This window comes from Streptomyces sp. NPDC058195, assembly GCF_042883525.1.
Lineage (GTDB): Bacteria > Actinomycetota > Actinomycetes > Streptomycetales > Streptomycetaceae > Streptomyces.
Genome location: NZ_JBHVVM010000009.1, coordinates 1 through 55,847, shown reverse-complemented (window position 1 = coordinate 55,847; position 55,847 = coordinate 1). Strand labels below are relative to the sequence as shown.

At 70.5% G+C, this 55,847-nt stretch carries 51 protein-coding genes, 4 tRNA genes and 1 pseudogene (1 of these 56 running past the window's edge); 39 read left to right on the top strand and 17 right to left on the bottom strand.

The features are described 5' to 3' along the window. On the bottom strand, positions 1 to 1,012 hold the 5' portion of the coding sequence (locus ACFVWY_RS13855) for a sensor histidine kinase (protein WP_389871050.1). It extends 197 nt beyond the left edge of the window; the window shows 1,012 of its 1,209 coding nt (coding positions 1-1,012); its start codon is at positions 1,010 to 1,012; its stop codon lies off the left edge, out of view. A gap of 210 nt (positions 1,013 to 1,222) precedes the next feature. Between ACFVWY_RS13855 and ACFVWY_RS13850 the strand changes: the two genes are divergently transcribed. From ACFVWY_RS13850 to htpX, 12 genes are all read left to right on the top strand, one after another. Beyond that, entirely contained in the window at positions 1,223 to 1,630 is a 408-nt protein-coding gene (locus ACFVWY_RS13850; RefSeq protein WP_389871414.1) for an NADH-quinone oxidoreductase subunit A, read from the top strand. After that, complete coding sequence (locus ACFVWY_RS13845) at positions 1,621 to 2,322, top strand: NADH-quinone oxidoreductase subunit B (protein WP_389871049.1); 702 nt, start codon at positions 1,621 to 1,623, stop codon at positions 2,320 to 2,322. The genes ACFVWY_RS13850 and ACFVWY_RS13845 overlap by 10 nt, the downstream gene beginning before the upstream one ends. Beyond that, a complete protein-coding gene (locus ACFVWY_RS13840) occupies positions 2,319 to 3,530 on the top strand; it encodes an NADH-quinone oxidoreductase subunit C (protein ID WP_389871046.1) in 1,212 nt (403 codons plus the stop codon). The genes ACFVWY_RS13845 and ACFVWY_RS13840 overlap by 4 nt, the downstream gene beginning before the upstream one ends. Further along, positions 3,527 to 4,495, top strand: a complete 969-nt coding sequence (locus ACFVWY_RS13835; protein WP_389871044.1) for an NADH-quinone oxidoreductase subunit H — start codon at positions 3,527 to 3,529, stop codon at positions 4,493 to 4,495. Before ACFVWY_RS13840 ends, ACFVWY_RS13835 begins: the two co-directional genes overlap by 4 nt. After that, positions 4,495 to 5,121, top strand: coding sequence for a NuoI/complex I 23 kDa subunit family protein (locus tag ACFVWY_RS13830; RefSeq protein ID WP_389871041.1), 627 nt, complete (start codon positions 4,495 to 4,497; stop codon positions 5,119 to 5,121). Before ACFVWY_RS13835 ends, ACFVWY_RS13830 begins: the two co-directional genes overlap by 1 nt. Further along, positions 5,118 to 5,675, top strand: a complete 558-nt coding sequence (locus ACFVWY_RS13825) for an NADH-quinone oxidoreductase subunit J (protein WP_389871038.1) — start codon at positions 5,118 to 5,120, stop codon at positions 5,673 to 5,675. The genes ACFVWY_RS13830 and ACFVWY_RS13825 overlap by 4 nt, the downstream gene beginning before the upstream one ends. After that, the gene (gene nuoK / locus ACFVWY_RS13820) at positions 5,675 to 6,097 is read left to right on the top strand and encodes an NADH-quinone oxidoreductase subunit NuoK (RefSeq protein ID WP_389871035.1); all 423 of its coding nucleotides are present in this window, start codon (positions 5,675 to 5,677) and stop codon (positions 6,095 to 6,097) included. Before ACFVWY_RS13825 ends, nuoK begins: the two co-directional genes overlap by 1 nt. After that, positions 6,094 to 8,094, top strand: coding sequence for an NADH-quinone oxidoreductase subunit L (locus ACFVWY_RS13815; protein WP_389871033.1), 2,001 nt, complete (start codon positions 6,094 to 6,096; stop codon positions 8,092 to 8,094). The genes nuoK and ACFVWY_RS13815 overlap by 4 nt, the downstream gene beginning before the upstream one ends. A 27-nt stretch (positions 8,095 to 8,121) precedes the next feature. After that, the gene (locus ACFVWY_RS13810) at positions 8,122 to 9,669 is read left to right on the top strand and encodes a NuoM family protein (protein ID WP_389871412.1); all 1,548 of its coding nucleotides are present in this window, start codon (positions 8,122 to 8,124) and stop codon (positions 9,667 to 9,669) included. Continuing rightward, a complete protein-coding gene (locus ACFVWY_RS13805; protein ID WP_389871030.1) occupies positions 9,666 to 11,291 on the top strand; it encodes an NADH-quinone oxidoreductase subunit N in 1,626 nt (541 codons plus the stop codon). The genes ACFVWY_RS13810 and ACFVWY_RS13805 overlap by 4 nt, the downstream gene beginning before the upstream one ends. Before the next feature lie 96 nt (positions 11,292 to 11,387). After that, positions 11,388 to 11,849, top strand: a complete 462-nt coding sequence (mscL, locus tag ACFVWY_RS13800) for a large conductance mechanosensitive channel protein MscL (protein ID WP_389871027.1) — start codon at positions 11,388 to 11,390, stop codon at positions 11,847 to 11,849. 177 nt (positions 11,850 to 12,026) lie between these two features. Continuing rightward, a complete protein-coding gene (gene htpX / locus ACFVWY_RS13795) occupies positions 12,027 to 12,890 on the top strand; it encodes a zinc metalloprotease HtpX (protein WP_389871025.1) in 864 nt (287 codons plus the stop codon). 18 nt (positions 12,891 to 12,908) lie between these two features. Here the strand turns inward: htpX and ACFVWY_RS13790 are convergent, their stop codons facing one another. Next, complete coding sequence (locus ACFVWY_RS13790; protein ID WP_389871022.1) at positions 12,909 to 13,310, bottom strand: YccF domain-containing protein; 402 nt, start codon at positions 13,308 to 13,310, stop codon at positions 12,909 to 12,911. A 247-nt stretch (positions 13,311 to 13,557) separates the two neighbouring features. Here ACFVWY_RS13790 and ACFVWY_RS13785 point away from each other — a divergent pair, with 247 nt between their 5' ends. After that, complete coding sequence (locus ACFVWY_RS13785) at positions 13,558 to 13,830, top strand: GlsB/YeaQ/YmgE family stress response membrane protein (protein WP_389871019.1); 273 nt, start codon at positions 13,558 to 13,560, stop codon at positions 13,828 to 13,830. Here ACFVWY_RS13785 and ACFVWY_RS13780 read toward each other — a convergent pair. From ACFVWY_RS13780 to ACFVWY_RS13770, 3 genes are all read right to left on the bottom strand, one after another. Beyond that, positions 13,791 to 14,492: an alpha-ketoglutarate-dependent dioxygenase AlkB family protein gene (locus tag ACFVWY_RS13780; protein WP_389871018.1), complete on the bottom strand. Its 702-nt coding sequence runs from the start codon at positions 14,490 to 14,492 to the stop codon at positions 13,791 to 13,793. The two genes, ACFVWY_RS13785 and ACFVWY_RS13780, sit on opposite strands and share 40 nt — an antisense overlap. A gap of 1 nt (position 14,493) precedes the next feature. Continuing rightward, positions 14,494 to 14,994 (bottom strand): methylated-DNA--[protein]-cysteine S-methyltransferase, encoded by a 501-nt coding sequence (locus ACFVWY_RS13775; RefSeq protein WP_389871015.1) that lies wholly within the window; start codon positions 14,992 to 14,994, stop codon positions 14,494 to 14,496. A 450-nt stretch (positions 14,995 to 15,444) separates the two neighbouring features. After that, positions 15,445 to 15,933: a YajQ family cyclic di-GMP-binding protein gene (locus tag ACFVWY_RS13770; protein WP_389871013.1), complete on the bottom strand. Its 489-nt coding sequence runs from the start codon at positions 15,931 to 15,933 to the stop codon at positions 15,445 to 15,447. Between the two features lie 265 nt (positions 15,934 to 16,198). On the opposite strand from ACFVWY_RS13770, the gene ACFVWY_RS13765 reads away from it, so the two are divergent. Both ACFVWY_RS13765 and ACFVWY_RS13760 read left to right on the top strand, forming a co-directional pair. Beyond that, positions 16,199 to 16,280: transfer RNA gene (locus tag ACFVWY_RS13765), tRNA-Tyr, on the top strand. Between the two features lie 87 nt (positions 16,281 to 16,367). After that, complete coding sequence (locus ACFVWY_RS13760) at positions 16,368 to 16,817, top strand: DUF523 domain-containing protein (protein ID WP_389871011.1); 450 nt, start codon at positions 16,368 to 16,370, stop codon at positions 16,815 to 16,817. Between the two features lie 4 nt (positions 16,818 to 16,821). On the opposite strand, the gene ACFVWY_RS13755 is transcribed toward ACFVWY_RS13760, so the two are convergent. Both ACFVWY_RS13755 and ACFVWY_RS13750 read right to left on the bottom strand, forming a co-directional pair. Further along, positions 16,822 to 17,478 carry an SDR family oxidoreductase gene (locus tag ACFVWY_RS13755; protein WP_389871009.1) on the bottom strand — a complete coding sequence of 219 codons (657 nt, stop codon included), beginning with the start codon at positions 17,476 to 17,478 and terminating at the stop codon, positions 16,822 to 16,824. 34 nt (positions 17,479 to 17,512) lie between these two features. Continuing rightward, the gene (locus ACFVWY_RS13750) at positions 17,513 to 18,805 is read right to left on the bottom strand and encodes an amidohydrolase family protein (RefSeq protein ID WP_389871006.1); all 1,293 of its coding nucleotides are present in this window, start codon (positions 18,803 to 18,805) and stop codon (positions 17,513 to 17,515) included. A 417-nt stretch (positions 18,806 to 19,222) separates the two neighbouring features. Here ACFVWY_RS13750 and ACFVWY_RS13745 point away from each other — a divergent pair. The 7 genes and pseudogenes from ACFVWY_RS13745 to ACFVWY_RS13715 all read left to right on the top strand — a co-directional run bounded on the left by ACFVWY_RS13745 (position 19,223) and on the right by ACFVWY_RS13715 (position 22,192). Then, positions 19,223 to 19,295, top strand: a tRNA-Thr gene (locus ACFVWY_RS13745). Positions 19,296 to 19,340: 45 nt separating this feature from the next. Further along, positions 19,341 to 19,413, top strand: a tRNA-Met gene (locus ACFVWY_RS13740). Between the two features lie 88 nt (positions 19,414 to 19,501). Beyond that, positions 19,502 to 19,666, top strand: coding sequence for a 50S ribosomal protein L33 (rpmG, locus tag ACFVWY_RS13735; RefSeq protein ID WP_003956487.1), 165 nt, complete (start codon positions 19,502 to 19,504; stop codon positions 19,664 to 19,666). A 108-nt stretch (positions 19,667 to 19,774) separates the two neighbouring features. After that, positions 19,775 to 20,227, top strand: a complete 453-nt coding sequence (locus tag ACFVWY_RS13730) for a MaoC family dehydratase N-terminal domain-containing protein (protein ID WP_389871004.1) — start codon at positions 19,775 to 19,777, stop codon at positions 20,225 to 20,227. After that, positions 20,227 to 20,655 (top strand): MaoC family dehydratase, encoded by a 429-nt coding sequence (locus ACFVWY_RS13725; protein WP_389871003.1) that lies wholly within the window; start codon positions 20,227 to 20,229, stop codon positions 20,653 to 20,655. The genes ACFVWY_RS13730 and ACFVWY_RS13725 overlap by 1 nt, the downstream gene beginning before the upstream one ends. Positions 20,656 to 20,800: 145 nt before the next feature. Then, positions 20,801 to 21,067, top strand: a pseudogene (locus ACFVWY_RS13720) (MFS transporter); the annotation flags it as partial. Between the two features lie 69 nt (positions 21,068 to 21,136). Further along, positions 21,137 to 22,192 carry a UDP-N-acetylmuramate dehydrogenase gene (locus ACFVWY_RS13715; protein WP_389871001.1) on the top strand — a complete coding sequence of 352 codons (1,056 nt, stop codon included), beginning with the start codon at positions 21,137 to 21,139 and terminating at the stop codon, positions 22,190 to 22,192. An 8-nt stretch (positions 22,193 to 22,200) separates the two neighbouring features. On the opposite strand, the gene ACFVWY_RS13710 is transcribed toward ACFVWY_RS13715, so the two are convergent. Continuing rightward, a complete protein-coding gene (locus ACFVWY_RS13710; RefSeq protein WP_389870999.1) occupies positions 22,201 to 22,836 on the bottom strand; it encodes an NAD(P)-dependent oxidoreductase in 636 nt (211 codons plus the stop codon). 86 nt (positions 22,837 to 22,922) lie between these two features. Between ACFVWY_RS13710 and ACFVWY_RS13705 the strand changes: the two genes are divergently transcribed. Beyond that, positions 22,923 to 23,528 (top strand): TetR/AcrR family transcriptional regulator, encoded by a 606-nt coding sequence (locus ACFVWY_RS13705; protein WP_389870998.1) that lies wholly within the window; start codon positions 22,923 to 22,925, stop codon positions 23,526 to 23,528. 20 nt (positions 23,529 to 23,548) lie between these two features. On the opposite strand, the gene ACFVWY_RS13700 is transcribed toward ACFVWY_RS13705, so the two are convergent. Both ACFVWY_RS13700 and ACFVWY_RS13695 read right to left on the bottom strand, forming a co-directional pair. After that, entirely contained in the window at positions 23,549 to 24,571 is a 1,023-nt protein-coding gene (locus ACFVWY_RS13700; protein ID WP_389870996.1) for an adenosine deaminase, read from the bottom strand. A gap of 122 nt (positions 24,572 to 24,693) precedes the next feature. Further along, positions 24,694 to 25,920: a pyridoxal phosphate-dependent aminotransferase gene (locus ACFVWY_RS13695; RefSeq protein WP_389870993.1), complete on the bottom strand. Its 1,227-nt coding sequence runs from the start codon at positions 25,918 to 25,920 to the stop codon at positions 24,694 to 24,696. A 225-nt stretch (positions 25,921 to 26,145) separates the two neighbouring features. Between ACFVWY_RS13695 and ACFVWY_RS13690 the strand changes: the two genes are divergently transcribed. The 10 genes from ACFVWY_RS13690 (at position 26,146) to ACFVWY_RS13645 (ending at position 39,456) form a co-directional block, all read left to right on the top strand. Then, positions 26,146 to 26,218, top strand: a tRNA-Trp gene (locus ACFVWY_RS13690). A gap of 106 nt (positions 26,219 to 26,324) precedes the next feature. Continuing rightward, positions 26,325 to 26,612 (top strand): preprotein translocase subunit SecE, encoded by a 288-nt coding sequence (gene secE, locus ACFVWY_RS13685; protein WP_366294730.1) that lies wholly within the window; start codon positions 26,325 to 26,327, stop codon positions 26,610 to 26,612. 73 nt (positions 26,613 to 26,685) lie between these two features. Next, positions 26,686 to 27,531 (top strand): transcription termination/antitermination protein NusG, encoded by an 846-nt coding sequence (gene nusG / locus ACFVWY_RS13680; protein WP_389870990.1) that lies wholly within the window; start codon positions 26,686 to 26,688, stop codon positions 27,529 to 27,531. 176 nt (positions 27,532 to 27,707) lie between these two features. Continuing rightward, positions 27,708 to 28,142 carry a 50S ribosomal protein L11 gene (rplK, locus tag ACFVWY_RS13675; protein ID WP_006126872.1) on the top strand — a complete coding sequence of 145 codons (435 nt, stop codon included), beginning with the start codon at positions 27,708 to 27,710 and terminating at the stop codon, positions 28,140 to 28,142. An 81-nt stretch (positions 28,143 to 28,223) separates the two neighbouring features. Then, entirely contained in the window at positions 28,224 to 28,946 is a 723-nt protein-coding gene (rplA, locus tag ACFVWY_RS13670) for a 50S ribosomal protein L1 (RefSeq protein WP_389870988.1), read from the top strand. A gap of 162 nt (positions 28,947 to 29,108) precedes the next feature. Next, positions 29,109 to 30,023: a hypothetical protein gene (locus tag ACFVWY_RS13665; RefSeq protein WP_389870986.1), complete on the top strand. Its 915-nt coding sequence runs from the start codon at positions 29,109 to 29,111 to the stop codon at positions 30,021 to 30,023. Between the two features lie 274 nt (positions 30,024 to 30,297). Next, on the top strand, positions 30,298 to 30,828 hold the full coding sequence (gene rplJ, locus ACFVWY_RS13660) for a 50S ribosomal protein L10 (RefSeq protein ID WP_389870984.1): 531 nt from the start codon (positions 30,298 to 30,300) through the stop codon (positions 30,826 to 30,828). A 111-nt stretch (positions 30,829 to 30,939) separates the two neighbouring features. After that, positions 30,940 to 31,323: a 50S ribosomal protein L7/L12 gene (gene rplL, locus ACFVWY_RS13655; protein WP_389870981.1), complete on the top strand. Its 384-nt coding sequence runs from the start codon at positions 30,940 to 30,942 to the stop codon at positions 31,321 to 31,323. A gap of 618 nt (positions 31,324 to 31,941) precedes the next feature. Further along, complete coding sequence (rpoB, locus tag ACFVWY_RS13650) at positions 31,942 to 35,427, top strand: DNA-directed RNA polymerase subunit beta (protein ID WP_389870977.1); 3,486 nt, start codon at positions 31,942 to 31,944, stop codon at positions 35,425 to 35,427. A 129-nt stretch (positions 35,428 to 35,556) separates the two neighbouring features. Beyond that, complete coding sequence (locus tag ACFVWY_RS13645; RefSeq protein WP_389870975.1) at positions 35,557 to 39,456, top strand: DNA-directed RNA polymerase subunit beta'; 3,900 nt, start codon at positions 35,557 to 35,559, stop codon at positions 39,454 to 39,456. Between the two features lie 88 nt (positions 39,457 to 39,544). On the opposite strand, the gene ACFVWY_RS13640 is transcribed toward ACFVWY_RS13645, so the two are convergent. The 6 genes from ACFVWY_RS13640 to ACFVWY_RS13615 form a co-directional block, all read right to left on the bottom strand. Next, a complete protein-coding gene (locus ACFVWY_RS13640) occupies positions 39,545 to 40,558 on the bottom strand; it encodes a M48 family metalloprotease (protein ID WP_389870974.1) in 1,014 nt (337 codons plus the stop codon). Positions 40,559 to 40,585: 27 nt separating this feature from the next. After that, positions 40,586 to 41,095, bottom strand: coding sequence for a Pycsar system effector family protein (locus tag ACFVWY_RS13635; protein ID WP_389870972.1), 510 nt, complete (start codon positions 41,093 to 41,095; stop codon positions 40,586 to 40,588). Continuing rightward, positions 41,092 to 42,501 carry a hypothetical protein gene (locus tag ACFVWY_RS13630; protein WP_389870971.1) on the bottom strand — a complete coding sequence of 470 codons (1,410 nt, stop codon included), beginning with the start codon at positions 42,499 to 42,501 and terminating at the stop codon, positions 41,092 to 41,094. Before ACFVWY_RS13630 ends, ACFVWY_RS13635 begins: the two co-directional genes overlap by 4 nt. Before the next feature lie 46 nt (positions 42,502 to 42,547). After that, a complete protein-coding gene (locus tag ACFVWY_RS13625) occupies positions 42,548 to 44,716 on the bottom strand; it encodes a hypothetical protein (RefSeq protein ID WP_389870968.1) in 2,169 nt (722 codons plus the stop codon). Further along, positions 44,713 to 45,492 carry a hypothetical protein gene (locus ACFVWY_RS13620; RefSeq protein ID WP_389870965.1) on the bottom strand — a complete coding sequence of 260 codons (780 nt, stop codon included), beginning with the start codon at positions 45,490 to 45,492 and terminating at the stop codon, positions 44,713 to 44,715. The genes ACFVWY_RS13625 and ACFVWY_RS13620 overlap by 4 nt, the downstream gene beginning before the upstream one ends. 131 nt (positions 45,493 to 45,623) lie before the next feature. After that, complete coding sequence (locus ACFVWY_RS13615) at positions 45,624 to 46,394, bottom strand: Crp/Fnr family transcriptional regulator (protein WP_389870963.1); 771 nt, start codon at positions 46,392 to 46,394, stop codon at positions 45,624 to 45,626. A 359-nt stretch (positions 46,395 to 46,753) separates the two neighbouring features. Between ACFVWY_RS13615 and rpsL the strand changes: the two genes are divergently transcribed. The 4 genes from rpsL to tuf all read left to right on the top strand — a co-directional run bounded on the left by rpsL (position 46,754) and on the right by tuf (position 51,118). Next, positions 46,754 to 47,125 carry a 30S ribosomal protein S12 gene (rpsL, locus tag ACFVWY_RS13610; RefSeq protein ID WP_003948652.1) on the top strand — a complete coding sequence of 124 codons (372 nt, stop codon included), beginning with the start codon at positions 46,754 to 46,756 and terminating at the stop codon, positions 47,123 to 47,125. A 2-nt stretch (positions 47,126 to 47,127) separates the two neighbouring features. After that, the gene (gene rpsG / locus ACFVWY_RS13605; protein ID WP_072485550.1) at positions 47,128 to 47,598 is read left to right on the top strand and encodes a 30S ribosomal protein S7; all 471 of its coding nucleotides are present in this window, start codon (positions 47,128 to 47,130) and stop codon (positions 47,596 to 47,598) included. 38 nt (positions 47,599 to 47,636) lie between these two features. Then, complete coding sequence (fusA, locus tag ACFVWY_RS13600) at positions 47,637 to 49,763, top strand: elongation factor G (RefSeq protein ID WP_389870961.1); 2,127 nt, start codon at positions 47,637 to 47,639, stop codon at positions 49,761 to 49,763. Positions 49,764 to 49,924: 161 nt separating this feature from the next. After that, complete coding sequence (gene tuf, locus ACFVWY_RS13595; RefSeq protein WP_389870959.1) at positions 49,925 to 51,118, top strand: elongation factor Tu; 1,194 nt, start codon at positions 49,925 to 49,927, stop codon at positions 51,116 to 51,118. Positions 51,119 to 51,274: 156 nt separating this feature from the next. On the opposite strand, the gene ACFVWY_RS13590 is transcribed toward tuf, so the two are convergent. Then, the gene (locus tag ACFVWY_RS13590) at positions 51,275 to 53,380 is read right to left on the bottom strand and encodes a PIG-L family deacetylase (RefSeq protein ID WP_389870956.1); all 2,106 of its coding nucleotides are present in this window, start codon (positions 53,378 to 53,380) and stop codon (positions 51,275 to 51,277) included. 227 nt (positions 53,381 to 53,607) lie between these two features. Here ACFVWY_RS13590 and ACFVWY_RS13585 point away from each other — a divergent pair, with 227 nt between their 5' ends. Beyond that, entirely contained in the window at positions 53,608 to 54,282 is a 675-nt protein-coding gene (locus ACFVWY_RS13585) for an ArsR/SmtB family transcription factor (protein ID WP_389870954.1), read from the top strand. Continuing rightward, complete coding sequence (locus ACFVWY_RS13580) at positions 54,282 to 55,637, top strand: MFS transporter (RefSeq protein ID WP_389870951.1); 1,356 nt, start codon at positions 54,282 to 54,284, stop codon at positions 55,635 to 55,637. The genes ACFVWY_RS13585 and ACFVWY_RS13580 overlap by 1 nt, the downstream gene beginning before the upstream one ends. Positions 55,638 to 55,847: the final 210 nt, after the last annotated feature.

The following is a 55,847-nucleotide window of genomic DNA, read 5'->3' as shown; positions in this document are numbered from 1 at the left end:
TGACCTGGAGCATCAGCCGGTTGCCGGTGCGCCAGACCTCGACGGCCGCTGAGCGGGCCGCGCTGTGTTTGCTCACGTTCTGGAGGAGTTCGGAGACGGTGAAGTACGCGATGCCTTCGATGGCCTGGGCCGGGCGTTCGGTCAGGTCCACCTGGACGGTGACGGGGACGGTGCAGCGGGAGGCGATGGCGGAGAGGGCGGCGTCGAGTCCGCGGTCGGTGAGGACGGCGGGGTGGATGCCGCGGGCCAGGTCTCGGAGTTCCTGGAGGGCGATCTTGACCTCGCCGTGGGCTTCGTCCACCATCCGTGCCGCCGCGTCGGGGTCGGCGGTCAGTTTCTCCTTCGCCAGCCCCAGGCCCATGGCGAGGGCGACGAGGCGGGCCTGGGCGCCGTCGTGGAGGTCGCGTTCGATGCGGCGCAGGTCGGCGGCGGCGGTGTCCACCACCACCCCCCGGTCCGCCTCCAGCTCCGCGATCCGGCGCTCCAGCTCGTCGGAGGGCGAGAGCAGCCCGCGCACCATCACCTGATCCGCGTTGCCGAGGAACCGGGTGATGAACGGAAGCACAGGCCACAGCGCGATCATGCTCACCAGCGTCACCCCGAAGGTGACCACACCCCAGGGCAGCCGGACGAAGGAGTAGAGCACCGCCCGCCAGCCCACCGGGTCCTTGACGCTCGACCACAGCCAGGGGAAGAAGCCCGTCTCCCGCCGCGCCAGGACCATCGGGCTCGGCTCGTCGATCCGTACGCCCAGCATCGACCGCGCCCGGCTCCGCTCGAACCGGCCGATCAGCCGCGCCCCGTGCAGCGCGACGGCGAGCAGGGGCAGACCGATCACCGTGACCGAGAGCGCCACGCCGACGCCGATCATGACCACCGCGTACACACACTCGACGATGGTCAGCGGCAGATTGGCCAGAAGATGGCCGATCTCCTTCCACGTCCACCGGTCGGGGATGAGTCGGGCGGGCGGCGGCCGGTCGCTGTCCGGCACCTGGGGGCTCATGGTCATGCCTCCAGCCTGCCGGTACGGGTCGTCGCACGCCATGGGGCTCGTAGGTGGGGTGAGGTGGGGATAACCCCACCTCAGGACATTCCCGGAGGGGTCTTTCGCCCGACTCGGCTGCTTACCCTCCCTTTAACAGGGCCTAGACTCCCGTGCGTACAGACCACCGGACGGATTCCAGGGGAGCGAGGGGCGGACGTGGCGGACCTGCCGGAACTGCCGGACCTGCCGGAACCGACATCGGCCGTTCTCGCGTCGGACTACTTCCACGGATATTCCGTGGTCGGACTGCTCGCCGTGATCGGGGTGCTGTTCGTCGCCGTCGCCTTCGGGGCCGGACGGCTGCTGCGCCCCGTGGTGCCGACGCCGGAGAAGCTCCTCACGTACGAATGCGGCGTGGACCCCGTGGGCGAGGGCTGGGCACACACCCAGGTCCGTTACTACGTCTACGCCTTCCTGTACGTGATCTTCGCCGTCGACTCGATCTTCCTGTTCCCGTGGGCGACGGTGTTCGCCGCACCGGGATACGGGGCGACGACGCTGATCGAAATGTTCGTCTTCCTCGGTTTCCTGGCCGTAGGACTGCTCTACGCATGGAAGAAGGGCGTCCTCGAATGGACGTGACCAGCACGCGGACCGACGGGGGAGCCGAGCAGCAGCCCGTGCCGACCTTCCTGCCGGAGCCCAGGCGACTCGGCGTCCTGTCACGCCTGGCACCCGAACCGATGAAGGTGGTCCTGAACTGGGGCCGCCGCTACAGCCTGTGGGTCTTCAACTTCGGCCTCGCCTGCTGCGCCATCGAGTTCATCGCCGCCTCCATGGCCCGGCACGACTTCATCCGGCTCGGTGTGATCCCGTTCGCGCCGGGCCCGCGCCAGGCCGACCTCATGATCGTCTCCGGCACGGTGACCGACAAGATGGCCCCGGCGGTGAAGCGGCTCTACGAGCAGATGCCCGAGCCGAAGTACGTCATCTCCTTCGGCGCCTGCTCCAACTGCGGCGGTCCCTACTGGGACTCGTACGCGGTGACCAAGGGCGTCGACCAGATCATCCCCGTCGACGTCTACGTACCCGGCTGCCCGCCCCGGCCGGAGGCGCTGCTCCAGGGCATTCTCAAGCTCCAGGAGAAGATCGCCCGGGAGTCGCTGGGGGAGCGGTACGCGACGGGCGGGGCCCGCCCCTCCACCGCCGCGCTGCGCAGCGGGCTCGTCACCGCCCCGCCGAAGCCGGGTGCTCAGGGTTCCGACGCGGCATCAGGACCGGATTCGGATCTGGGTTCGGGTCCGGACTCGGGTTCGGGGGAGGAGCGCGCGTGACGACCACCCCGCCCGGCCCTTCGGGCAACGACGCGCACGACGCGCACGACGCGTACGACCGGCTGCCGGACGCCGCCGCCGAGCTGTTCGGCGCAGACGCGACGGCGGAGTACGCGTACGAGCTGCTGACCGTCGACGTACCGGCCGCCGCCTGGATCACCGCCCTCGAAACCGCCCGCGACCGGCTGGGCTGCACGTATTTCGACTGGCTGAGCGCCGTCGACGAACCGGAGACCGGCTTTCGGGTCTGTGCCCACGTCGTCGCCCTGGGCGGCGGCCGGGTCCGCCGCCTCATGATCCGTACGACCGTGCCGCACGCGACGCCGGTCCTGCCCACCGCCGTCGGCGTCTACGCGGGAGCCGCCTGGCACGAGCGCGAGACGCACGAGATGTTCGGCATCGGCTTCGACGGCCACCCGCACCTGGTGCCGCTGCTGCTGCCCGAGGGCTTCGAGGGCCATCCGCTGCGCAAGGACTTCGTGCTGGCGGCGCGGGTCGCGAAGGCGTGGCCGGGCGCGAAGGAGCCGGGGGAGTCGGAGCACGGCGGGCCGAAGCGGCGCACGATGCTGCCGCCCGGGGTGCCCGACCCGAACGAATGGGGGCCCCTGAAGGGGCAGCTCCCGCCCGCCCCGGCCCGCCCGGCCCGCACCGCGCGTGCGGCGGGCGACCGGCCGGTACGCCGGGCCCGCACCGCGAGCGAGGGCTCGGCCGCCCAGCGCACCGCGCCGACCACCCCGGAAGCGGCGACTTCGGCGGGGGACGCCCCCGGAGCGGCTACGGAGACCACGCCGGCCGGGCCCGAGCCCGCACGCGCCGTGAGGCCGCGCCGCAACCGGAGCGCCTCACAGGGCTCGGCGAGCCAGCAGACCGAACCATCCCCCGCCCCGGCGGAACCGAGCCCGGCCACGCGCACAGGTACGGGCGCTGGTACGGACGCCGATGCGGGTACGGGCGCCGGTACGGGCACGGACACAGGCTCGGGCTCGGGCACGAGCGACGCCCCCTGGCACCACGCCCGCCCGGCCTTCGACCCGGACACGCGTGCCAAGGCTCCGGAACCCCCCGAGGCCCCGGAAACCCCCAAGGCTCCCGAGCCCGCCAAGGCCCCGGAAACCCCCGAGGCTCCGAAGCCTCCCAAGGCTCCGGAATCTCCCGAGGCCCCGAAGACCCCCGAACCCCCCGAGTCCGCCGGAGGCGATACCGCGTGAACGACGTACTGGACGTCGCCCTGCGCCTCGTCGCTGTCTTCGTCGCCTTCCTGGTCCTCCCGCTCGTCGTCGGGCAGACCGAGCACAAGGTGATGGCCCACATGCAGGGCCGCCTCGGCCCCATGTACGCGGGCGGCTTCCACGGCTGGGCCCAGCTCGTCGCGGACGGCGTGAAGTTCGCGCAGAAGGAGGACGTGGTCCCGGCCGAGGCCGACCGCCGGATCTTCCAGCTCGCCCCTGCCGTCGCGCTGCTCCCGTACCTGCTGGTGCTCGTCGTCATCCCGATCGGCCCCGGAGAGGGGGCAGCCGGACAGTCCCTCGACGCGGGCATCTTCTACGTACTCGCCGTCATGGGCGTCGGCGTGCTCGGCTCGCTGATGGCCGGCTGGGCCTCGGCGAACAAGTTCTCCCTTCTCGGCGGCCTGCGCACCGCCGCCCAGCTGCTCGCGTACGAACTGCCGATGCTGCTCGCCGCCGCCTCCGTCGCGATGGCGGCCGGAACCGTCTCCCTCACCGGCATCCTCGACGCCTTCGAGTGGTGGTGGCTGCCCTGGCAGATCGTCGGTGCGCTGGTCTTCTTCGTGGCCGGGCTCGCCGAACTCCAGCGTCCGCCCTTCGACATGCCGATCGCCGACTCGGAGATCATCTTCGGTGCCTACACCGAGTACACCGGTCTGCGCTTCGCGCTGTTCCTGCTCGCCGAGTACGCGGGCATCGTCATCCTGTGCGGTCTGACCACCGTGCTCTTTCTCGGCGGCTGGCACGGACCGCTCGGCGCCGACGGACTCGGCTGGGTCTGGACCCTCCTCAAGACCGCGGTCCTCGCCTTCGTCGTCATCTGGCTGCGGGTCTCCTACCCCCGGCTCCGCGAGGACCAGCTGCAGAAGCTCGCCTGGACCACGCTCATCCCGCTCGCTCTCGCGCAGATCGCGCTCACCGGCATCGTGAAGGTGGCGATTGGCTGATGCCTCCGATCCCCGGTTCCGGACTGGCCAAGGGCCTGGCCGTCACCCTGCGGACGATGACGCGGAAGACGGTCACCGCGCAGTACCCCGACGTCCAGCCCGAACTGCCGCCCCGCTCCCGCGGCGTCATCGCGCTGTTCGAGGAGAACTGCACCGTCTGCATGCTCTGCGCCCGCGAATGCCCCGACTGGTGCATCTACATCGACTCCCACAAGGAGACGGTGCCCGCCGCCGCCCCCGGCGGCCGCGAACGCAGCCGCAACGTCCTCGACCGCTTCGCCATCGACTTCTCGCTCTGCATGTACTGCGGCATCTGCATCGAGGTGTGCCCCTTCGACGCGCTGTTCTGGTCCCCGGAGTTCGAGTACGCGGAGACGGACATCCTCGAACTCACCCATGAGCGCGACAAGCTCCGCGAGTGGATGTGGACGGTGCCGGAGCCGCCCGCGCTCGACCCGGCCGCCGAGGAACCGAAGGAGATCGCCGCCGCCCGCAAGACGGCGGAGAAACTCGAAGCCCAGCGCGCCCAGGAAGCCCAGGAAGCCCAACAGGCAGGGCAGCCGGAACAGGCAGGGCAGGCCGGACAGGACCAGCGTCCGGCCACGGAGACGGAGGGGGAGGCATGACACTCGCAGCAGCCGCCGCGGCCCACCCCGGCTTCCTCTCCCCGACCGGCGTCGAGATCGCCTTCGTCCTCGTGGGCCTCGCCACCTTCGGCGCGGCCCTCGTCACCGTCACGACCAAGCAGCTGGTGCACGCCGCCCTCTGGCTGGTCGTGGCGCTCGGCGGACTCGCCGTCGAGTACCTCCTGCTCACCGCGGAGTTCATCGCCTGGGTGCAGGTACTGATCTACGTCGGTTCCGTGGTCGTCCTCCTCCTCTTCGGACTGATGCTCACCCGGGCCCCCATCGGCCGCTCCCCGGACGCCGACTCCGGCAACCGCTGGGTGGCCCTGACCGTGGCACTCGCCGCCGCCGGATCGCTCGTCTGGGTCGTCGTCGACGCCTTCCGCACCACCTGGATCGACCTGGGCGGACCGGCCCAGGGCTCCACCGAGGTGACCGGCGCCTTCCTCTTCCAGCACTGGGTGCTGCCGTTCGAAGCACTCTCCGTCCTGCTGCTCGCCGCCCTGGTCGGCGCGATTGTCCTGTCCCGCAAGCGCGGTAAGGAGCAGAGCTGATGCACCTCGCCTATCCCGCCGTGCTCGCCGCCCTCCTCTTCTGCACCGGGCTGTACGGAGTGCTCGCCCGCCGCAACGCGATCCTGGTCCTGCTCTCCGTCGAGCTGATGCTCAACGCCGTCAACCTCAACCTGGTGGCCTTCGACGTCTGGCTCCGCGACACCCTCCACGCGGGCCAGTCCCTCACCCTCTTCACCATCGCCATCGCGGCGGCGGAGATCGGCATCGGCCTGGCGATCGTCCTCGCCGTGTACCGCAACCGGGGCAGTTCCGACATCGACCGGCTCCGGGACACCGCCGAGACCGACGCCGCCGAACACCTCCCCGACGACGATGACTCCGCGACCGGAACCGCCGAAGGCACCGAAGACCAGGCCACTGCTGCGGCAGGGAAGGCAAAGAAGGCAGAGGCCACCGCGTGACCACCACGACCCTCGCCGTCCTCGTCCCCCTCCTCCCCTTCCTGGGTGCCGTCGCCGGTCTCCTCCTCGGGCGCACCGCCCCCGGCTTCGTACGCCCCCTGGCCGTGCTGCCGACCCTCGCCGCCTTCGTCCTCGCCGCGCTCGTCGCCTCCCGCCAGGGCGGCGGCCGGGCCATCGACGCCGCGACCCGGCTCACCCCCACCGGCTCGGTCCCGATCGACCTCGCCGTGCACCTCGACGGCTTCGCGGTCCTGGTCGCCGTCCTGGTCGGGCTCGTCGCGAGCTGCGTGCAGATCTACTCGACCGCGTACCTCCGCGACGACCCCCGCTACCCCTCGTACGCCGCCCTGGTCTCCCTCTTCACCTCCGCGATGCTGCTCGTCGTCTACTCCGGCGACCTGATGGTGCTCCTGGTCGGCTGGGAGATCATGGGCATCTGCTCGTACTTCCTGGTCGGCCACTACTGGGAGACGCCCGAAGCCCGCGCCGCCTCCCTCAAGGCCTTCCTGGTCACCAAACTCGGCGACGTCCCCTTCCTGATCGGCCTGTTCGCGCTCGCCGCGGACACCGGCACCTTCCGCATCACCGGCATCCTGGGCGCCGTCGCCCACGGCGGTCTCGACCACCCCACCGTCATCGCCCTGCTGCTCCTCGCGGGCGTCGCCGGAAAGTCGGCGCAGTTCCCCCTGCACACCTGGCTGCCCGACGCGATGGCCGGTCCCACCCCCGTCTCCGCGCTCATCCACGCCGCGACGATGGTCGCCGCCGGTATCTACTTCGTGGCCCGGCTCCTCCCCGTCTTCGCCCAGTCCGGCGCGGCGCTCGTCGTCCTCGCCGTGATGGCCGCGATCACGATGATCGGCTCGGGACTCGCCGCCCTCGCCCAGGACGACATCAAGCGCGTCCTCGCCTACTCGACGATCGGCCAGCTCGGCTACATGGCCGGTGCCCTCGCCGTCGGCGACCGCGGGGCCGCCGTCTTCCACCTCCTCTCCCACGGCGCGTTCAAAGCCGTCCTCTTCCTCGCGGCCGGAGTCGTCATCCACGCCGCTGGCACCAACTCACTGGCCGCCATGTCCCGCATGGGCGGCCTGGCCAAGCGCATCCCGGACGCCTACTGGACGATGACCGTCGCCCTGTTCGCGCTCGCCGCCATCCCGCCGTTCGCCGGCTTCTTCTCCAAGGAAGCCGTACTCGTCGCCGCCGAGCACACCGCGCTGGGGGACCGGCACGTCGCCCCGGCCGCCGCGGGCTGGACCGTCCTCGTCGCCGGACTGCTCGCCGCCGTCCTCACCGCCGCGTACGCCACCCGCCTCTGGCTCCTCGCCTTCCGCGGCCGGGGCGCCGAGGTCCCCGACCACGGCAGGCAGCCCGCCGCGATGACCGCCGTCCTCTGGGTCCTCGCCGTGCCCACCCTCGCCTTCGGCCTGAGCGTCGGCGCGATCACCGACTGGTTCGACGGCCACAGCCTCAGCCCGACCGTCACCACCGCCGTCCTCTCCACCGGCGTCGCCCTGGTCGGCGGACTCGTCACCTACGGCGCCTGGCGCCACACCTCCGCCCTCGCCGCCCGCACCCGCGTCGGTACCGTCGTTGCCCACCCGGACGCCGAACCCGCCCTCATCGAGGCCCAGGCCATGGCCGCGCACACCGCCGCCTACGGAACCGACGGCGACGCCCCCGACCCGGCCGACCCCGGCCGGTTCCTCCTCGGACGGCTGCACCACCACGCCGCCGCGGGCTTCCACCTCGACGCCCTGTACGCGCAGCTGTTCGTCCGCCCGGTCCAGGCCGCGGCACGCCTCGTCCGCTTCCTGGACCGCGAGGTCGTCGACACCTACGTACGCGGCTCAGGCACCGGCGCGCGCTGGCTCGGCACCGCCGTCCGCCGCGCCCAGACCGGCAACGTGCAGACCTACCTCGGCGCGCTGCTCGCCGGTTCCCTGGTCCTGGCGATCGCCGCCGTCGTCTTCGCCAACGTCTACGCCGGGTCGTGAGCCGTGATCGATATCAGTGAATCCGTGATGCAGTTCCTTCTCGCGTTCGTCGTCGGTATCCCGCTCCTCGGCGCCGCGGCCGCCCTGCTCCCGGCCCCGCCCGGACTGAAGGGAACCAGCCCCGACCAGGCCGTGCTCCGCCACGGTGTGACCGTCACCGGGGCCGTTCTCCTCGCCGCGCTCGTCCTCGCCGCGGGCTTCGACCACGCCCACCCCTCGACGATGCAGGCCACCACCGACATCAGCTGGATCCCGGCGCTCGACGTCCGCATCCACCTCGGCATCGACGGCATCTCGCTCCCCCTTCTCGTGCTGACCGCGCTGCTGGCCTTCCTCTGCGCGCTCCACAGCTACTTCAAGCCCCCCGCGGGCCCCTCCCCGAAGGCCTTCGTCGCCCTCCTGCTCCTCCTGGAGGCCGGCACCCTCGCGACCTTCGCCGTCCTCGACCTGATGCTGTTCTTCCTCGCGTTCGAGACGGTGCTCGTCCCGATGTACTTCCTCATCGCCCGCTGGGGCGGTGCCGGACGGCAGGCCGCCGCCTGGAAGTTCATCCTCTACACCCTGCTCGGCTCGGTCGTCATGCTGCTCGGTCTGCTCCTGATCGGGCTGAAGAGCGGCACCTTCGACATGGTGGCACTCGCCACTGACAACGGCCGCGGTCTCACCTCGTCCGTGCAGGTCATCGCCGTTCTGGCGATCGGGATCGGGCTCGCGGTGAAGACCCCGATGTGGCCGCTGCACAGCTGGCTGCCGGATGCCCACACCGCCGCCCCCACCGTCGGTTCCGTCCTGCTCGCGGGCGTCCTGCTGAAGATGGGCACGTACGGATTCGTCCGCATCCTGCTCCCCGTCGCACCCGACGGGATGCACACCTTCGCGCCCTACCTCGCCGCCTTCGCCGTGGTCGGTGTCATCTACGGATCGCTGGCCTGCCTCGCCCTGGTCCGCCCCGGTTCCAAGGGCGACCTCAAGCGCCTGATCGCGTACTCCTCCGTCGGACACATGGGCTTCGTGCTCCTCGGCATCGCGAGCATGACCCCCACCGGAGTCAACGGCGCGCTCTTCGCCAACATCGCCCATGGCCTCATCACCGGCCTGCTGTTCTTCCTGGTCGGCGCCATCAAGGACCGGTACGGAACCGCAGACCTCGACACCCTCTCCGGTGCCACCGGAGCCGCGCTCTACGGCCGGGCCCCCCGCCTCGGCGGCCTCCTCGCCTTCGCCGCCGTCGCCTCCCTCGGACTGCCCGGTCTGGCCGGCTTCTGGGGCGAGATGCTCGCGCTGTTCGGCGCCTTCGACCCCGCCGACGGTCTCAGCAGGCCCGCCTTCCTCACCTTCATGGCGATCGCCGCGTTCGGCACCCTGCTCACCGCCGCGTACATGCTCATGGTCGTACGCCGGATCTGCATGGGTGAGAAGCGCGAGGAGCCGCCGCTCGCCGACGTCCGGACGTACGAGTTCGCCGCCTGGACCCCGCTCGTCGGGCTCACCGTTCTCGCCGGTCTGTGGCCCGCCGTTCTCCTCGGACTCACCGACCCGGCCGTGCAGAAGCTCCTCGCAGGAGGCAAGTCGTGACCACCGCCGCCGTCACCCCGGGTGTCGTCACCGCGGCCGGGAACACCGCCGATCTCGTGCAGTCCGTCGACTGGCTCGCGATCGCACCCCCGGTCGTCGTCGCCGCCATGGCCCTCGTCGTCCTGATCGCCGACCTCTTCCTCCCCGGCCACCGCAAACCGCTGCTCGGTGCCCTGACCGCCGCCGGACTCGTCGCCGCCCTGGCCCTGCTGGTCCCGCTGCGCGCCGGTGACCGCTCCACCTTCTGCCTCACCGAGTCGGCCGCCGCCACCGCGGGCACCGCGTGCAGCTACACCGCCGACCACTTCGCCCTGGTCATCCAGGCCCTGGTGCTCGGCGGAGCCCTGCTCACCGCCCTGCTGTCGCTCGACGACACCCGCAAGCCGCCCGTGGGGGAGTACTGGTTCCTCCTGCTGTCCTCCGCGGCGGGCGCCGCCCTGCTGCCCGCGGCCCGCGACCTCGCGACCCTGGTCATCGCCCTCGAAGTCGCCTCGCTGCCCGCCTTCGCGCTCGTCGGCATCAAGCGCGGCGACCGGCGCTCCTCCGAAGCCGCGCTGAAGTTCTTCCTCTCCTCCGTCGTCGCCACCGCCGTCATGCTGCTCGGCGTCAGCTTCGTGTACGCGAGCACCGGCACCCTGCACCTCACCGAGATCGCCGCCCGCCTCGACAACGTGCCCGGCCAGCTCGACACCCTCGCCAAGGCGGGCGTCGCCCTCACCCTCGTCGGCTTCGCGTTCAAGACGGCCGCCGCGCCCTTCCACTTCTGGGTGCCCGACACCTACGTCGGCGCCCCGCTGCCGATCGCCGCGTACCTCTCGGTCGTCGGCAAGGCGGTCGGCTTCTCCGGCCTGATCCTCGTCACCGTGATCGCGTTCCCGGCGTACGCCGACGTCTGGGGACCGGCCGTCGCCGTCCTCGCCGCGCTCACCATGACCCTCGGCAACGTCGCCGCCCTGCGCCAGAGGGCCGACCGGGCGCGCAGCGCCGTACGCCTGCTCGCCTGGTCCTCCGTCGCCCAGGCGGGCTACCTCCTCGTGCCGATCGCCGCCGCCGCGTACTCCAGCGACGAGCACATCGGCTCCACCGTCGCGTACGCCGTCATGTACGCCGTCGTGAACCTCGGGGCTTTCGCGGTCGCCGCCCTGGTCGCCCGGACCAGCGCCGGGAACCGGCTCACCGACTACCGCGGCCTGTACGCCACCCGCCCGCTCGCCGCCCTGGCGATGGCCTTCTTCCTGCTCTGCCTGGCCGGACTTCCGCCCGGCATCATCGGCCTCTTCGCCAAGGTCACGGTCTTCTCCGCGGCCGTCGACGCCGGACTCGGCTGGCTCGCCGTCGTCATGGCCGTCAACGTGGTGATCGCGCTCTACTACTACCTCCAGTGGACCGCGGCACTCTTCCGTGCCCCGGAACCGGCCCCGGCCCGCACCCCGGCCGCCGACCGCGACGCCACCACCGCCGAGTCCGCCGGAACCCCGGCGGACCCCGCCGCACCCACCCCCACCAGGCACGCCGTCCCGGCCCCGCTCGCCGCTGTGATCGTGCTCACCACCGCGGGCGGTGTGCTGCTCTCCGGCATCCCGCAGGCGGCCCTCCGGTTCGCCGCGGTCAGTCTCTTCTGACCTCCTGAAGATCGGTTTGCCCGGGAAGCCCCGCACAGGGCATGGTCTTGCCCGCACATCCCCCACACGGACGCATTTCCCAGAGGAGCAAGAGCGGTGCTGAACGGGTTCAAGGACTTCATCCTGCGCGGAAACATCATCTCCATGGCCATCGGTCTGGCCGTCGGAGCGGCGTTCACCGCGGTCGTCACCGGATTCAGCACGGCCTTCATCACCCCGCTGATCGGCCTCGCCACCGGCTCCGTCGGTGACTTCAGCTCGGCCCAGTTCACGGTCGAGGGCGCCATCTTCCCGTACGGGAAGTTCCTCGCCGCCGCCATCGCGTTCCTGATCACCGCCGCCGTCCTCTACTTCGGCGTCGTCGTGCCCATGTCGAAGGTCCAGGCCCGGTTCGCCAAGGCGGAGAAGGTCGACATCAAGGCCACCGTGCGCGACTGCCCCCGCTGCTACACCGAGATCCCGGCCATCGCCTCCCGCTGCGCCCACTGCACCAGCGAGATCAAGCCGGACGTCGACGCCCTGGAGGGCGCAGGGCTCCCGGTGCCCGCCCAGCGCTGACCCGTACGGCCCAGTGCCCGGTCCGGCCCGCAAGGGCCGGACAGGCCCTGTCCGGCGGTCGTACGGCCCCGGGGAACTCGCTCCTCCCGCCTGGCGTTGACCCGTACGGGAGGCTCCACTGGAAGTGGAGACCACCAGGCAAAGGGTTCCCCTGCCGCACCACTTGGAGGGCGTACCGTGCACCGCCGGCACAACGGGCTGAGAACCGCCGTACTCCTCGGGGGCCTGTCCGCACTCATCATCGTCATCGGAAGCTTCTTCGGACGTACGGGCCTGATCGTCGCGGTCCTCGTGGCCCTCGGCACCAACGCCTACGCGTACTGGAACAGCGACAAGCTGGCGCTGAGAGCGATGCGGGCCCGCCCGGTCAGCGAGTTCGAGGCCCCGCAGCTGTACCGGATGGTCCGCGAGCTCTCCACGGCCGCCCGGCAGCCCATGCCCCGGCTCTACATCTCCCCGACGCAGGCCCCCAACGCCTTCGCCACCGGCCGGAACCCGCGCAACGCCGCCGTCTGCTGCACCGAGGGCATCCTGCAGATCCTGGACGAGCGCGAGCTGCGCGGCGTACTGGGCCACGAGCTCAGCCATGTCTACAACCGCGACATCCTGATCTCGTCCATCGCCGGGGCGCTCGCCTCCGTCGTCATGTTCCTGGTCAACTTCGCCTGGCTGATCCCCGTGGGCCGGTCCGACAACGACGACGGCCCGGGGTTCCTCGGGATGCTGCTGATCATGATCCTCGGCCCGGTCGCGGCGTCCATCATCCAGCTCGCCGTCAGCCGGTCCCGCGAGTACGAGGCGGATGCCTCGGGTGCCCAGCTCACCGGCGACCCCCTGGCCCTGGCCAGCGCCCTGCGCAAACTCGAAGCAGGAACGAAACAGCTGCCGCTGCCCCCGGAGCCCAGGATCGAGACCGCGAGCCACATGATGATCGCGAACCCGTTCCGCCCCGGCCAGGGCGTGTCCAAGCTGTTCTCCACGCACCCGCCCATGGCGGAGCGGATCGCCCGGCTGGAGCGGATGGCGGGCCCCCGCGGCTGAGGGCCCGCCGTTCAGGGCTCAGCGGGCGCCGAAGGCCTCGTCGCTCGGGACCACGTCGCGGCCCAGCGGCATCAGCGAGATCGGGATCAGCTTCAGGTTCGCCCAGCCGAAGGGGATGCCGATGATCGACACGAACAGCGGGATGCTGGTGAGCAGGTGCCCCAGCGCCAGCCACCAGCCCGCGAAGACGAGCCAGATCACATTGCCGACGCAGGACGGCGCCCCCGCGTCCGGCCGCTCCACGGTCGTCCGGCCGAACGGCCACAGTACGTAACCGGCGATCCGCAGCGACGCGATGCCGAACGGGATCGTCACGATCAGCACGAAACAGATGAGTGCCGCGACGAGATAGCCGAGGGCCATCCAGAACCCGCAGAGCACCACCCAGAGGATGTTCAGGATCAGCTGTATGAGCTTCATGTCGCTCGCCTTCCGGGGATCGCCCGTTGTCGCTCCGATGGCCAGTATCGGCCCCGGCCGGGGCCAGGGGTAACCGGAGCGGTCCGTGAGAGGGTGACCGCCCCGGCCCCGGCCCGTGTGCCGGTGCCGTCCTTCACCAAGAACGCACGAAGGGCACCGCGCAGTTGCTCGTGCCGGGCACAGGCAACCAGCCCGTGATCACCGGCGTCCTGGATTCCAGGAACGAGTGATGGGTAGGTTCGCGCGCATGAGCATTATCGGATGGATCATTCTGGGCCTGGTGGCCGGTGTCATCGCCAAGGTCCTGCTGCCGGGGCGCGACCCGGGTGGCCTGGTCGGCACCACCCTGATCGGAATCGTCGGCGCCTTCCTCGGTGGCTGGATATCGTCGCGCTTCCTGGACCGCCCCATCGACAACGACTTCTTCGACATGGCCACCTGGATCGCCGCCATCGGCGGCTCCCTGGTCCTGCTGATCCTCTACCGCCTGCTGTTCGGGAACTCCCGCGAACGCCGCTGACGCCCGTCCCCGCCGAGCCCGGTCTCGCGCAGGGTGATGTTGAGCCGGCCGCGGCTCAGCCCCGTCGCGGGACCGGCCGTCCCCGGCCGCACCCTCGGCACCCCGTGGAAGGCGTAACGGGACGGCCCGCCGAAGACGAACAGGTCGCCCGAGGCCAGCTCCACGTCCGTATACGGCTTTCCGCGACGCTCCGGGTTGCCGAAGCGGAAGACACAGCTGTCGCCGATGCTGAGCGACACCACCGGAGCGCCCGAACGCTCCTCCTTGTCCTGGTGCATGCCCATATGTGCTGATCCGTCGTAGAAGTTGACGAGCGCCGCGTCCGGCGCGTACGCGGCCGGGCCCTCCTCCCCGTACGCCGCGGCCACCGCCTCGCGGCCCAGCTCCGCCAGCCAGTCGGGGAACGCGGCCACCCGGGCACCGTTCACGTCGTCGGCCGTGCGCGCGTACCGGTACGGCTGCCAGTGCCATCCCACGCAGACCGTCCGCACGGACATGACCCCGCCGCCCGGCAACGCCGTGTGCCGCAGCGGAACCGGCCCGCGCGCCCACTCCCGGCAGACCGCCACCAGCTCCCGCTGCCGCTCCACCGTGAGCCATTCGGGCACATGGACGGCGCCCGGCGCGACGACGGCCCGGGGACGGGGGAAGAGTCCGGTCATCTCAACGCACCGCCAACGCGCCTTCCAGCCCCAGCAGCAGCTCCTTGCGCTCCAGGCCGCCCGCGTACCCCCGCAGCGTCCCGTCGGCACCGATCACCCGGTGGCACGGCCGCACGACCAGCAGCGGATTGCGCCCGATCGCCGTCCCCACGGCCCGCACCCCGGCCCCCGGGGAACCGACGCGCTCGGCGATCTGCCCGTACGAGACGGTCTCCCCGTACGGGACGGTCTCCAGCGCGGCCCACACACGGCGCTGGAAGTCGGTGCCCGCACCGTCCGCGTACGTGATGTCGAAGCGTGTCAGCCGTCCCGCGAAGTACTCCCGCAACTGGGCGGCGACCGGCTCGAAGGCCGCAGGCGCGTGTGTCCAGCCGTCCCGGACCGTCGCGCCGCCCTTCTGGCCGGGCAGCGAGAGCGAGGCGAGCGCCACCCCGTCACCGGTCTCCTCGCCGACCAGCAGCAGTGCGCCCAGCGGGCTGTCGACCGTCGCGTACATGGTCATGACGCGTCCCCTTCTCGTGCGGTGTGCCCGGGTCCGGCGGAAGCCGTCGCCCGATGCGGACAAGTCTGCGCTCCTCCCGCCGATCGGACCGGCGGATTTCGGACATCGCCTCCGGGTGGGGCCGCGGCTCGGACCCCGTCGCCCGGTCACCGGCGGTTCCGCGCCGGAACGGCGGCGGGCGCGCGTTCAGCCTGCCCGGCGCCGCGCGCGGTGGGCGGTACGGGTGCGGGACTGCTCGCCGCCCTGCTCGGGCGCCGGGGCCTGCGCCGTCACCCGCCCGGCCCGCGCTCCGCTGATCCGGCCCGGCCGGCCACCGCCCGCCCCGCCCCCGCGCGTCTCCTCCTGGGGCGGGGCCGGGCGGCTACGCGCTCGCGCGCGGGAAAACGCGACGGGGGCCGCCGCCGGGACCGTCCCCGGCGATGTGCCCCCGTCGCGTTCTGTCCGGTCAGCTCACCGGTAGTTCACGTACTGCAGCGCGAAGTCGAAGTCCTGGCCCTTCAGCAGCGCCTGCACGGCCTGGAGGTCGTCCCGGCTCTTCGAGCTGACCCGCAGCTCGTCGCCCTGGACCTGCGCCTTGACGCCCTTCGGGCCCTCGTCGCGGATGATCTTCGCCACCTTCTTGGCGTTCTCCTGGGAGATGCCCTCCTGGATGGTGGCGGAGATCTTGTACTCCTTGCCGGACAGCTGGGGCTCGCCCGCGTCCAGCGACTTCAGCGAGATGCCGCGCTTGATCAGCTTGGACTGGAAGATGTCGAGGATCGCCTTGACCCGCTCCTCGCCGTTCGCCGCCATCAGGATCTTCTCGCCGGACCAGGCGATCGAGGCGTCGGTGCCCTTGAAGTCGTAACGCTGCGAGATTTCCTTGGCGGCCTGGTTGAGGGCGTTGTCGACCTCCTGCCGCTCGACCTTCGAGACGATGTCGAAACTGGAGTCGGCCATGACGTGTGGCTCCTTGGATCGGGGTTCCGGGAAACGAGGCGCATCGGATGCGCACGGACGGCATGCGTACGTACGGACCGCGGTGGGCCTGCTCGGCCCGCGCCGCGGTCAAAGCCTAGCCATCCCCGCCCGGTGGGGCCGCTGACCAATCCGCTGACCGATCCGCTGATCAATCCGGTGGCGAAGCACCCCTGGGCATCGGGTATCGTTTACGTCGTTGCCAGGGAGCACCGCCGAAAAGCGGTTCTCGAAGGCAGCGAACCCCGGCGGTGTGCCCGAGTGGCCAAAGGGAGCAGACTGTAAATCTGCCGGCTCAGCCTACCCAGGTTCGAACCCTGGCGCCGCCACATCGAAAGGCCCTTGTCCTAGGACAAGGGCCTTCTTTGTTTCTGTCGCGGAGTATCCGCGAGTCTCTGCCGCGAAGGGCCGCGACGATGGAATCCGTACTGGTCAGCGCCTGCCTGCGTGGTGTGCCCTGCCGTTTCGACGGCCGGGCCAAGGACTCGCCCGCGATGGCCGGAGCCCTCGGCGACCGCCGCCCGGTCGCCTTCTGCCCCGAGGTCTCCGCCGGGCTCTCCACCCCGCGCCGCCCCGCCGAGATCGTCGGCGGGGACGGCCATGACGTACTGGACGGCCGCGCCCGCGTGGTCGACGACACCGGGCACGACGTGACGGCGGAGTTCGTGGACGGCGCGGAACGGGCGCTGGCGGCCGCGCGGCGGGCCGGATGCACCGAGGCGCTGCTGATGGCCCGCAGCCCCTCCTGCGGGCACGGAGCGGTCTACGACGGTACGTTCACGGGCACGCTCCGCGCGGGCGACGGCGTCACCGCCGCGCTGCTGGAGCGCCACGGCATCGCCGTACGCCCGGCGCCGTCCGCCTGAGGGGTCAGTTCCCCGCGACGCCCTTCACCGCGACCGACACCGGTACGTTCCCGCCGATCAGCTCCAGCGTCAGCCCCGCCGTCGCCGGGGTGTCCAGCAGTTCCAGCAGCGCCACGGCCACATCGTCGCGCGGCACCGGGCCGCGGCCGGTCGAAGCGGCCAGCAGGACCATGCCCTTGCCCGCGTCGTTGGTCAGCATGCCGGGGCGCAGGATCGTCCAGTCGAGCGCTGTCCGGGAGCGCACGTCCGCGTCCGCCGCGCCCTTGGCCCGCAGATACGCGTCGAAGACCTCGTCCCCCCGGTGGCCGGGGTCGGCGCCCATCGACGAGACCACGATGTAGCGCCGTACGCCCGCCCGCTCGGCCGCGTCGGCGAACAGCACCGCCGCCCCGCGGTCCACCGTCTCCTTGCGGTCCGCGCCGCTGTCCGGTCCCGCACCGGCCGCGAAGACCGCCGCGTCGGCGCCGTCCAGCACCCGCGCCACCTCCTCCACGGAGGCGGATTCGAGATCCAGGACCACCGGTTCGGCCCCCGCCGCCCGGAGGTCCTCGGCCTGGGCCGGATTGCGGATGACGCCCACGGCTTCGTCCCCGCGCGCGGCGAGCAGCCGCTCCAGCCGCAGCGCGATCTGACCATGTCCACCTGCGATGACAATGCGCATGGTCACGACCGTACGCCGGGACGGGCCGCCGCGCTCAGGGCCCGCCGGAGGGGCCGTGATCGGGTCTTCCCTGGCGGGGCAGACCGAGGCCGACGACGGTCTCGGAGTCGCAGTACTCGCGCACCGCGCTCGTCCGCGCCACCACCCGGCCCTGGTGCACCACGATCCGGCTGTACGCGAGCGAGAGCACGCCCGGCAGCCCCTCCCCGCGCACCGCCAGCAGCTCGGCGGGGAACCCCGCCTCGACGCGCACACCGGGCAGCCCCATCACCGCCCGGGACACCGAGGAGACCGCCCCGTACGCCTCCCCTGGCGGTAACCCGTGCTGCGAGGCCAGCAGGTAGGCGGCCTCCAGGGGGTCGCCCCGCCCCACTGGGTTCGCCAGGTCCCGCAGCGCTCCGCTCCCCGCGGCGACCCGCACCCCGGCCGACCGCAGCAGCCGCACCGGCGCGCTGCCCCGGCCCTCGGTGCCGCAGCAGCCGCCCTGGGGGAGGCAGATCACCGTCACCCCGGCCGCGGCCAGCTGGTCGGCGGCGCGCCCCGCCGCCTGCGCGGGGAGCCGGGCCAGGCCCGCGCAGGGCCCCAACGAGACACCGGGACGCAGCCCTCCCGCCATGGCGGCCAGCCGGGCGAGCCGGGCCGGATCGTCACCGTCCGTGTGCAGATCGACGGGGCAGCCCTGCTCGGCGGCGACCTCCAGGACGGCCTCCGCGTACCCCGCCGGGTCCGGGTCGAGGTCCGGGCAGCCGCCGACCGCGCCGGCGCCCATCTTCACCGCGTCGCGCAGCATCGCCAGGTTCCCGGCGCCCGCGACGCCGGTGAGCAGCCGGGGCACGGCGACCGGGGTCAGTTCGGCCAGCCCGCGCAGCGAGCGGCGGGCCTGCAGCACGGCTTCGAGCCCGGCGAGGCCCTGGACGTCCCCGATCCGGACGTGCGAGCGCAGCGCGGTGGCTCCGTGGCCGAGCTGGAGCAGGGCGGCCTCGGTGGCGCGGCGGCGGATGTCCTCCGGGCGGTGCGGGGCCGGTCCCGGGACGCCGGGGCCCGCGCCGTCGGCGGTGAGCGCGGTGTCGCTGTGGGCGTGGGGCTCGGCGGGGGCGGGGAGCAGCAGATAGCCCCGCAGGTCCAGCCGGGGGCCGGAGGTGGCCAGGCTGTCCGCCGTGCCGACGGCCTCGATGCGGCCACCGCCCAGCCGTACGTCCACGACGCGGCCGTCGGCGAGGCGGGCACCGCAGAGCACCGGGCCGGTCCCGGCCGGGGAGGTGCCGTGGGGGCCACCGGGCGGGTCGGCGGCCCGGTCGTCCGGCTGCCACGGCTGGCTGTCGGGCATCGCGCTCCAGAAGGCGAAGGAGGAAGGCGGAGAAGGGAAGGCGGAGGGGCAAAGGTCGGGGGGCGAAAGGGGAGGGGCGAAAGGGGAGGGTGCGGGGGAAGCAAGAGAAGAGCGGACAAGATCACGCAGAGTGGGACGAGCCTAGGGGCGTGTCCGGCCCGGTTCGAGGAGGAGCGAAATAGTCGTACCGGTGCGGCTGGGAGGCGCGCGCGGGGCGGAGGCGCGCCACTGGGGCGGCGCTGGCCGGAGCGGGTGAAGCCCTGCTCAGAGAGCCGGAAGGCGGTCCTCGGGTGCCACAGGAGCGGCCGGAAAGCCCGTGGGGCGCGGGATCGGCGGGGTGCGTGCCGGGGTCGCCGGAGGGCGCCCGGAAACGGATTTGGGCGATCGGCGACAGACCGTGTAATGTCTTCCTCGCTCGCCCCAATAGCTCAGTCGGTAGAGCGTCTCCATGGTAAGGAGAAGGTCTGCGGTTCGATTCCGCATTGGGGCTCTGGTGATCGAGAACCCCCGCTTCGGCGGGGGGAATCGTCATCAAAGCGGTGTAGCTCAGTCGGTAGAGCAAGCGGCTCATAATCGCTGTGTCACCGGTTCAAGTCCGGTCACCGCTACTTACGGTAGCCGATTGCGGGGTCGGTCCTTCGATCGGCTACTCTTCTTTGCGTTCATCCGTCCGTCTGTCCGTCAAGGAGCACTCACGTGGCTGCCACCGACGTCCGCCCGAAGATCACGCTGGCCTGCGTGGAGTGCAAGGAGCGGAACTACATCACCAAGAAGAACCGGCGTAACAACCCGGACCGTCTTGAGATGAAGAAGCATTGCCCGCGCTGCAACTCGCACACAGCGCACCGCGAAACGCGCTGAATCAGGCTCGTACACGAGGCCGTCCCCTTTGGGGGGCGGCCTCGTGTCGTTGTATGAAGGCTTTTCTGTCTTTGGCCTGTTCAACTTTCACCAGGAGGTAGCGAGCCCATGGCGCTCGACCAGTCCTTCGTGGGGCGGACCTATCCGCCCACCCCGCCGTACGAGGTCGGCCGGGAGAAGATCCGCGAGTTCGCCGAGGCGGTGGGCGATACGAATCCGGCGTACGTCGACCCCGAGGCCGCCAAGGCGCTCGGCCACAGCGATGTGATCGCCCCGCCGACCTTCGTGTTCTCCATCACGTTCAAGGCCGCCGGACAGGTCATCCACGACCCGCAGCTGGGCCTGGACTACGACCGGGTGGTGCACGGCGACCAGAAGTTCAGTTACGTCCGCCCCGTCCGGGCGGGGGACCGGCTGACGGTCACCTCGACCATCGAGGCCATCAAGTCCCTGGCGGGCAACGACATCGTGGACGTCCGGGGCGAGGTCCACGACGAGTCGGGCGAGCACGTGGTGACCGCGTGGACGAAGCTGGTGGCGCGCGCCGCCGAGGAGGCGTGATGACGGCGAAGGTCGCATACGAGTCGGTCGAGGTCGGTACGGAGCTGCCGGCGCAGTCCTTCCCGGTGACCCGGGCGGCGCTGGTGCAGTACGCGGGTGCCTCCGGTGACTTCAACCCGATCCACTGGAACGAGAGGTTCGCCCGCGAGGTCGGGCTGCCGGACGTGATCGCGCACGGCATGTTCACCATGGCCGAGGCGATCCGGGTGGTCACGGACTGGACCGGTGACCCGGGTGCGGTCGTCGAGTACGGCGTGCGGTTCACCAAGCCGGTCGTCGTGCCGGATGACGGCAACGGCGCCCTGATCGAGGTCAGCGCCAAGGTCGCCGCCCTGCTGGACGACAAGCGGGTGCGCGTGGACCTCACGGCCATGAGCGAGGGCCGGAAGGTGCTGGGCATGTCCCGCGCCGTGGTGCGGCTCGCCTGAGGCCGTGGAGCACGAGGGACGAGGGGCGCGGTCCACGGGGGCCGTGCCCCTCACCTCTGCGGCCGGGCGGCTGACCACGTCAGTGAGGGGAGCAGGGCATCGCCTCCGGCACCGACAACGCCCTGTGCGAGGTCGGCGCCAGTGAGGGGAGCAGGGCATTGCCTCCGGCACTGACAACGCCCTGTGCGAGGTCGGCGGCGCCCTCGGGGCCGCCGGGTTCGCCTCGGTCTTCTCCGCGCAGGGCGGCCACGTGTCGGCCCGGTCCTTCACGGACGGCACCGTGCCGGCGGTCTGGACCGGTGCCGCGACGGTGGCCCTGGCCGTTCTCGCCGCCCTGCTGATCCCCCGCGGCCGAGGGCCCGGGGCCCCGCAGGCCGTGGTGACGGGGAAGCGGGCACCGGCCGCCGCCTGAGCCCCGGTCCGTACGCACCGGTCCGTGCCCCGCCCGAGCGGTGGGGGCGCGGACCGTACCCTTGTCCCCGTGCAGGAACTCCATGACGCGCCCCTCGCCCCGCTGACCACCTTCCGGCTGGGCGGCCCCGCCACCCGCCTCCTCACGGCGACGACCGACGACGAGGTGATCGCCGCCGTCCGGGAAGCCGACGGGAACGGCACCCCGCTGCTCGTCATCGGCGGCGGCAGCAACCTGGTCATCGGCGACAAGGGCTTCGACGGCACCGCCCTGCGCATCGCCACCCAGGGCTTCGCACTGCACGGCACGAGCCTGGAGCTCGCCGCCGGTGAGGTCTGGACGGACGCCGTGGCCCGCACCGTCGACGCGGGACTCGCGGGGATCGAGTGCCTGGCCGGAATCCCCGGATCCGCGGGGGCCACGCCGATCCAGAACGTCGGCGCGTACGGCCAGGAGGTCTCCTCCACCATGACGGAGGTCGTCGCCTATGACCGCCGGACCGGGGAAACGGTCACCCTCCCGAACGCCGACTGCGCTTTCTCGTACCGGCACAGTCGTTTCAAGGCCGAACCCGACCGCTTCGTGGTGCTGCGTGTCCGCTTCGAGCTGGAGGACGCGGGCGGCCTCTCCGCGCCGCTGAAGTACGCGGAGACGGCCCGGGTCATGGGCGTCGAGCAGGGCGAGCGGGTGCCCGCGGCGGCGGCCCGCGAGACGGTGCTCAGGCTCCGCGCGGGCAAGGGCATGGTGCTGGACCCGCAGGACCACGACACCTGGTCGGCGGGCTCCTTCTTCACCAACCCGATCCTCGACGAGACGGCGTACGGGAACTTCCTCGCCCGGGTCGCCGACCGGCTCGGCCCCGAGGCCGCGCCCCCCGCCTTCCCCGCGGACGGGGGGCACGTCAAGACCTCGGCGGCCTGGCTCATCGACCGGGCCGGTTTCACCAAGGGCTACGGCACAGGTCCGGCGCGCATCTCCACCAAGCACACCCTCGCCCTCACCAACCGGGGCGAGGCGAGCACCGAGGACCTCCTCGCGCTCGCCCGCGAGGTCGTCGCCGGGGTCCACGAGGCGTTCGGCGTCACGCTCGTCAACGAACCGGTGACGGTCGGCGTGAGCCTGTAGAGCGCCGCTCAGTACGCCACGCCGACGCCCTGCGTCACCGCCGCGCCTTCGTCGGCCAGTGCCAGCATCGCGTGTGCCGCGTCGGCCCGGGAAATCGTCCGGCCGCGGCGCGGGAAACCACCGACGACCGTGCGGTACTTCCCGGTCAGCGGCCCATGGGTGAGCTTCGGCGGCCGTACCGACGTCCAGTCCGTCGCGCTCCGCGCCAGCGCGGCCTCCATCCGTGCCAGATCCGCGTAGACCTCCTTGAGGGCCGCCCCGACGACCGTGCGGGCCAGCCGGTCCGGCAGCGGGTCGTCGGCCGGACGGGGGTCGACCGGAGCGGCGCTGACCACCACCAGCCGCCGTGTCCCCGTCGCCTCCATCGCCGCCAGCACGGAGCCGGTGAGCCGCTCGGCGACCCCGTCCGCCTTCCGGCCGCGCGAGCCGAGACCGGAGAGCACCACGTCCCGGCCCTCGACCGCCTCGCGCAGCGCCTCCGGATCGTCCAGCCGTGGCTTCGTGCACACCCGCACCCCGCGGAGCGGTACGGCCAGCCGCGCCGGATCGCGGACCACCGCCGTCACTTCGTGCCCCGCCGCCACCGCCTGGCGGACGAGCTCCCGCCCGACACCGCCCGTCGCACCGAACACCGTGATCCTCATCGCGCACCCTCCCGGGTGAGTAAGTATTCACTCACCCCTAGGGTGAGTGGGCACTCACCACCCCGTCAAGAACCTTGGGAGAGGCCATGGAGCAGAAACCGGCCCGCGTCCGGATCATCGACGCCGCCCACCGGCTGATGCTCACCATCGGCCTGGCCCGTGCCACGACCAAGGAGATCGCCCGCGAGGCCGGCTGCTCGGAGGCCGCGCTCTACAAGCACTTCGCGAGCAAGGAGGAGCTGTTCGTGACCGTGCTCACGGAACGGCTGCCCCGGCTCACCCCGCTCCTGAAGCAGCTCCTGCTCTCGCCGGGGGCGGGGGAGCGGACCGTCGAGGAGAACCTCACCGAGATCGCCCGCCGGGCGGCTCTCTTCTACGAGCAGAGCTTCCCGATCGTCGCCTCGCTCTACGCCGACCCCCGCCTCAAGGAACGCCACGACGCGGCGATGCGGGAGCTCGGCACCGGCCCGCACATGCCGATCCGCGGTCTGGACGCCTATCTGCGCTCCGAACAGGCCGCCGGACGGGTGCGGGCCGACGCGGACACCTACGCGGCCGCCTCGCTGCTGATGGGGGCCTGCGCGCAACGGGCGTTCGCCTACGAGGCCCTGGAGGACGGGCGGCCCCCGCAGCCGCTCGACGCGTTCGCCGCGTCCCTGGCCCGGGTCCTGATGGGCGGCATCGCGGTGTGACGGGCCGTAGGGGGCCGGGCTCAGCCCTCGGGCTGAGCCAGCCAGGCGTCAACGCCCGCCAGAAGCTCCTCCCGCACCGCCGCCGGGGCGGCCGAACCCCGCACCGACTGCCGGGCCAGCTCTGCCAGCTCCTCGTCCGTGAACGCGTGGTGGCGGCGTACGAGCTCGTACTGCGCGGCCAGCCGGGAGCCGAAGAGCAGCGGGTCGTCCGCGCCCAGCGCCATCGGCACCCCGGCGTCGAACAGGACACGCAGAGGGACGTCGGCGGGCTTCTCGTACACGCCCAGCGCCACGTTCGACGCCGGGCAGACCTCACAGGTCACCTGGCGTTCCGCCAGCCTGCGCAGCAGCCGGGGGTCCTCGGCGGCCCGCACACCGTGCCCGACCCGGACCGCTTCGAGGTCGTCCAGGCAGTCCCGCACGCTGGAGGGGCCCGAGAGCTCGCCGCCGTGCGGCGCGGCCAGCAGACCGCCCTCGCGGGCGATGGCGAAGGCCCGGTCGAAGTCCCGGGCCATCCCGCGGCGCTCGTCGTTGGAGAGCCCGAAACCGACCACGCCCCGGTCCGCGTACCGCACCGCGAGCCGGGCGAGCGTGCGGGCGTCCAGCGGGTGCTTCATCCGGTTCGCCGCGATCACCACCCGGATCGGCAGCCCCGTGTCCCGCGACGCGCCGTCCACCGCGTCCAGGATGATCTCGATCGCCGGGATCAGCCCGCCGAGCAGCGGGGCGTAGGAGGTGGGGTCGACCTGGATCTCCAGCCACCCGGAGCCGTCCGCGACGTCCTCCTGGGCCGTCTCGCGCACGAGCCGCCGGATGTCCTCCGGCTCCCGCAGGCACGAGCGGGCGATGTCGTAGAGCCGCTGGAAGCGGAACCAGCCGCGCTCGTCCGTGGCCCGCAGTTCGGGCGGCTCGCCGCTGGTCAGCGCGTCCGGCAGACGGACGCCGTACTTGTCGGCGAGTTCGAGCAGGGTCGTTGGCCGCATCGACCCGGTGAAATGCAGGTGCAGGTGGGCCTTGGGCAACAGCCGTACATCACGCTCCATCCCCGGATCCTGCCGTATCCGCGGGGTCCGGTGGTAGCTGGTCCGCGAATCGGGGGTGAACCCCGAACAAACGAGCGGCCCCCGGCCGGAGCCGGGGGCCGCTTCCGCGGACGGGTGAGGCGTTACGCCGTGGCCTCGGCGAGCAGCCGCTGGATGCGCGTGACGCCCTCGACCAGGTCGTCGTCGCCCAGGGCGTAGGACAGCCGCAGGTAACCCGGCGTACCGAAGGCCTCGCCCGGCACGACCGCGACCTCGGCCTCGTCCAGGATCAGCGCCGCCAGCTCGACCGAGGTGGCCGGGCGCCGGCCACGGATCTCCTTGCCGAGCAGCTCCTTCACCGAGGGGTACGCGTAGAACGCGCCCTCGGGCTCGGGGCAGAACACCCCGTCGATCTCGTTGAGCATCCGGACGATGGTCTGCCGCCGCCGGTCGAAGGCGGTGCGCATCTCGGCGACCGCGTCCAGGTTCCCGGAGACGGCGGCCAGCGCGGCGACCTGGGCCACGTTGGAGACGTTGGACGTGGCGTGCGACTGAAGGTTGGTCGCGGCCTTGATCACGTCCTTCGGGCCGATCACCCAGCCCACCCGCCAGCCGGTCATCGCATACGTCTTGGCGACCCCGTTGACCACGACGCACTTGTCGCGCAGTTCGGGCACGATCGCGGGCAGCGAGGTGAACTTCGCGTCGCCGTAGACCAGGTGCTCGTAGATCTCGTCGGTCAGCACCCACAGGCCGTGCTCGACGGCCCAGCGGCCGATCGCCTCGGCATCGGCCTCGCTGTACACGGCCCCGGTCGGGTTCGAGGGGGAGACGAACAGGACGACCTTGGTGCGCTCCGTGCGCGCCGCCTCCAGCTGCTCGACGGAGACCCGGTAGCCGGTCGTCTCGTCGGCCACGACCTCCACCGGCACACCGCCCGCCAGCCGGATCGACTCCGGGTAGGTGGTCCAGTACGGCGCGGGGACGATGACCTCGTCGCCCGGGTCGAGGATCGCGGCGAACGCCTCGTAGATGGCCTGCTTGCCGCCGTTGGTCACCAGGATCTGGGAGGCGTCGACCTCGTACCCCGAGTCGCGCAGCGTCTTCTCCGCGATGGCGGCCTTGAGCTCCGGGAGGCCCCCCGCCGGGGTGTAGCGGTGGTACTTGGGGTTGCGGCAGGCCTCGACCGCGGCGTCGACGATGTAGCCGGGCGTCGGGAAGTCGGGCTCACCGGCCCCGAAGCCGATCACCGGACGGCCAGCGGCCTTGAGGGCCTTGGCCTTGGCGTCGACGGCGAGGGTGGCGGACTCGGAGATTGCAGCGATGCGGGCGGAGACCCGGCGCTCGGAGGGGGAGGTAGCAGCGCTCATGGCCCCCATGGTCCCAGACCGTGATCCCTGTCGGCGCAAGGGTTTCAGGGTCCGGACACCGCCCGGACAGCATGCGGACAGGATCCGACCAGGAGTTGTCCGGAGCTATCTGTTCGACGCGGGGCCGTTGAGCACGTACACTCACCTGTCGTTGGCCTTCACCAGCCGCACCGTTCCTGCACCGGGACCATCCGGGAAGATGCGGTAGGTTGGTGGAAACCACAAAGGGTCGTAGCTCAATTGGTAGAGCACTGGTCTCCAAAACCAGCGGTTGGGGGTTCAAGTCCCTCCGGCCCTGCTACACACTCCTTCGCCAGGATGTGTGCGCATGTACGTACTTCAATGCACCGCCGTGCGGCTCCACCGGGCGCGGCACGGCCACGACCCGGAATCAGGTGAGAAGCGTGACGGACGCCGTGGGCTCCATCGACATGCCTGATGCCGAGGATGAAGTACCCGAGTCGAAGAAGAAGGCCCGGAAGGGCGGAAAGCGCGGAAAGAAGGGCCCTCTGGGCCGCCTCGCGCTGTTTTACCGCCAGATCATCGCCGAGCTGCGCAAGGTCGTCTGGCCGTCTCGCAGCCAGCTGACGACGTACACCACTGTGGTGATTGCTTTCGTCGTCGTCATGATCGGCCTGGTGACCGTGATTGACTTCGGATTCCAGCGGGTCATCAAGTACGTCTTCGGCTGATCCCGCGGAGGGCGCCTCATGGGCGCCCCTTTCGCATGTTCCACCCATTTGTATCCAGGAAGAAGCAGCCACCGTGTCTGACCCGAACCTGAACGACGCCGTTGAGCCGACGGCGGGCGCCTTCGAGTCCGCCGAGGACGAGCTCGACATCGTCGAGGCGGCGGACGCCGAGGAGCCGGACCAGGCCGAAGCTGCCGACGCCGCCGCGGGCGAGCCCGCCGAGGAAGCCGCTCTGCACGTCGAGGACGCCGAAGAGGCGGAGGACGCAGAAGAGGCGGAGGAGGCCGAGGAGGCCGCCCCCGTCGACGCCGTCACGGCGCTGCGCGAGGAACTGCGCGGCCTGCCCGGCGAGTGGTACGTCATTCACACGTACGCCGGTTACGAGAAGCGTGTGAAGGCCAACCTGGAGCAGCGCGCCGTCTCGCTCAACGTCGAGGACTTCATCTACCAGGCCGAGGTGCCCGAGGAAGAGATCGTCCAGATCAAGAACGGTGAGCGCAAGAACGTCCGTCAGAACAAGCTCCCGGGCTACGTCCTGGTGCGCATGGACCTGACGAACGAGTCCTGGGGCGTCGTCCGCAACACCCCCGGTGTCACCGGCTTCGTGGGCAACGCCTACGACCCGTACCCGCTGACGCTGGACGAGATCGTCAAGATGCTCGCCCCGGAGGCCGAGGAGAAGGCCGCCCGCGAGGCCGCCGAGGCCGAGGGCAAGCCGGCTCCGGCCCGCAAGGTCGAGGTCCAGGTGCTCGACTTCGAGGTGGGCGACTCGGTCACCGTCACCGACGGTCCGTTCGCCACGCTCCAGGCGACGATCAACGAGATCAACGCCGACTCGAAGAAGGTCAAGGGCCTGGTCGAGATCTTCGGCCGCGAGACCCCGGTCGAGCTCAGCTTCGACCAGATCCAGAAGAACTGAAGCCCTTCCGGCGGATTCTGGACACATGCCTACCGAGCAGGTCAGACCGGCTGAGAAGCCCGTCTGACCTGCTCGGTTTTTGGTCGCGCAGCTATACCCGTTATCGTTGTGCGGTATGCCTCCATCCGGATGATCGGACGGCGGCGAAACACTCTCACTAGGACCCGGAGAGAGCAATGCCTCCCAAGAAGAAGAAGGTCACGGGGCTTATCAAGCTCCAGATCAACGCCGGTGCGGCGAACCCGGCCCCGCCGGTCGGCCCCGCGCTCGGTCAGCACGGCGTCAACATCATGGAGTTCTGCAAGGCCTACAACGCCGCGACCGAGTCGCAGCGTGGCATGGTCGTGCCGGTGGAGATCACGGTCTACGAGGACCGTTCCTTCACCTTCGTCACGAAGACTCCGCCGGCCGCCAAGCTGATCCTCAAGGCTGCGGGCGTGGAGAAGGGCTCCGGCGAGCCCCACAAGACCAAGGTCGCCAAGCTGACGGCTGCCCAGGTCCGTGAGATCGCCACGACGAAGCTCCCCGACCTGAACGCCAACGACCTCGACGCCGCGTCGAAGATCATCGCTGGCACCGCCCGTTCCATGGGCATCACGGTCGAAGGCTGAATCAGCCCCTCACGTCCTCAGTGGTAGGGCCAAGCGCTGGCCCGCACCACGACTCCACACTCTGAAACCACAGGAGCAGCAGTGAAGCGCAGCAAGAACCTCCGGGCTGCGGACGCCAAGGTCGACCGGGAGCGCCTCTACGCCCCGCTCGAGGCCGTCCGTCTCGCCAAGGAGACCGCGACCACGAAGTTCGACGGCACCGTCGAGGTCGCCTTCCGCCTGGGCGTCGACCCGCGCAAGGCCGACCAGATGGTCCGTGGCACCGTGAACCTCCCGCACGGCACCGGCAAGACCGCCCGGGTCCTGGTCTTCGCGACCGGTGACCGTGCTGCGGCCGCGGAAGCCGCGGGCGCCGACATCGTCGGCGCCGACGAGCTCATCGACGAGGTCGCCAAGGGCCGCCTGGACTTCGACGCCGTCGTCGCCACCCCGGACCTCATGGGCAAGGTCGGCCGCCTCGGCCGTGTGCTCGGTCCGCGTGGTCTGATGCCGAACCCGAAGACCGGCACCGTCACCCCCGATGTCGCCAAGGCTGTCACCGACATCAAGGGCGGCAAGATCGAGTTCCGCGTCGACAAGCACTCGAACCTGCACTTCATCATCGGCAAGGTCTCGTTCGACGAGACCAAGCTGGTGGAGAACTACGCAGCGGCGCTGGAGGAAGTCCTCCGTCTGAAGCCGTCCGCCGCCAAGGGCCGCTACATCAAGAAGGCCGCGCTGGCCACCACGATGGGCCCCGGCATCCCGCTGGACTCCAACCGCACCCGTAACCTCCTCGTCGAGGAGGACCCGGCCGCCGTCTGAGCCTTCCAGCTCGGCACCAGGCCGCGTCACGTGTGACAGGGACGGGCCCCGCAACCTTTCGAGGTGCGGGGCCCGTCCTCGTATGTGTGATGCCGAAGGGGGTGTCGGAGCCGTGCGTTAGCGTGAGGCCCCGACAGAGCCGAACGAGGGGTGGAAGCTGACATGAGGACCAGTACCGTGCGACGCGTGTGCCTGTCCGTGATGGCGGCGGCGGCGCTGACGTCGGTCGCGGCCTGCGGCGGATCGGACGACAGCGGCAAGAGCGCCGACCGGGGCACCGGCAAGGCCGGCGGCGTGGTGAAGACCGACCCGATCGCCGCACTGCGCAACGTGCAGAAGAAGACCGGCGGGGAGCGGTCGGCGAAGGTCGAGGGCACCACCCAGATGGGCACCATGATGTCCATGAAGCAGACCGGCGTGATCGACTGGTCCGACGGGCTCACCGGCGCCATGGAGATCACCTACACCGGCGGCAGCATGGCGGACGCCATGAAGCAGTCCGGCGGCGACGGCACGATGCAGGCCCGCTATTTCAAGGACGGCTACGTCGTCAACATGGGCGACGGCTTCGCGAAGCAGACCGGTGGCAAGCACTGGATCAGCTACAGCTACGCCGACCTGGCCACGATGGCGGGTGCCTCCGGCGAGGCGATGAAGCAGCAGATGCAGAACACCACCCCCGACCAGGGCGTGAAGTCTCTGCTGGCCTCCGGCGACGTGAAGAAGGTCGGCACGGAGGACGTACGCGGCGTCCAGACCACGCACTACTCCGGCACCATCGACGTCGCCGCGCTCACCACAAAGAACTCCGCGCTCGACGCCGGCCAGGTGGAGCAGCTGAAGAAGCAGTTCAGCGACGCGGGCATCACCACGGAGCAGGTCGACATCTGGGTCGACGCCAACGACCTGCTGGTCAAGAAGACCGAGCGCGGCCAGATGAAGACCGGTGAGCTCAACTCCACGGTGTACTACAGCGACTACGGGACGAAGGTCTCCGCCGGGAAGCCCCCGGCCGCCGACACGGTCGACTTCGCCGAGCTGCTGAAGCAGCAGCAGTCGGCGAGCGGCGCGTCCTGACGCTCCTGGTCCGCCCCCGGGCGGGACGATTTGCTCGGCGCGACCACGGTCGCGTACTCTCCTACAGAAGCCAAAGACCGCTGGTCGTCGCTGTGCTCTCGCAAGAGGGCCGGTGACCGAAGGATCCGTTGAGTACGGGCGACCTGCGCAGGTGACTGTGGAAAGCTCCCGGATCTCATTCGGTCGAGCTACGCCCTGGCGCCTGCGCCGGGGCGTTTCGTCTTTCCCGGCCCCTTCTGAGCGGTCCTCATCACCCGGAAGGAGGCCGACGCTCATGGCAAGGCCCGACAAGGCTGCCGCGGTAGCCGAGCTCGCGGACCAGTTCCGCAGCTCGAACGCCGCTGTGCTGACCGAGTACCGGGGTCTCACCGTGGCGCAGCTCAAGACGCTGCGTCGTTCGCTCGGTGAGAACGCCCAGTACGCCGTGGTGAAGAACACGCTGACCAAGATTGCGGCCAACGAGGCCGGGATCACCTCGCTCGACGACCAGTTCACTGGTCCGACGGCGGTTGCCTTCATCACCGGTGACCCGGTGGAGTCGGCGAAGGGTCTTCGTGACTTCGCCAAGGACAACCCGAACCTGATCATCAAGGGCGGTGTCCTTGATGGTGAGGCGCTGTCCGCTGATGAGATCAAGAAGCTTGCGGACCTCGAGTCCCGCGAGGTTCTGCTCAGCAAGCTGGCCGGTGCCTTCAAGGGCAAGCAGTCCCAGGCTGCTCAGCTCTTCCAGGCGCTGCCGTCGAAGTTCGTCCGCACCGCGGAGGCGCTTCGCGTCAAGCTCGACGAGCAGGGCGGTGCCGAGTAACTCGGCTCGCGCAATGACCGCCGCCCTTCAGGGAGACGGTCGCAGCGGGCCGAACGTACGCCCGCCTACATGTACATCCGGCACCTGCCGAATTAGTGGAAGGACGCCATCATGGCGAAGCTGTCCCAGGACGACCTGCTCGCGCAGTTCGAAGAGATGACCCTCATCGAGCTCGCCGGGTTCGTGAAGGCCTTCGAGGAGAAGTTCGACGTCACCGCCGCCGCGGCCGTCGCCGTTGCCGGTCCGGCCGGCACGGGTGCCGCTGCCGAGGCCGTTGAGGAGCAGGACGAGTTCGACGTCATCCTCACCGGTGCCGGCGACAAGAAGATCCAGGTCATCAAGGTCGTGCGTGAGCTGACCTCGCTGGGTCTGAAGGAGGCCAAGGACCTCGTCGACGGCACCCCGAAGCCGGTCCTCGAGAAGGTCGCCAAGGAGGCCGCCGAGAAGGCTGCCGAGTCCCTCAAGGCCGCCGGCGCTTCCGTCGAGGTCAAGTGACTCAGGGAGTCTTCTGACTCCTCCTGGCGCCCCGTGCCGCACGGCACGGACGTCATCTGACGAAGGGCGATCACCCATTGGGGTGGTCGCCCTTCGGCGTACCCGAGGCGGCTGCCTTGCTCTTCCCGCGTTGACGAGTATGGTGATCATCGCCGTTGCCTCTCGGGGCGGCCGACCGGCGCCGTAAGGCGGGCCGGACGGGGGCCCCGGAGCCTCCTCCCCGCAGGAGGGCCTTGACGAACCGCACGCGGCGCGCAATTCTCAGGACGCGTCGTCACATCGATCCGGGATCCGAGGCATGGATCGTGGACGGAGCGGGCAGTAAAGAAGAGCGCACCGCGCGCAAAGGTTCTAGCCATGGGTGTTGAGAACAGCTGTTGAGAGCAACGTGGGTCTCTGAGAACCCCCACTGGACATCAGTGTGCCGTTTGGCTACACTGACCCTTTGCGCTGCCTGTTAGCTGCCTCCTGCCCGTCACCAGGGGCATGCCCTCGCTTGAGCACCGATGATTGATCGCCTCTGACCTGGCCTTTTGGCTTGAGTAGATCGACTGTCACCGTGTCCGGCTTGGGACCGGTACGCGCGTAGTGAGTCCGAGCCCTCGGAAGGACCCCCTCTTGGCCGCCTCGCGCAACGCCTCGACCGCGAATACGAACAACGGTGCCAGCACCGCCCCGCTGCGCATCTCCTTTGCAAAGATCAAGGAGCCCCTCGAGGTTCCGAACCTCCTCGCGCTGCAGACCGAGAGTTTTGACTGGCTCCTCGGCAATGCCGCATGGAAGGCTCGCGTCGAGGCTGCTCTGGACAGCGGACAAAACGTCCCCACCAAGTCCGGCCTGGAAGAGATCTTCGAGGAGATCTCGCCGATCGAGGACTTCTCCGGGTCGATGTCGCTGACTTTCCGCGACCACCGTTTCGAGCCCCCGAAGAACTCGATCGACGAGTGCAAGGAGCGCGACTTCACGTACGCCGCCCCGCTCTTCGTCACCGCCGAGTTCACCAACAACGAGACCGGCGAGATCAAGTCCCAGACGGTCTTCATGGGCGACTTCCCGCTGATGACCAACAAGGGCACCTTCGTCATCAACGGCACCGAGCGTGTCGTCGTGTCGCAGCTGGTCCGCTCGCCGGGTGTCTACTTCGACTCCTCCATCGACAAGACGTCCGACAAGGACATCTTCTCCGCCAAGATCATCCCTTCCCGGGGTGCCTGGCTGGAGATGGAGATCGACAAGCGCGACATGGTCGGTGTCCGTATCGACCGCAAGCGCAAGCAGTCCGTCACCGTTCTCCTGAAGGCTCTCGGCTGGACGACCGAGCAGATCCTGGAGGAGTTCGGCGAGTACGAGTCCATGCGCGCCACCCTGGAGAAGGACCACACCCAGGGCCAGGACGACGCGCTGCTCGACATCTACCGCAAGCTGCGTCCGGGCGAGCCGCCCACCCGTGAGGCCGCTCAGACGCTGCTGGAGAACCTCTACTTCAACCCGAAGCGCTACGACCTCGCGAAGGTCGGCCGCTACAAGGTGAACAAGAAGCTCGGCGCCGACGAGCCGCTCGACGCCGGTGTGCTCACCAGCGACGACGTCATCGCGACGATCAAGTACCTGGTCAAGCTGCACGCCGGTGAGACCGAGACGGTCGGCGAGTCCGGCCGTTCGATCATCGTCGAGACCGACGACATCGACCACTTCGGCAACCGCCGTATCCGTAACGTCGGTGAGCTGATCCAGAACCAGGTCCGTACGGGTCTCGCCCGTATGGAGCGCGTCGTGCGCGAGCGCATGACCACCCAGGACGTCGAGGCGATCACGCCGCAGACCCTGATCAACATCCGGCCGGTCGTCGCCTCCATCAAGGAGTTCTTCGGCACCAGCCAGCTGTCCCAGTTCATGGACCAGAACAACCCGCTGTCGGGTCTGACGCACAAGCGTCGTCTCAACGCCCTGGGCCCGGGTGGTCTCTCCCGTGAGCGGGCCGGCTTCGAAGTCCGTGACGTGCACCCCTCGCACTACGGCCGCATGTGCCCGATCGAGACGCCCGAAGGCCCGAACATCGGTCTGATCGGCTCGCTGGCCTCCTACGGCCGGATCAACGCGTTCGGCTTCATCGAGACGCCGTACCGCAAGGTCGTCGACGACCAGGTCACCGACGAGGTCGACTACCTGACCGCCGACGAGGAGGACCGCTTCGTCATCGCGCAGGCCAACGCGCCGCTGACCGACGATCTCCGGTTCGCCGAGTCCCGCGTGCTGGTCCGCCGCCGTGGCGGCGAGGTCGACTACGTGCCCGGCACGGACGTCGACTACATGGACGTCTCGCCGCGCCAGATGGTGTCCGTCGCGACCGCGATGATCCCCTTCCTGGAGCACGACGACGCCAACCGTGCCCTCATGGGCGCGAACATGATGCGTCAGGCGGTGCCGCTGATTAAGTCGGAGGCCCCGCTCGTCGGCACCGGCATGGAGTACCGCTGCGCCACCGACGCCGGTGACGTGCTCAAGGCCGAGAAGGACGGTGTGGTCCAGGAGGTCTCCGCGGACTACATCACCGTGACGAACGACGACGGCACGTACACCACGTACCGCATCGCCAAGTTCATGCGCTCCAACCAGGGCACCTCGGTGAACCAGAAGGTCGTCGTCTCCGAGGGCGACCGGGTCGTAGCCACCCAGGTCCTCGCCGACGGTCCGGCCACCGAGAACGGCGAGATGGCCCTCGGCAAGAACCTGCTCGTGGCGTTCATGCCGTGGGAGGGTCACAACTACGAGGACGCGATCATCCTGTCGCAGCGCCTCGTGCAGGACGACGTCCTCTCCTCGATCCACATCGAGGAGCACGAGGTCGACGCCCGTGACACCAAGCTCGGCCCCGAGGAGATCACCCGGGACATCCCGAACGTCTCCGAGGAGGTCCTCGCCGACCTCGACGAGCGCGGCATCATCCGGATCGGTGCCGAGGTCGTCGCCGGTGACATCCTCGTCGGCAAGGTCACGCCCAAGGGCGAGACCGAGCTGACCCCCGAGGAGCGCCTGCTCCGCGCGATCTTCGGTGAGAAGGCGCGTGAGGTCCGCGACACCTCGCTGAAGGTCCCGCACGGCGAGATCGGCAAGGTCATCGGCGTCCGCGTCTTCGACCGCGAAGAGGGCGACGAGCTGCCGCCGGGCGTGAACCAGCTGGTCCGCGTCTACGTCGCGCAGAAGCGCAAGATCACCGACGGTGACAAGCTCGCTGGCCGTCACGGCAACAAGGGCGTCATCTCGAAGATCCTGCCGATCGAGGACATGCCGTTCCTGGAGGACGGCACCCCGGTCGACATCATCCTCAACCCGCTGGGTGTCCCGTCCCGAATGAACCCGGGACAGGTCCTGGAGATCCACCTCGGCTGGCTCGCCAGCCGCGGCTGGGACGTCTCCGGCCTCGGTGACGAGTGGGCCAAGCGGCTCCAGGTCATCGGCGCCGACCAGGTCGCCCCCGGCACCAACGTCGCCACCCCCGTCTTCGACGGTGCGCGCGAGGACGAGATCTCCGGTCTCTTCGAGGCCACGATCCCGAACCGCGACGGCGACCGCCTGGTGCAGCCCTCCGGCAAGGCCCACCTCTTCGACGGCCGCTCCGGCGAGCCGTTCCCGGAGCCGGTCTCGGTCGGGTACATGTACATCCTCAAGCTGCACCACCTCGTCGACGACAAGCTGCACGCGCGGTCGACGGGCCCGTACTCCATGATCACCCAGCAGCCGCTGGGTGGTAAGGCCCAGTTCGGTGGACAGCGATTCGGTGAGATGGAGGTGTGGGCCCTTGAGGCATACGGCGCCGCATACGCCCTCCAGGAGCTCCTGACCATCAAGTCCGACGACGTGACCGGTCGCGTGAAGGTCTACGAGGCCATCGTCAAGGGCGAGAACATCCCCGAGCCGGGCATTCCCGAGTCCTTCAAGGTGCTCATCAAGGAAATGCAGTCGCTCTGCCTCAACGTGGAGGTGCTGTCCTCGGACGGCATGTCCATCGAGATGCGCGACACCGACGAGGACGTCTTCCGCGCGGCGGAGGAGCTCGGTATCGACCTGTCCCGGCGCGAGCCGAGCAGCGTCGAAGAGGTCTGACGGGTTGGCCGGCCGGATCCCAGTGATCCGGCCGGCTCTCCCCGGACCCGTTCAGACCATTGCTGAAGTGCCCCGATTTCTCGCCTGACGCGAGGGGGCTCGAACCCCCGAAAGAGGGATTGACGACAAGTGCTCGACGTCAACTTCTTCGACGAGCTGCGGATCGGCCTCGCCACCGCGGACGACATTCGTACCTGGTCCCACGGCGAAGTGAAGAAGCCGGAGACCATCAACTACCGCACGCTCAAGCCCGAAAAGGACGGACTCTTCTGCGAGAAGATCTTCGGTCCGACCCGGGACTGGGAGTGCTACTGCGGCAAGTACAAGCGTGTCCGCTTCAAGGGCATCATCTGTGAGCGCTGTGGCGTCGAGGTCACGCGCGCCAAGGTGCGCCGTGAGCGCATGGGCCACATCGAGCTTGCCGCTCCCGTCACCCACATCTGGTACTTCAAGGGCGTCCCGTCGCGCCTGGGCTACCTCCTCGACCTCGCGCCGAAGGACCTTGAGAAGGTCATCTACTTCGCCGCGTACATGATCACGTTCGTGGACGAGGAGCGCCGTACGCGCGACCTGCCGTCGCTGGAGGCCCACGTCTCCGTCGAGCGTCAGCAGATCGAGAACCGCCGCGACGCCGACCTGGAAGCCCGCGCCAAGAAGCTCGAGACCGACCTGGCCGAGCTGGAGGCCGAGGGCGCCAAGGCCGACGTGCGCCGCAAGGTGCGCGAGGGTGCCGAGCGTGAGATGAAGCAGCTGCGCGACCGTGCGCAGCGCGAGATCGACCGTCTCGACGAGGTGTGGAGCCGCTTCAAGAACCTCAAGGTCCAGGACCTGGAGGGCGACGAGCTGCTCTACCGCGAGCTGCGTGACCGCTTCGGCACGTACTTCGACGGCTGCATGGGCGCCGCCGCGCTGCAGAAGCGCCTGGAGTCCTTCGACCTCAACGAGGAGGCCGAGCGCCTCCGCGAGATCATCCGTACCGGCAAGGGCCAGAAGAAGACCCGTGCGCTCAAGCGCCTCAAGGTCGTCTCCGCGTTCCTGCAGACCAGCAACAAGCCCAAGGGCATGGTGCTCGACTGCGTACCGGTCATCCCGCCGGACCTGCGTCCGATGGTGCAGCTGGACGGTGGCCGCTTCGCGACCTCCGACCTGAACGACCTGTACCGCCGCGTGATCAACCGCAACAACCGCCTGAAGCGGCTTCTCGACCTCGGCGCGCCCGAGATCATCGTGAACAACGAGAAGCGCATGCTCCAGGAGGCCGTCGACGCGCTCTTCGACAACGGCCGTCGTGGTCGCCCGGTCACGGGCCCCGGCAACCGTCCGCTGAAGTCGCTGTCCGACATGCTCAAGGGCAAGCAGGGCCGTTTCCGTCAGAACCTGCTCGGCAAGCGTGTGGACTACTCCGCGCGTTCCGTGATCGTCGTCGGTCCGCAGCTCAAGCTGCACCAGTGCGGTCTGCCGAAGGCCATGGCGCTGGAGCTCTTCAAGCCGTTCGTGATGAAGCGCCTGGTCGACCTGAACCACGCGCAGAACATCAAGTCGGCCAAGCGGATGGTCGAGCGCGGCCGCACGGTCGTGTACGACGTCCTCGAAGAGGTCATCGCCGAGCACCCGGTTCTGCTGAACCGTGCGCCCACGCTGCACCGCCTCGGCATCCAGGCCTTCGAGCCGCAGCTGGTCGAGGGCAAGGCCATCCAGATCCACCCGCTCGTCTGCACCGCGTTCAACGCGGACTTCGACGGTGACCAGATGGCCGTGCACCTGCCGCTCTCCGCGGAGGCGCAGGCCGAGGCCCGCATCCTGATGCTGTCCTCGAACAACATCCTGAAGCCGGCCGACGGCCGTCCCGTCACCATGCCGACCCAGGACATGGTGCTGGGCCTGTTCTTCCTCACCACGGACGAGGAAGAGCGCGAGGTCACCGGACAGGGCCGCTCCTTCGGCTCCACGGCCGAGGCGATCATGGCCTTCGACGCCCGCGAGCTGTCGCTCCAGGCGAAGGTCGACATCCGCTTCCCGGTGGGCACCATCCCGCCGCGTGGCTGGGTGCCGCCGGTCGCCGAGGAGGGCGAGCAGGAGTTCCAGCCGGGCGACTCGTTCCGGCTGCGTACCTCGCTGGGCCGCGCGCTCTTCAACGAGCTGCTGCCCGAGGACTACCCGTTCGTCGACTACTCGGTCGGCAAGAAGCAGCTCTCCGAGATCGTCAACGACCTCGCCGAGCGCTACCCCAAGGTCATCGTGGCGGCGACGCTCGACAACCTGAAGGCGGCAGGCTTCCACTGGGCGACCCGTTCCGGTGTCACCGTGGCCATCTCCGACGTCGTGGTCCCCGAGGCCAAGAAGGCGATCGTCGCGGGCTACGAGGCGCAGGACGAGAAGGTCCAGAAGCAGTACGAGCGCGGTCTGATCACCAAGGACGAGCGTACGCAGGAGCTCATCGCGATCTGGACCAAGGCGACCAACGAGGTCGCCGAGGCGATGAACGCGAACTTCCCGCGGACCAACCCCATCTTCATGATGGTTGACTCGGGTGCCCGAGGAAACATGATGCAGATGCGTCAGATCGCCGGTATGCGTGGTCTGGTGTCCAACGCCAAGAACGAGACGATCCCGCGTCCCATCAAGGCGTCCTTCCGCGAGGGCCTGTCCGTGCTGGAGTACTTCATCTCCACGCACGGTGCCCGTAAGGGTCTGGCGGACACGGCCCTGCGTACCGCCGACTCGGGTTACCTCACCCGTCGTCTGGTGGACGTCTCGCAGGACGTGATCATTCGCGAAGAGGACTGCGGCACCGACCGCGGCCTCAAGCTGAAGATCGCGGAGAAGGGCGCCGACGGCGTCCTCCGCAAGACGGAAGACGTCGAGACCAGCGTCTACGCCCGCATGCTGGCCGAGGACGTCGTCGTCGACGGCAAGGTCATCGCGCCCGCCAACGTCGACCTCGGTGACGTGCTCATCGACCAGCTGGTCCTGCACGGCGTCGAGGAGGTCAAGACCCGCTCGGTCCTGACCTGTGAGTCCGCGGTCGGCACCTGTGCCTTCTGCTACGGACGCTCGCTCGCCACCGGCAAGCTGGTCGACATCGGTGAGGCGGTCGGCATCATCGCCGCCCAGTCCATCGGTGAGCCCGGTACCCAGCTGACGATGCGTACCTTCCACACCGGTGGTGTGGCCGGTGACGACATCACCCAGGGTCTGCCCCGAGTCGTCGAGCTCTTCGAAGCCCGTACGCCCAAGGGTGTCGCCCCGATCTCGGAGTCCGCGGGCCGGGTCCGGATCGAGGAGACCGAGAAGACCAAGAAGATCGTCGTCACGCCGGACGACGGCAGCGACGAGATCCCCTTCCCGATCTCCAAGCGTGCCCGTCTGCTGGTGGGCGAGGGCGACCACGTCGAGGTCGGCCAGAAGCTCACCGTGGGTGCCACCAACCCGCACGACGTGCTGCGCATCCTCGGCCAGCGTGCGGTCCAGGTGCACCTGGTCGGCGAGGTCCAGAAGGTCTACAACTCGCAGGGCGTGTCGATCCACGACAAGCACATCGAGATCATCATCCGGCAGATGCTCCGCCGCGTGACGATCATCGAGTCCGGCGACGCGGAGCTGCTGCCGGGCGAGCTCGTCGAGCGCTCGAAGTTCGAGACCGAGAACCGTCGTGTGGTCACCGAGGGCGGTCACCCCGCCTCCGGCCGTCCGCAGCTGATGGGTATCACCAAGGCCTCGCTGGCGACGGAGTCCTGGCTGTCGGCCGCCTCCTTCCAGGAGACGACCCGAGTCCTGACGGATGCGGCGATCAACGCCAAGTCCGACAGCCTCATCGGCCTCAAGGAGAACGTCATCATCGGTAAGCTCATCCCGGCCGGTACGGGCCTGTCCCGTTACCGCAACATCCGGGTCGAGCCGACCGAGGAGGCCAAGGCCGCGATGTACTCGGCCGTCGGTTACGACGACATCGACTACTCGCCGTTCGGCACCGGCTCCGGCCAGGCCGTCCCGCTGGAGGACTACGACTACGGTCCGTACAACCAGTAGGCGAGCCGCCTGAAACGCCCGGAGGGCGGTCACCCCGTAGCGCACGGGGTGGCCGCCCTCCGGCCTTTTCCTCCCCTTCCGCGCGGGGCTACAGGTAGCGCCGCAAGTGGTGCAGCCGGGTCGGGACGTCGGGGTGGGTGGCGAGCAGCCGGGCGGGTACCGAGGTCTGCGCCGGAGGCTCGTCCGCGTGCAGCATCTCCAGCACCTCGGCGAGGTCCGGGGCGAAGCCCAGCACCGCGGCATGCCGGTCGGCGCGGAGCTCGGCACGACGCCCCACGGCCGCCGACAGGTACGGGAGCGCGAGCAGCAGCGGAAGCCCGTAGAGCATCCGGGCGACGGCGGAGTCGAGCCCGCCCAGTGCGAGGAGCAGGACGCCCCCGGCCACGTAGAAGGCACACCGGGCGGGCGTGACCAGGGAGAGCGCCAGCGCCCGGAGCGCTCGCCGCACCAGCCGCCCGGGGAGCCCGTACCAGTGGCAGAGCAGCAGCGACCACGTGTGGCCGCCGGTGTGGTGTCCCAGCTCATGGGCGAGTACGGCGGCCAGCCGACGGCTCGACAGCTGGTGCAGCGCATACCGGGTGACCCCCACGATGTGTCCTGCCGCGGCGAGCGCGTTGAGGCCCTCGCTCTCCTGGACCCAGAGCCGGTAGCGGGCCCCGTCCACCCCGGCGACGGCCGTCACCTCCCGCCAGACGGGTTCCAGCCGGGCGGCCTCCTGGGGCATCGGCCGCCGCAGCCCGAACAGATAGCGGGCGAGCAGGTCCTCCGTGGGCCGGTGGAAGACCAGGGCGCCGGAGGCCGTCCAGAGGGAGAGCGGTATCCAGAACGGCACCCCGGGGCCGATGTCCAGGAGCACGCCGATGAGCAGCACCACCAGTGCGCTCGTCAGGAAGGCGGGCAGCGCCAGTGCCAGCTGCCCCAGCGCGGTGAGATCCATCCGCCGCTGACGCGCCGCGTAGTACACGCGGCGGCCGGGCCCGTGCTCGTAGACCAGATCGTCGGGGGGCGGCGCGTCGGCGGGCGGCGCGGCACCGGCCGGATCCGGGTCCGGGGACGGTACGCGGCCGTCGCCCGGGTCCTGGGGCAGAGGGGTCGGTGACATCGTGATCATCCTTTGGCGGTCGGGGCGTCAGCCGAGCAGCAGTGAGGAGGGAAGCAGGACGGCGCCCAGGGCGTAGGTGAGCAGCCCGGCCCGTATCCACCGGTGCTTGCACAGGGCGATCCGGCTGGTCTCGGCCAGGGCCGTGACGAGCGCGTCGGTCCGGGAACCCTCGGTGGTGTCGAGCGCCTCCGGTAACCGGCCCTGCCGGGCGGCGTCCCGGATGTCCCCGAAGTAGGTGAGCGGTTCCCCGGGGGCCCAGGTGCTGCGGCGGTAGCGCGGGAGCACGGCCATCAGCAGGGAGAACAGCGCGGCCACCAGGCCGCCGACGCCCGTCCACCACAGGGCGGGCCCAGGGCCGGAGAGCGTGGCCGGCCGCCAGGCGCTGCCGGCCAGCCAGCCGCTCAGCACGCCCGCGGTCATGCCGAGCGCGGCGACCAGGACGGATGCCTTGCTGTCGGCCCGTGCGACCTCGGTCCGCAGGTCGAGGAGGAGCCGGTCCCCGGCAGCGGCGGGCCGGCCCGGTGCGCGGTCGGTCATGTGCCCGTCTCCTCCGCGCCCGGCTTTTCCCTGTCTGTTTCCTCGGCGTCCGGCTTTCCTCTGTCCGTCTCCGTCCCGCCCGGCTTTCCTCTGCCCGTCCCCTCCGCGTCCGGCTTTCCTCTGTCCGTCGCCGTCCCGCCCGGTGTCTTCGCCGCGTCCTTTGTGCCGACCGGTGCCAGGGGGGTGCTGCCGTAGCCGGGCGGAGGCTGCCAGCCGGGGTAGGCCGCCGGGGCGCCGGGCCGCATGCCCGGCACCTTCACGTCCGGTGCCGCCTCCGTGGCGTCCCGCGGCATCGACACGGTCAGCCGCCCCCCGGCCGTGCTCCGGGCGGTGACGCCGGGAAGGCGCTGGTCCAGTACGTCGAAGACCGCCTGGATCGCGTGTCCCTTCGGCGCCTCCAGCTCGTGGCTCTCCGCGCTGTCGCCCTTGAGCAGCTCCTTGGCCAGCGCCAGCTGGGCCTTGATCAGTTCGAGTTGGTCCTGGCGCAGGTTCGTCACCACGAGTTCGGTGTCCTGGGGGTGGTCCGCGAGATGGAGCGCCCAGGCGCGGACCCCGCCCTGCTCCAGGTACTTCTCGTAGAACGCGATCTTCTCGGCGTTCACCTGCTGCAGCTCCAGCCGGGCCCGCGCCCGGTCCACCTCCTCGGTGTGCCGCCACCGTTGCTGCCGCAGCGTCAGCTGGTGCTGCTGTTCCTCGAACTCGGCCGCGCGCCCCCACTGGAGCGCGTCCTGCTCCCTGGCCCGCCGGTCGACCGCGGCGTCGTGCTCCCCGCCGAGGAGTTCGGTGCGGATCTGCTCGGTGGCCTCGTGGCCGATGGAGCGCATGCGCCGGACGTGGGCGAGGACCTCCTGGTCGCCGCGGAGCCGGACCGTCCAGCTCGCCGTGAGCCCGGACCGGGCGCCGAGCGTCCCGCGGGCGCGGACCTCCCGCAGCAGCGCCTCCTCGGCCGCCGCGCTCCGGGAGGCGGGATAGCGGCGGGTGACCGCGCGGGCCGCCTGCTCCAGCTCGCCGACCAGCAGCCGCGGAACATCACGGTGGCGGCTCGCCACGAACCGCGCGGGATCGACGACCTGCCACGACAGCTCGACGACCACCGCGAACTCGAAGGCGTCGTCGTCGCTCGGCAGCGCTATCTCCTCGCGTACCGGGTGGACCCCCATGTCGACCTCGTACACCGCGGTGTAGCGCTTCGCGGCGGCCGAGGCCCTGGTGGGGCGGAGGGGCGGGAGATAGGGGTCGTACGAGCCGTCCGGGGCCGAGAAGACCAGGGCGTGGTCGATCCGGGTGAGCGGACGGCGGGAGAAGCCGAAACGGGACAGCTGCCGGACCGTGACCACCGGGTCGGTCAGCCGCGTCCCGCGGTCGGCCCGCTGGTCCCAGTCGGGCGCTCGGCGGAATTCGGGCATGGGAATTCTCCTGTCACAGAGGGAAGGAGCGGGATGGGCAGGCGGGTCAGACACGCGGCAGCACGGCCAGCAGCCGGCTCGCCACGGGCGGCGGATCGGCACCGTCCTCGCCGGGCATGGTCCGCAGGAGATGGCTGATCCGCTGGTACTCAGGGGCGGTGGTGACCAGCGGGGGCAGCAGGGCCGCGAGCGCCCATTCGGTGCCAGGAGCGTGGCTGGCCGCCAGCACCCAGCGGCGGAGCACATCGAGGGCGTCCCGGGTGTGTCCCCGGTCGCCCAGGGCGACGCGCCACAGCTCGGCGATGCCGGGAGCGTCGGGGGCGTGCGCGGCCGACGCCCGCGCGTACCGGGCCAGCACGCTCGGCAGGCCGTGGCGTTCGTCCTGCTCGGTCCGGCGGCAGGCGCTGAGGAAGCCGCCGAGCGCGAGATCGGCCGCGGGCCGGTCGTCGTGCACCGTCCGCACCAGCTCCGCGATCACCTCCTCGCCCGCCGGAGAGAGCAGCAGCAGCTCCACGGACTCGGCGAGCTGGCCCGTCAGCTCCGGGTCGCGCTCCGGCTGCGCCGCCTCGTGCCGGGCCGCCGCGCGCAGGGCGGCCAGGGTCTTCGCCGGGCGCTCCGGCCCGATCATCCCGTGGGCCCGGATGGCCACCCAGCGCAGTGACGGCTCCTCGCTCTCGCACCAGGCGTCGAGGACCCGCGGCACATGAGGGGTGCCCAGCACATGGGCGAGCGTGAGCGCGCTGACGGCGACGCTCCGGTGCCGGTAGAGGCGGGACGAGGCCCACGGTTCGATGATCAGCGCCATGGCGGACGGCAGATCGGTGTGGGCGAGCACGGCGACGGTGGAGGCGGCCCGGGTGCGGACGAAGGGCCGCCCGTCCCCGGCCAGCTGCCGCAGCCAGCGCACCAGCGCGGGCCGGGCCGAGGGGTGCCCGGTCCAGATCTCGCGCAGCAGCACCAGCGGGGCCCGTTCGTCGAGAAACGCGGCCTTCATCTGCCGGACCGGGCCCCACTCGGTGGGCTCCTCTGCCTCGAAGCGGCGCGCCCGCGCCAGCTGGAGCCGTTTGCCGATGTGGGTACCGAAGACCGGGACGGAGGGGTGCTGCCAGCTCTCGGTCTCCTGGAGGGCGGCGTACAGAAGATCGCCGAGTTCCGCCGTCAGGGCGTACGGCCCCTCGTCGAAGGCGGCCAGCGCGACGAGGAACGCCTTCTCGCGCAGGTGCAGCACGGTTCCGTCGTCCTCGAACCACTCCTGGACCTGGTTCTCCAGCGCGACCAGGGAGAAGCCGTCGAGACGCGCGGCGTCGGCCTCCCCGCCCGCGTACCCGGCCAGGAGCCGGGCGAACTCGGCGGCCTCGCGCGGCTGGTGCCCCCGCGCGAGGAAGGCGGCCGTGGCGGGCAGGGCCAGCAGCTCCGGTACGCGCTCCGCGCCGTCCAGCAGCGCCTCCAGATGCGCGGCGAGGACATCACCGGGCGCGGGCGCCCGCCACTCCACCGCCGGTACGTCCTCCAGCAGGGCGGCCGGGCCCGTGGTGATCACCAGGTACCCGTCCTCGCCCAGCTCCTTGCGGGCGGCCAGCAGGTCGGCCTCCCGCAGCGGCCGGCCCGGCGCAGTGACCAGGTCGCACAGGAGGTGCCCGGTCCGGCCGCCGTGCGGCTCACCGCCCTTGAGGCCGGTCGTGAGCTGCCCGGGGGTGGTGTCCCGGTCGACCGCCCGGACCGGGTCGGCGCCGACCCGGTGCAGCAGCATCAGCGCGGCGGTGCGCCGACCTGAGAAGTACGGGCCCGACAGGACCAGCACACGCTCCTCGCGGAGCCGGTCGGCCAGCGCCCCGAAGTCCTCCCGTCCGGGAACGAAACGGGCGTCCAGCTCCGCCAGGACGGCCGGGGCGATCTCGCCCGAGGTGTGGAGGGCGAAGGACGCGCCGAACTGATAGGTGATCTCGGTCCGCTGCAGGACGTCCCCGTGGAACGTGCCGCCGCCGATGCCGTGGCTGGTCCCGCCGAAGACGCCCCCGCCCACCTGGGAACCGTCCCCGAAGCCCATGGTCCGCGGGGTGTGGCTCTCCAGATCCCGCCGGGCCGCCCAGGCAGGCTGCGGCTGGTCCGTCTCCTCCACGCCCTCCCCGTCGGCCTGACGGCTCTCCGGAGGCTCGGCGCCCTGGTCCTCCCCGGCCGGGGGCTGGGCGGGCTGCGGCTGCTCCTCGGCGCTCACCGGCGGTCCTCCCGGCCGCCGCCGAAGTGGACGTCCCCGTGGAACGTGCCGCCGCCGATGCCGTGGTTGGTCCCGCCGAAGACACCCCCGGTGACGGGGGCACCGCCGAAACCGGGACCGGAGCCGGGACCGGAGCCGTACGCGGAGTCCGGCGCCGCCGACTGCGGGGCCGCCGGGGCCGGGTCCGCGGCCCGAGCCCGTTCCCGCGGGAGCGGGCCGTGCAGCCACGCGTCGAGCGGGCCGTTCTTGCTGTCCACCGAGACGGAGCGGAAGTCCTCCGCCGGGACGCCCGTGTGGCTGTGCCGTACGACCCCTTGATAGACCGTGTCGGACACGCAGAGCGCGAAGTCGTCCGGACGCGCCCGCAGCGCCTCCCGCAGCGCGTCCGCGTCCAGCAGCCTGCACGCGTGGTTGAGATCACTGCCCACCCAGCCGTCGAGCGGGTCCACCGCGACGAATCCCGAGGCGACCACGCCCCGCAGCCGCATCCGCGCCGAGGCGGAGGCCCGCCGGTTCTGGCTGTGCAACCGGGCCGGCAACTCGGTCAGCAGCGCCCGCAGCAGGGCGATCACCGAGCAGTTGGCGTCGATCAGCTCCATCACGGAGTCACCGCGATCCGCCCGCCGCCGCCGGGTCTGGTCGATCCCGGCGGCCAGCAGGGCCCGGTCGGTCAGGTCGTAGAGCATGCGCCGCAGAAACGCCTGCTCGACGTCGTCGCGCTCGCTGTACTTCTCGATGTCGAGCAGCAGGATCGTGCTGTTTACCGGATCGTTCATGGGACGCCTCTCGCTCATGTCTCCGTGGGCCGGGACACGAGCGTGCGGCCGAGGGGCCCGCGGCGGTGAGGAACGATGACGCACCCGGTGTGTGACCGTGTGCACAGAGGGGCGGCCACCGGCCGCCCCGGCTACGGGGCCTGAGGGGCTTCCTGGCGGGCGGCCGGGCGGGTGGATTCCCCGGTCCGGGCGATCCTGCGGAGCGCGTCCGGCCGCACGATCAGCAGCGCCCGCCGCCCGGTCCGCACGATGCCGCGCTCGCGCAGGTCCTTCAGCAGCCGCTGGACCATCTCCCGGGAGGCGCCGACCGCCCCGGCCAGCTCCTGCTTGCTGAGCGGGATGTCGAGCTCGATGCCTTCGTCCGTACGGGCGCCGTGGGTGCGCGCCAGGTCCAGCAGCAGGACGGCGAAGCGCTCGCGCACCGTCATCGCCGCGAACTCCAGGCTGCGCCGGTCCGCGGCCCGCGTCCGGTCGGAGGTCAGCGCCAGGAGCGAGAGCGACGCCCCGGGAGATCCGGCCACGAACGCGCGGAACTTCTCGTGAGTCACGACCGCGGCCCGTACGGGGGAGAGCGCGGTCACCGTCGCCGAGCGCGGCCGCCCGGTCAGCGCGGCCGATTCGCCGACGATGTCGCCGGGACCGCGCAGGGCGTGCAGCGCCTCGTATCCGTTGGGCGCGGAGGTGGTGACCTTCGTCCAGCCGTGGAGGATCAGCAGGACGTACGCGGACGGCTCGTCCTGCCGGAGCAGGGCGGTCCGGGAGCCGAAACGCAGCTCGCGCCCCAGGGCGAGCAGGGCCACCCGGTCCTCGCGCTCCAGCCGGGCGAGGAAGGGCACCTGGTCGTCCAGCCCGTCGCCCTCGGGCGCGTACGTCGCCGTCATCCCGTCCCCCCGGTCGTTCATCAGCGGTTCAATGTACTGAGTACCCCCGTGCCCGGACCGGCAAGGTCGTTTTCCTGCCGTCCGCCCGCGGTCGCCTGTCTCGATTCCGTTCGCGACGACTGGCGGAAGTCCGGCGCATCGGGGTGAGACGGATTTGTTTTGACCGGAGTCGACGCGGTAGGTACGCTCAGACCTTGTGCCTGGGGTGTGCCTGGGCTCGTGTGCGTGTCCTCAGCCGCATGCCGAGTCCGTCAGTGGCTACCGCAATCTGCTGCTCCTGCCTTGCGGCAGAAAGTCTGCAGTATTCGACACACCCGACCGCGTGGGTCGGTGACGTTCCAGGTTAGTTTCACGAACGGCACACAGAAACCGGAGAAGTAGTGCCTACGATCCAGCAGCTGGTCCGCAAGGGCCGGCAGGACAAGGTCGAAAAGAACAAGACGCCCGCACTCGAGGGTTCGCCCCAGCGCCGCGGCGTCTGCACGCGTGTGTTCACGACCACCCCGAAGAAGCCGAACTCGGCCCTCCGTAAGGTCGCGCGTGTGCGTCTGACCTCCGGTATCGAGGTCACGGCCTACATCCCGGGTGAGGGACACAACCTGCAGGAGCACTCCATCGTGCTCGTGCGTGGTGGCCGTGTGAAGGACCTGCCGGGTGTTCGTTACAAGATCATCCGCGGTTCGCTTGACACCCAGGGTGTCAAGAACCGCAAGCAGGCCCGCAGCCGCTACGGCGCCAAGAAGGAGAAGTAAGAATGCCTCGTAAGGGCCCCGCCCCGAAGCGCCCGGTCATCATCGACCCGGTCTACAACTCTCCTCTTGTCACCTCGCTGATCAACAAGATCCTGCTGGACGGCAAGCGTTCCACCGCCGAGCGGATCGTGTACGGCGCCATGGAGGGCCTCCGCGAGAAGACCGGCAACGACCCGGTCATCACGCTGAAGCGCGCGCTTGAGAACGTCAAGCCCTCGCTTGAGGTCAAGTCCCGCCGTGTCGGTGGCGCCACCTACCAGGTGCCGATCGAGGTCAAGCCCGGTCGCGCCTCCACCCTCGCGCTGCGCTGGCTCGTGGGTTACTCCCGCGCCCGCCGCGAGAAGACCATGACCGAGCGCCTCATGAACGAGCTGCTCGACGCCTCCAACGGTCTTGGCGCTGCCGTCAAGAAGCGTGAGGACACCCACAAGATGGCCGAGTCCAACAAGGCCTTCGCGCACTACCGCTGGTAGTCGCTACCCACATCGAGACCGAGAGAAGACTGAGCCTTATGGCCACCACTTCGCTTGACCTGGCCAAGGTCCGCAACATCGGGATCATGGCCCACATCGACGCGGGCAAGACGACCACCACTGAGCGGATCCTGTTCTACACCGGCGTTTCGTACAAGATCGGTGAAGTCCACGACGGCGCCGCCACGATGGACTGGATGGAGCAGGAGCAGGAGCGCGGCATCACGATCACGTCCGCCGCGACGACCTGCCACTGGCCGCTCAATGATGTTGACCACACCATCAACATCATCGACACCCCGGGTCACGTCGACTTCACCGTCGAGGTGGAGCGTTCGCTCCGCGTCCTCGACGGCGCCGTCACCGTGTTCGACGGTGTCGCGGGCGTCGAGCCGCAGTCCGAGACCGTCTGGCGTCAGGCGGACCGCTACGGCGTGCCGCGTATCTGCTTCGTCAACAAGCTCGACCGCACCGGTGCCAACTTCTTCCGCTGCGTTCAGATGATCACGGACCGCCTCGGCGCGACCCCGATCGTCATGCAGCTGCCGATCGGTGCCGAGGCAGACTTCACGGGTGTCGTCGACCTCGTGACGATGAAGGCGTTCGTCTACCCCGCGGAAGCGACCAAGGGCGAGGCGTACGACATCGTCGACATCCCGGCCGAGCTCGCTGAGCAGGCCGAGGAGTACCGCGGCAAGCTTCTCGAGGCCGCCGCGGAGAACGACGAGGCGCTCATGGAGCTCTACCTGGAGGGCGAGGAGCCTTCCGTGGAGCAGCTCTACGACGGCATCCGTCGCATCACCATCAACTCCGGCAAGGACGGCGAGACGACCGTCACCCCGGTGTTCTGTGGCACCGCGTTCAAGAACAAGGGCGTCCAGCCCCTGCTCGACGCCGTGGTCCGCTACCTCCCCTCGCCCCTGGACGTCGAGGCCATTGAGGGCCAGGACGTCAAGGACCCCGAGGTCGTCGTCAAGCGCAAGCCGTCCGACGACGAGCCGCTCGCGGCGCTGGCGTTCAAGATCATGAGCGACCCGCACCTCGGCAAGCTCACCTTCGTCCGGGTCTACTCGGGCCGCCTGGAGTCCGGCACCTCGGTGCTGAACTCCGTCAAGGGCAAGAAGGAGCGCATCGGCAAGATCTACCGCATGCACGCGAACAAGCGTGAGGAGATCGACTCGGTGGGCGCGGGCGACATCATCGCCGTGATGGGTCTGAAGCAGACCACCACCGGTGAGACGCTCTGTGACGACAAGGCCCCGGTCATCCTGGAGTCCATGGACTTCCCGGCCCCGGTCATCCAGGTCGCCATCGAGCCGAAGTCCAAGGGCGACCAGGAGAAGCTGGGTGTCGCCATCCAGCGCCTCTCCGAAGAGGACCCGTCCTTCCAGGTGCACTCCGACGAGGAGACCGGCCAGACCATCATCGGTGGTATGGGCGAGCTGCACCTGGAGGTGCTCGTCGACCGCATGAAGCGCGAGTTCCGCGTCGAGGCGAACGTCGGCAAGCCGCAGGTCGCGTACCGCGAGACGATCCGCAAGGCCGTCGAGCGCGTCGACTACACCCACAAGAAGCAGACCGGTGGTACCGGTCAGTTCGCCAAGGTGCAGATCGCGATCGAGCCCATCGAGGGCGGCGAGGCCTCGTACGAGTTCGTCAACAAGGTCACCGGTGGCCGCATCCCCCGGGAGTACATCCCCTCGGTGGACGCGGGTGCCCAGGAAGCCATGCAGTTCGGCATCCTGGCCGGCTACGAGATGACGGGCGTCCGCGTCATTCTTCTCGACGGTGGCTACCACGAGGTCGACTCCTCCGAGCTGGCCTTCAAGATCGCCGGTTCGCAGGCCTTCAAGGAGGCCGCGCGGAAGGCGTCCCCGGTTCTCCTTGAGCCGATGATGGCCGTCGAGGTCACCACGCCCGAGGACTACATGGGCGATGTCATCGGGGACATCAACTCCCGCCGTGGCCAGATCCAGGCCATGGAGGAGCGCAGCGGCGCTCGCGTCGTGAAGGGCCTCGTGCCCCTCTCGGAGATGTTCGGCTACGTCGGAGACCTCCGCAGCAAGACCTCGGGTCGCGCAAGCTACTCGATGCAGTTCGACTCCTACGCCGAGGTTCCGCGGAACGTCGCCGAGGAGATCATCGCGAAGGCCAAGGGCGAGTAACTCACCCGAGCTCACGCTTTAGGCTTGTCACCGGAGCCTCGTGGGGCATTCGTCGCGGAGCGAGAGCAACGCGGTGAATGCCCCCGGCCCCGGCATCCCAGCAAAGATCACCCTGGCGCCGATGAAGCAAGGCGTACAGAACCACTCCACAGGAGGACCCAGTGGCGAAGGCGAAGTTCGAGCGGACTAAGCCGCACGTCAACATCGGCACCATCGGTCACATTGACCACGGTAAGACGACCCTCACGGCCGCCATTACCAAGGTGCTGCACGACGCGTACCCGGACCTGAACGAGGCCTCGGCCTTCGACCAGATCGACAAGGCTCCCGAGGAGCGCCAGCGCGGTATCACGATCTCGATCGCGCACGTCGAGTACCAGACGGAGTCGCGTCACTACGCGCACGTCGACTGCCCGGGTCACGCGGACTACATCAAGAACATGATCACCGGTGCCGCGCAGATGGACGGCGCCATCCTCGTGGTCGCCGCCACCGACGGCCCGATGCCGCAGACCAAGGAGCACGTGCTCCTGGCCCGCCAGGTCGGCGTTCCGTACATCGTCGTCGCCCTGAACAAGGCCGACATGGTGGACGACGAGGAGATCCTGGAGCTCGTCGAGCTCGAGGTCCGTGAGCTCCTCTCCGAGTACGAGTTCCCGGGCGACGACGTTCCGGTCGTCAAGGTCTCGGCGCTCAAGGCGCTCGAGGGCGACAAGGAGTGGGGCCAGTCGGTCCTCGACCTGATGGCCGCCGTCGACGAGGCGATCCCGCAGCCCGAGCGTGACGTCGACAAGCCGTTCCTGATGCCGATCGAGGACGTCTTCACGATCACCGGTCGTGGCACCGTCGTCACCGGTCGTATCGAGCGTGGTGTCCTCAAGGTCAACGAGACCGTCGACATCGTCGGTATCAAGACCGAGAAGACCACCACCACGGTCACCGGCATCGAGATGTTCCGCAAGCTGCTCGACGAGGGCCAGGCCGGTGAGAACGTCGGTCTGCTCCTCCGTGGCATCAAGCGCGAGGACGTCGAGCGCGGCCAGGTCATCATCAAGCCCGGTTCGGTCACGCCGCACACCGAGTTCGAGGCCCAGGCCTACATCCTGTCGAAGGACGAGGGTGGCCGTCACACCCCGTTCTTCAACAACTACCGCCCGCAGTTCTACTTCCGTACCACGGACGTGACGGGCGTGGTGACCCTTCCCGAGGGCACCGAGATGGTCATGCCGGGCGACAACACCGTCATGAACGTCGCGCTGATCCAGCCGGTCGCCATGGAAGAGGGCCTGAAGTTCGCCATCCGTGAGGGTGGCCGGACCGTGGGCGCCGGCCAGGTCACCAAGATCGTCAAGTAATTACTTGACCGTCTGACCTGGTTGCTCCGCAACGAGCACCAAGAAGGGCCCCGTCCCACCGCGCAAGCGGGGGACGGGGCCCTTCGGTGTGTGCGGACCCGGGGGCCCCGGCCGGGGGAGGGCCGCCGAGCCTCCTCAGGGCCGCCCCCCGCTTCCTCAGGGCCGCCAGAGCCAGGGCAGGGCGTCCGGGCCCAGGGCCGCGACCACCGGGCGGCCGTCCGGGGTGAGGTGGAGGACCGGGCCGTCCAGGGCGACCGGAGCGTCCCGCCGCACGCGCAGTCCCGCAGGGGTGCGGAGCTGGAGGAAGCCCGACGTGGTGCGGCCGAGCAGGACCGGGGCGCCCGGGGCCCCGGCGGCGGCCACCGGGCCGTAGCCGTCGAAGCCCGTCCGGTCCCGGACCGGGCGGCCGTAGCCGTCGATGCCGGTCTCCTCGGCGGTCTCCCCGGTCCGGACGGTCGTCAGCGCCGCCTTCGCCGCCGCCCGGTAGTACAGCTCGATGCTGCCGTCCGCCCCGGGCAGCGCGGCCGGGCCGTCGCCGGGCACCGGCACCCCGGTGATCTGGGTCCGGGCGGTCACCTGCGTGCCGGGCTCGTCCTGCGTCCAGTGGTGCACCGCGAAGCGGCCCGCCGCGAAGACGTGGACCCGGCCCAGGGCGTCCACCACCGCGCCCAGCCCGTCCTGGACCTCGCCGCCGCCGGTGTCCCGCCATGCGCTCCACCGGCCGTCGGCCTCCCGGACCCGGGTGCTGAGACCTTTCTCCGCGTTCCGTACGAAGAGGTGGACCCGCCCGTCGGGTGCGGTGACCACGACCGGGACGCCGATCCGGCGCCCGTGGTCGTGACCTCGTTCCGGGTTGCCCAGCCCCGTCCAGGCGCGGAAGGCGCCGCCGGGGTAGCGCTGTTCGAGCACGACGATCTCGCGCTCGTTGTCGGCGCCGTGCCCCTCCAGGGCCGAGAACCGCAGTGCGGCCAGGACATGGCGGCCGTCCGGCAGCGTCGTGCCGCCCAGCACCGGGGCGAGCGGACCGCCGCCGAGGTCGTCCGGCGCGTCCCACACCCCGCTGCCCGGCGCGCTCTCGCGTCGGCGGACCGCCCGCAGCCCCAGTACCTCGTAGCTGACGAGGCGGCCGTCCGGCTCGGTGGTGAGGGTGGGGCGGGGGCCGGGATAGCGGTAGTGGGTGGACCGTACCCAGCCCTTGCGGTTGGTCAGCGGCCGGTCGCCGCCCACGTTGTAGTCCCCGCAGCCCGCCGGATTGCCGCACCGCCAGTCGGCCGAGCCGCCGTACGGGACCAGGTGCGAGGCCTTCCCGGTGAGGACCGCGGGCGGCAGGTTCTTCGGCCAGTGCCGGTTGTAGTAGCCCCGGAACGAGGTGACCGCGAAGCTCGGCACCATGCCGCCGTCGCGGGTGGAGCGCGCCACCCACCGGATCAGTGAGGCCCAGGTGAACAGGGCCGCGGCGGTGTGGTCGGGGTGGTCGGAGTACCCCGGCTGCTCGCTGTCACGGATACGGACGGCCTCGCTGCTGTGCTGGATGTCCGGGTCCGGGTCCATGGTGTGCACGATGCTCGGCCGGTAGTGCTCGAAGAGCCCCGCCAGTACGTCGATCAGCCCGTCGTAGGTGTACGAGCCGGCCTTGCGCAGCGGTGAGCCCTCGGCGACGACGGTCGGCAGCACCAGGCGCCGGTCCTGCCACAGGCTGGGCAGCCCGAGCCGCCCGTACGTGGTGTGCATGGCGGTGTTGACGAAGATCAGGTCGACCTTGCGGCCCCGGTGACGCAGGGTGTTGAGCTCGGCGCGGTGGCCGCCGTGCAGTTCCATGACGGACCGCTGCCACTCGGCGAACATCGGGACGCCCAGCAGCGTCGCGTACGCCTGGCGCAGGCCCTGGTGGCGGGCGGAGGAGTACGCCGCCTTGTCGGGCACGGGCAGCGGGCGCCCCGGGGCACGGTTGACGCCGGTGGCCTCGCCGCCGGTCAGATAGACGCAGACGAGCGGGGTGCCGCCGTCGAGCGCCTGCTGGGTGTCCGGGTTCATGAAGTAGAGGTCGTCGTCCGGATGGGCGAGGACCTGGAGCATCAGGGCCGGGTGCGAGGTGCTGATCACCAGCCCCGGCATCGGGTCCGCGGCGGGGGCACGGCGCCGGGGCGGGCTGGGCGCGGTGCAGGCGGTGAGGGCCGCCAGCCCCGTAGCTCCGGCCGCCGCCAGCACCGTACGCCGCGCCGTCCCCGAACCGGATTCGCGCAGGGCAGGTCGATCCGTCACACCGTGCTCCGTTCACTTCCCCACGGCGGGCGGCCCGGTGCCGCATGCCGGATGCGCAGGCCGCGGTGGGGGAGTGCCGCTTGCTGCGCCGGGATAGACGGTGATCTTCGGGGGCGGGTTGCCTGGTGCCCCCGGGTGTGACCCGGTCGGCTCAGCCGGTGAACTTTACAAAAGAAATTCTGCAAAAATACTTTTGGAAAGTCCCCGGATCGCTCTACTGTCTTCTCATGGTCAGCGAACAGCACAAACGCGTCCTCGATCCCGAGCGGGACGCGGCAGCCCTGAAGGCCCTCACGCACCCCCTGCGCATCCGGCTGCTCGGGATGCTGCGGCAGGACGGCCCGGCCACCGCGAGCGAACTCGCGGTCAGGACCGGGGAGTCGTCCGCCTCCACCAGCTACCACCTGCGGGTGCTGGCGAAGCACGCGTTCGTCGCCGAGGCCGAGCACCGTGACGGGCGCGAACGCCGGTGGCAGGCGGTGCACGCCGTGACCTCGTGGAGCAACAAGGCGATGAGGTCCGCGCCGGGCGGTCACGCGTGGTCCGGTGTGTCGAGCCGGGTCCAGATCGAGCACCTGGAGACCTCTCTCGCCCGGCACGAGGCCGACCTGGCCGAGGGGCGGCTGGACGAGGAGTGGGCGGAGCCGTCCGGGATCACCGACCTGGTGGCCCGCCTGACCCCCGAGTCGCTCACCGAGCTCTGGGAGGTGCTCGGCCGGAAGCTGGAGGAGCTGACCACCCGCGACGCGGAGGATGCGCGCGCGGCGCAGGTCGTCCTCCTCACCGCCGGGCTGCCCCTGGCGCCGCGCGACTCCGCCCCCGCCGAGGACGCCCCCGCTCCCGCGGCTGAATCCGGCGGCGCGGACACGTCCGCTCCCGCGCCCGATTCCGGCGACGCCTGATGACCGAGCCGCTGGACATACGGACCGCACGCCGCCGCTACGTCACGGTCTGCGTCCTGTTCTGGCTGCCGCTGGGACTGACCATCGCTCCTCTGGTCCTGCTGTTCACCGAGCGCGGCCTGGCCCTGACGGCCATCGCCGGCTTCCTCGCCGTGCACTCGCTCACCGCCGCCGCACTGGAGCTGCCCACCGGAGGGCTGTCGGACGTCCTCGGGCGCCGCGTGGTCCTGGCCGCCGCGGGTCTGCTGAACCTGGGCGCCCTGACCCTCATGGGCCTGGGCACCGCTCCCTGGCTGCTCGGTCTCGGCACGGCCCTGATGGGCGCGGGCCGTGCCCTGTCCAGCGGACCGGCCGAAGCGTGGTACGTCGACACCGTCCAGGCGCACTTCGGACCCGGCGCCGATCTGCGCTCCGGACTGGCCCGCGGCAGCTCCGCGGTCTCCGCCGCGCTCGCCACCGGCACCCTCCTCGGCGGCGCCCTTCCCTGGCTGCTCGGACTCGGCCCCGACCTGGGCGCACGACTCGGCGAGGCAACGTCCGGGCTGGTCCTGCCCCTTTCTGTTCCGATGCTGCTGGGCGCGGCGGTCGAGATCGTCTTCGTGCTGTACGTCCTGACCGTTCTGCGCGAGCCTCCCCGGCCGTCGGCCACCCTGCGCGGCGTACTCCGGGGCATCCCGGCCACCATGGTGGGCGGACTGCGCCTGGGCGGTCGCGACGCGCTGGTGCGCCGTGTGCTCCTCAGTGCGGGGGCCGCGGGCTGTGCCCTGGCCGCGATCGAAATGCTCACACCGGTCCGCGCCGCGGCCCTCACCGGGGCGTCGGAGTCGGGGGCGGTTCTCTTCGCCGCCCTCGCCTGCGCCGGATTCATCTGCGCGGCCGTCGGCAGCCACCTCGCACCCCTGACCGTCCGGCTCGCGGGGAGTGGCGAGCGCGCGGTCCTGGCGAGTCTGGGCGCGGGCGCGGGCGGCCTGCTGGTGCTCAGTGCCACCGCGGCGTTCGCGGGAGTCGGCCCCACGGTCCTCGCCGCCCTCGGCTACGGCCTGGTCTACCTCGGGCTGGGTGCGGCGGGGCCGAGCGAGAACGACCTCCTGCACCACCGTGTCTCCAGCTCGGGCCGGGCCACCGCGCTGTCCGTCCAGTCGCTCGCCCAGCAACTGGGGGGAGCCCTCACCGGCCTGGTCATCGGCGTCCTTCCACCGGGCCCGCTGCCCTGGCTGTGGGGAGGTGCCGCGCTGCTCGCGGGAGCCCTCCTGTGGGTGCGCCGCGGGGAGACCACCGCGCCCCCGGCTCCGGTGGCGACGTCCCGGCCGCACACCGTGCCGCCCTCCCCGAGCGTCGCCGACTCCGCCCCCTGACCGCGATACGCCGGTCAGGGGCCCGGACCGACGCGACGACGCCCGGCGGATGCGCCTGGGCCCGGGAGCGGCGCCAGGACGCCCGTCGGTGTTCGTCGTTGCGTGGGCCGGTGGTTTGTCAGGCGGCTGTGTGGTGTGGGGTGCGGCAGTCGCGGCAGTGGCCGGGGTGGGGGGAGCGGAAGGCGCGGTCGCAGCCGTCGCAGTTCTGGA

What these genes read in the sequence shown, in the direction of transcription:
- ACFVWY_RS13725 (WP_389871003.1), top strand. Translation starts at nt 20,227, where the DNA reads ATGACGGCGAAGGTCGCATACGAGTCGGTCGAGGTCGGTACGGAGCTG.
- ACFVWY_RS13665 (WP_389870986.1), top strand. Translation starts at nt 29,109, where the DNA reads ATGAGGACCAGTACCGTGCGACGCGTGTGCCTGTCCGTGATGGCGGCG.
- ACFVWY_RS13760 (WP_389871011.1), top strand. Translation starts at nt 16,368, where the DNA reads ATGGAATCCGTACTGGTCAGCGCCTGCCTGCGTGGTGTGCCCTGCCGT.
- ACFVWY_RS13615 (WP_389870963.1), bottom strand. Translation starts at nt 46,394, where the DNA reads ATGAACGACCGGGGGGACGGGATGACGGCGACGTACGCGCCCGAGGGC.
- ACFVWY_RS13770 (WP_389871013.1), bottom strand. Translation starts at nt 15,933, where the DNA reads ATGGCCGACTCCAGTTTCGACATCGTCTCGAAGGTCGAGCGGCAGGAG.
- rplK (WP_006126872.1), top strand. Translation starts at nt 27,708, where the DNA reads ATGCCTCCCAAGAAGAAGAAGGTCACGGGGCTTATCAAGCTCCAGATC.
- nuoK (WP_389871035.1), top strand. Translation starts at nt 5,675, where the DNA reads ATGCACCTCGCCTATCCCGCCGTGCTCGCCGCCCTCCTCTTCTGCACC.
- rplJ (WP_389870984.1), top strand. Translation starts at nt 30,298, where the DNA reads ATGGCAAGGCCCGACAAGGCTGCCGCGGTAGCCGAGCTCGCGGACCAG.
- ACFVWY_RS13785 (WP_389871019.1), top strand. Translation starts at nt 13,558, where the DNA reads ATGAGCATTATCGGATGGATCATTCTGGGCCTGGTGGCCGGTGTCATC.
- ACFVWY_RS13730 (WP_389871004.1), top strand. Translation starts at nt 19,775, where the DNA reads ATGGCGCTCGACCAGTCCTTCGTGGGGCGGACCTATCCGCCCACCCCG.
- ACFVWY_RS13825 (WP_389871038.1), top strand. Translation starts at nt 5,118, where the DNA reads ATGACACTCGCAGCAGCCGCCGCGGCCCACCCCGGCTTCCTCTCCCCG.
- ACFVWY_RS13705 (WP_389870998.1), top strand. Translation starts at nt 22,923, where the DNA reads ATGGAGCAGAAACCGGCCCGCGTCCGGATCATCGACGCCGCCCACCGG.
- ACFVWY_RS13780 (WP_389871018.1), bottom strand. Translation starts at nt 14,492, where the DNA reads ATGACCGGACTCTTCCCCCGTCCCCGGGCCGTCGTCGCGCCGGGCGCC.
- ACFVWY_RS13845 (WP_389871049.1), top strand. Translation starts at nt 1,621, where the DNA reads ATGGACGTGACCAGCACGCGGACCGACGGGGGAGCCGAGCAGCAGCCC.
- ACFVWY_RS13775 (WP_389871015.1), bottom strand. Translation starts at nt 14,994, where the DNA reads ATGACCATGTACGCGACGGTCGACAGCCCGCTGGGCGCACTGCTGCTG.
- ACFVWY_RS13585 (WP_389870954.1), top strand. Translation starts at nt 53,608, where the DNA reads ATGGTCAGCGAACAGCACAAACGCGTCCTCGATCCCGAGCGGGACGCG.
- ACFVWY_RS13620 (WP_389870965.1), bottom strand. Translation starts at nt 45,492, where the DNA reads ATGAACGATCCGGTAAACAGCACGATCCTGCTGCTCGACATCGAGAAG.
- ACFVWY_RS13830 (WP_389871041.1), top strand. Translation starts at nt 4,495, where the DNA reads ATGCCTCCGATCCCCGGTTCCGGACTGGCCAAGGGCCTGGCCGTCACC.
- ACFVWY_RS13750 (WP_389871006.1), bottom strand. Translation starts at nt 18,805, where the DNA reads ATGCCCGACAGCCAGCCGTGGCAGCCGGACGACCGGGCCGCCGACCCG.
- fusA (WP_389870961.1), top strand. Translation starts at nt 47,637, where the DNA reads ATGGCCACCACTTCGCTTGACCTGGCCAAGGTCCGCAACATCGGGATC.
- ACFVWY_RS13580 (WP_389870951.1), top strand. Translation starts at nt 54,282, where the DNA reads ATGACCGAGCCGCTGGACATACGGACCGCACGCCGCCGCTACGTCACG.
- ACFVWY_RS13700 (WP_389870996.1), bottom strand. Translation starts at nt 24,571, where the DNA reads ATGGAGCGTGATGTACGGCTGTTGCCCAAGGCCCACCTGCACCTGCAT.
- ACFVWY_RS13810 (WP_389871412.1), top strand. Translation starts at nt 8,122, where the DNA reads ATGCAGTTCCTTCTCGCGTTCGTCGTCGGTATCCCGCTCCTCGGCGCC.
- ACFVWY_RS13755 (WP_389871009.1), bottom strand. Translation starts at nt 17,478, where the DNA reads ATGCGCATTGTCATCGCAGGTGGACATGGTCAGATCGCGCTGCGGCTG.
- ACFVWY_RS13635 (WP_389870972.1), bottom strand. Translation starts at nt 41,095, where the DNA reads ATGACCGACCGCGCACCGGGCCGGCCCGCCGCTGCCGGGGACCGGCTC.
- ACFVWY_RS13640 (WP_389870974.1), bottom strand. Translation starts at nt 40,558, where the DNA reads ATGTCACCGACCCCTCTGCCCCAGGACCCGGGCGACGGCCGCGTACCG.
- ACFVWY_RS13630 (WP_389870971.1), bottom strand. Translation starts at nt 42,501, where the DNA reads ATGCCCGAATTCCGCCGAGCGCCCGACTGGGACCAGCGGGCCGACCGC.
- rplL (WP_389870981.1), top strand. Translation starts at nt 30,940, where the DNA reads ATGGCGAAGCTGTCCCAGGACGACCTGCTCGCGCAGTTCGAAGAGATG.
- ACFVWY_RS13695 (WP_389870993.1), bottom strand. Translation starts at nt 25,920, where the DNA reads ATGAGCGCTGCTACCTCCCCCTCCGAGCGCCGGGTCTCCGCCCGCATC.
- ACFVWY_RS13790 (WP_389871022.1), bottom strand. Translation starts at nt 13,310, where the DNA reads ATGAAGCTCATACAGCTGATCCTGAACATCCTCTGGGTGGTGCTCTGC.
- ACFVWY_RS13710 (WP_389870999.1), bottom strand. Translation starts at nt 22,836, where the DNA reads ATGAGGATCACGGTGTTCGGTGCGACGGGCGGTGTCGGGCGGGAGCTC.
- rpsG (WP_072485550.1), top strand. Translation starts at nt 47,128, where the DNA reads ATGCCTCGTAAGGGCCCCGCCCCGAAGCGCCCGGTCATCATCGACCCG.